Genomic DNA, 57671 nt, shown 5'->3' with positions numbered 1-57671 from the left:
CAATAATTCGTCACGCTCAATCCCTTTTTTCTTTTCAATAAACTCAATCATATTTTTGCGTTCTTCTCTCTTCATCAATTCTATTTCTCCTCTCAATCTGTTTTAATACAGTTTATTTAAGTTACTGCTATTATATAACAGAATCTTTGGAAAGTTCCACCTATTTTATTATTTTTTTTAAAAGAACTTTTCGACAAAACAAGCCCACCTAAGGGGGGGGCTTGTTTTATTTTATAGTCGTAAAAACTCAGGCTCCGTCGTACCCGCACCATCAATGTAATAAATTGTGTCGGGATTGATTTTGATCAATACGTAATTAGGGTCTTCAGGACCGAGTAACCAACGTTTTAAGCTATTATTCCAAAACTTGTTTTTTAATGTTGAGTCTTCCTCGATTGAAGCTAACCCTTCAACTTCAATATAATCTTCATCTAATTTTTTTCCTTCTCGTCCGAGTAGTACATGGACATTAGGATTTTGTTCAATATCTGTTATCTTTTTTGATTGTCGATCTGTTGCAACATATAGTACAAAATCTTCATGGAAAAACATCATAAAGGCGCTATGAGGTTTCTCATTTCGTACTGTAGATAATACACCAGTACGTTGACCTTGAATAATAGTTGCGATTTTTTCTTTTAAGTGCATAATTTTAACCCCTTTTCACAATTTATAATTCTGTCTGTTTAAACAAGATAATTTAAATATCTTTCATACTGTTTTCTTCAATCCGATTTTTTAAACGTAATTGTGATGAAATCGGACAAGTTAGGAGAAGAATAATAATAATATTGAGGAGAAATACATACGATGGAAGGATGAAAAGCATGTTTAATAAAATATTTCTTATAGTAGCGCTTATAGGTGTACCACTATCTGTACTTGGAAAAACACTTCATTGGCCAGAAACAATTATGTTCGCTGTGTATTGTATTACGATTATCGCATTAGCTGGTTTTATGGGGAGAGCAACAGAGAGTCTAGCAATTGTTTCTGGTCCTAGAATAGGCGGATTATTAAATGCTACTTTCGGTAATGCTGTTGAACTTATCATTTCAATTTTTGCACTTCAAGCAGGGTTAATTGAAGTGGTGTTAGCTTCTTTAACCGGTTCTGTACTTGGAAATTTATTATTGGTAGGAGGGTTATCTTTCTTTGTTGGAGGTCTTAAATACAAAAGACAAAGTTTTAATGTATATGATGCAAGGCATAATTCAGCTTTATTAATATTTGCTGTTGTTGTGGCCTTTGTTATTCCAGAGATCTTTTCAATGAAGATGGACGCTGGCAAGACGTATCAATTAAGTATAGGTGTTTCTATTATTATGATTATCATGTACCTTGCTGCATTACTATTTAAGTTAGTTACGCACCGTGGTGTATATCAACATAAAAGTGACGAAGTAGCGCATGAAGAAGAGCCAGAGTGGTCAAAAGGGAAGGCGCTCCTTATTTTAGCAATAGCAACACTGGCAGTAGCTTATGTGTCAGAGGCACTCGTACATACTTTTGAAACTGTTGCAAAGTCATTTGGTTGGTCAGAGTTATTTATAGGGGTTATTATCGTTGCAATTGTTGGGAATGCAGCGGAACATGCGTCTGCAATTATTATGGCTTATAAAAATAAAGTAAATATTGCAGTCGAAATTGCAATAGGCTCTACATTACAAATCGCCATGTTTGTTGCTCCTGTATTAGTATTGCTATCTATGTTCTTCGCGCAAAGGATGCCTTTAGTATTTACCATACCAGAACTTGTGTCTATGATTACAGCCGTTTTCTTAACGATTGCGATTTCCAATGATGGAGATACAAACTGGTTTGAAGGTGGCACTTTACTAGCGGCGTATGTCATTATGGGAATTGGTTTTTATTTATTATGAAAAATAGGCATAACAATTGCGCTCAGAGAAAACAATAAACGAAGTAGTATATATACCTACATAGGAAGGAGCCAGACAGGTGAAACGAGTATACAGCATATGTCTTTCAACTATGGTCTCGTTTATTTTATTATTTCCTAACATGAGTTTTGCAAAGACAACAGTAGGAACAAAAATGCCTTCATCTGTTTTAAATATTTCAAAAGACAATACATTTCCAAATGATGCGCAAGATTTACCACGTTTACAACCAAGTAAATTTGCTCAAGAGCTATTGAAAACGGCTAATATTAAAATTGAAAATCCAGACTTAATTCGGATGTTTAATGAAACGACAATTTCAAATGCTCCGCTTGCAGTAGGGTATCGGGCAAAAATTTATTTAGGTCAATGGGCTTTACATTATGAATCAGTAGACACATCGATTAATTGGGAATATAAACAAGTGAATCGAAATGTGTATGATAATCGCGGAGGAGACCGTTTGTATCCACTTCGCTATAAGCAAGAAACACAAAAGACGGTTGAAGGCGATTTAACAGCAGATATGAAAGATGCTGCAGATGTGAAAAAAATGATGCTTCTCAAAGCGCTTGAAAAAGTACAATTGCCCCTTTCGTTTAAAACAACTATTGGTTATGGTACTGGACATGAGCGTGTGTATAATATTAGTCCGAGTCAACTCGGATATTTATACGCTTATACACCAGCAGTAAATGAAAAGGGAAAAGTAACATTTGGAGAAGTGTATCTTGTATTAAAGGGAAATCAAAAAAGACTTGTTGTGAAAAATATTACTTCTCAAGGAATTGGAGCGGCAATTCCAATTCATGATCATTTGTTTTTTAAATTTATTTCTTCTTCTCACTCGCAATAACAAAAAAAACGTCAGCTTATAAGCTGACGTTTTTTTTATAATGTAATGTTTGCTGTTTTTGATAAGAAATCTTCTGTCGGATAGTAGCTGTTTTTTACAAGAACATTTGGTCCAAGACATTTTACTGCAGGACAGTGACAGCTTAATGATTTTGCTGTTTTTGAAGCGCTCCATTTTTCATACGCTTCTTGTAATGTGTTTGTTTGTATGTTTCCTAGAAGTGGAACATCACCAAAATCAGTAACGATAATATTACCATCAAAAATATTTACATTTAAGCGTGAACGACCATCTGGATCGTTACGAACAGTTACATTTTTGCTCTCTTGCAATTTTTTAAATGTAGCTATGTCTTTTTCGTCATCGCTACAAGCATAGAAAGGTAAAGTTCCAAATAGCATCCATACATTTTCATCGCGAATTTCTAGTAAATGTTCAATCGCATCACGAATTTCAGCTTTTGTTAAAATCTCTAGATTACTCGCGAAGTCACTTGGATACATTGGATGAACTTCATGACGTTTACAGCCCATCTCTTCGACGATTTGGCGGTGAATATGTTCAATATGTGGTAGAGTTCTTTTGTTTAGCATTGTTTCGGCCGATACAAGTACACCTGCATCTGATAGAGCCTTACTATTTGTAATCATTCTTTCGAATAATTTTGCACGTTGTTCGTAAGTAGGCTTACGCTCCATCATTGCAAATCCGCCTTCAACGAAGTCATCAATTGTTCCCCAGTTATGAGAGATATGCAATACGTCTAAATAAGGAATAATCTGTTCGTAACGTGCTAAATCTATAGTTAAGTTAGAGTTGATTTGAGTGCGAACGCCTCGTTCATGGGCATATTTTAAGAGTGGTGTTACATAGTTGTCGACGGATTTTTTTGAAAGCATAGGTTCGCCGCCAGTAATACTTAAAGAACGTAAATGAGGAATCTCATCTAATCGTTTTAATAAAAGATCCATCGGAAGCGGATTTGGGTCTTTCGGCTGTAACGTGTAACCAACAGCGCAATGCTCACAGCGCATGTTGCATAACGTCGTCGTTGTAAATTCAACATTTGTTAATAGTAGTTTGCCGTACTCTTCAAGGTCCATATACGCTTCCCATGGATCGTAAGAAGGAGTAATCGGCTTCATTTTTTGTGATATCGTCATATGAAATACTCCTTTGACTATTGAAATAACAATTTGTCCATTCTCTATAATAGAAGAATATGTGCTTTTTATAAAGTGAAACTTTTTAGCATGGAAAGAGAGAGGGCTTACATTATAGTGGATGACTGTGACAAAATTGATGAAATTTCATGCCCATAGCAATCGTTTTTGCGGTATAATAAAAGCAACTCGAATTAAAAGGAGAGTGCCTTCATGGGAAAAGCAATTCAAGATAAAGATACACAATTAGTATATTTAAAAGAACGTTTAAATATGTTCATTGAAGTAATTGATACAATTGAACCTGAAGAAGTAGAATTAGAAGATGTAGATCGTCTTCTTGCAATGTTAGATGAATTAGAATTAAAATGTGAGCAATTTAAAAAAGACGAATAATATATTAAAAAGGCTACCAATTCCAATTTGGTAGCCTTTTTCTGTTCGGGTAATAGAAGGACGATAGAAAAAGAGGTATAATCAAGTTGTGAAAAATTTCATTTATGCTCTAATAGCGTGAAACAAATAAATAGCTAAAGAGCATAACAATTGAATTTTCAGCTCATAACGTTTTGGTAGCGTTCACAATTGAGGGGGAAGTAACAATGGAAAAGCTTCAAGAAAGCATGTATCAACTAATTGTTGAAACGTCAACGAACTTACCGAAAGATGTTCGTCGTGCGATTCAACAAGCGAAAGAGCGAGAAAATGCAGGGACTCGTTCTGCGATGGCACTTGGCACAATTACAAATAATATTAAAATGGCTGATGATAACATCTCGCCGATTTGCCAAGATACAGGGATGCCAACGTTTAAAATTTATACACCAGTTGGTGTGAATCAATTAAAGTTGAAGGAAGCTATCTATAATGCGCTTGAGCGGGCGACAAAAGATGGTAAACTTCGTCCCAATTCTGTTGATTCTCTTTTTGGAGATAATAGTGGAAATAATTTAGGACCAGGTACACCGGTGATTAAGTTTGAACAATGGGAAAAAGATTATATTGATGCACGTTTAATCCTAAAAGGTGGTGGCTGTGAGAATAAAAATATTCAATATAGCTTACCATGTGAACTAGAAGGACTTGGACGAGCTGGCCGTGATTTAGAAGGGATTCGTAAATGCCTTCTTCATGCAGTATATCAAGCACAAGGGCAAGGATGTAGCGCTGGTGTAATTGGTGTTGGTATCGGGGGAGACCGCACATCAGGTTATGAATTAGCAAAAAATCAATTATTCCGTACATTAGATGATGTCAATCCAGTACCAGAGTTACAACATCTTGAAGAGTACGTATTAGAAAATGCGAATAAGCTTGGCATTGGTACGATGGGATTTGGCGGAGAAACAACTTTACTTGGTTGTAAAATTGGCGTCTATAATCGTTTGCCAGCTAGTTTCTATGTATCTGTTGCGTATAATTGCTGGGCATATCGTCGCCTTGGTGTGAAAATCCATCCTGAAACAGGAGACATTATGGATTGGCTATATCAAGAAGGTGAAGATACACTTCAGCATGAAGTACAAGAAAAAACAGAGCAACGTGAGATTGTATTACAAGCACCAATTACAGAAGAGCAAATTCGTGAACTTCGCGTTGGTGATGTTGTAACAATTAATGGCATGATGTATACAGGTCGTGACGCAATCCATAAGCATTTAATGGATAATGATTGTCCAGTAGATTTAAATGGACAAATTATTTACCACTGTGGTCCAGTTGTTGTGAAAGATGAAAATGACAATTGGCAAATTAAAGCGGCAGGTCCAACGACAAGTATTCGTGAAGAACCGTACCAAGGCGATATTATGAAGAAATTCGGTATTCGCGCTGTCATTGGAAAAGGCGGTATGGGTGCGAAAACATTAGCGGCTTTAGAAGAACACGGCGGTGTATATTTAAACGCAATCGGTGGTGCAGCGCAATATTATGCTGAATGTATTAAAGAAGTGAAAGATGTTGATTTCTTACAATTTGGTATTCCAGAAGCAATGTGGCATTTACGTATCGATGGGTTTAAAGCAGTTGTAACGATGGACTCTCATGGTAATAGCTTACATGCAGATGTTGATAAAACATCACTTGAAAAATTAGCTAGCTTTAAAGAGCCAGTATTTAAGTAAATAAAAAATGCATCTCGAATGATTCGAGATGCATTTTTTTGGTATATATAGAAAAACATGTTCAGCATGAAAGAATGCGTAGCAACAGAAACTACAAGTACGATTATATATGGAAAGGAGACTATTTATGAAATATAAATGGTTATATATCGGTCTCATTTTTTCAATTATGATGGCACTTGTTCCAGTTTCAGCACTGGCTTATACAAATACTCCACATAACTGGGGAATCCCGCGTCCTAAAAATGAAACAGTACCAGATGCAGGAAAGTTATATACAGATTTACTACAAAAAAATGGCGGGTTTTATTTAGGAGATACGAAGAAAAAAGATATTTATTTAACATTTGATAATGGATATGAGAATGGATACACAGGGAAAATATTAGATGTATTAAAAGAGAAAAAAGTACCAGCAACTTTCTTTGTAACGGGGCATTACATTAAAACGCAAAAAGATTTATTGTTAAGAATGAAGGATGAAGGACACATTATTGGAAACCATTCTTGGAGTCATCCTGATTTTACAGCGGTAAATGATGAGAAACTTCGTGAAGAATTAACGAGTGTAACGGAAGAAATTAAAAAAGTAACTGGGCAAAAAGAAGTGAAATATGTACGTCCTCCGCGCGGTGTATTTAGTGAAAGAACGTTAGCTCTTACGAAAGAAATGGGCTATTATAATGTATTTTGGTCACTTGCATTTTTGGATTGGAAAGTGGATCAGCAAAGAGGATGGCAATATGCGCATAATAATGTTATGACGATGATTCATCCAGGATCTATTTTATTACTTCATGCAATATCAAAAGATAATGCAGAAGCACTTGCAAAAATCATTGATGATTTGCGCGAGAAAGGGTATCATTTTAAAAGTCTAGATGACTTAGTAAAAGGCAATCAACCGTAAGCATGTATGCTTACGGTTTTCTCATGCTATAATGATGTGTAAAAAGGATGGGGAAACGTATGTGGAGCGAGCATGTTACGTTAGAGTATCCGTATCATTTTGAAGAAGTATTAAAACGTTTATCTTTTGATCCTCTTAACGTCATTCAATTAGATGAGAAAGTTATTTATATCCCGCTTTGTATAGACGAGGAACAGGTTGTTGTTCGCTTACAAGGGATTGGTACTGTTCAAAATCCACAGTTTTGGATTTCTAGTCAGACAGGAGATCCAGAGAAAGTCATGAAACGAATGAGGGCCATTTTTCATTGGAATGAACCGTTTCAAGATATACAAAATCATTTTTTAAACACATCATTACGTCCACTATTTGAAACATATGCTTATACTCCAATTATTTTAGAATTTGATTATTTTGCTTGTCTGCTTCGCTGTATCATTCACCAACAAATAAATTTGAAATTTGCTACTGTGTTAACAGAACAATTTGTGAAACGGTATGGAACAGAGAAGAACGGTGTATTCTTTTTCCCCACTCCGGAAATAGTAGCAAATATTTCAATAGAAGAATTGAGAGAGCAGAAGTTTAGTCAGCGAAAGGCTGAATATATAGTAGGATTAGGTCGAAGTATTGTCAGTGGTACATTAAATTTAGCGAGTATAGAAAATGGGACGGAAGAAGACATTTCAGCACAATTGTTGCCAATTAGGGGAATTGGTGCATGGACAGTGCAAAACTTTTTAATGTTTGGGCTTGGACGGAAAAATATGTTCCCGAAAGCGGACATTGGGATTCAGCGTGCAGTGCAAGGTATATTTCAATTAGATGATAAACCTGATGATGCATTTTTAGAAAAAGTGAAACAAGAGTGTGAACCATACTGCAGTTATGCAGCGTTATATTTATGGAAAAGTATAGAGTAGAGGTGTAATAATGATACAAAAGCAACATGAGAGTAAGTTGGAAGTTGGTCAAACGTTTCCTGTGACAATTAAACGTCTTGGGATTAACGGAGAAGGCGTTGGTTATTTTAAGAGACAAGTTGTTTTCATTCCAGGGGCATTACCAGGAGAAGAAGTTGTTGCAGAAACAACGAAAATTCAGCGTGGCTTCGCTGAAGCGAAAGTGAAAAAAGTTCGTAAAGCTTCACCGCATCGTGTGAAAGCACCGTGTCCAGTATATGAGGAGTGTGGTGGTTGTCAGCTGCAACATTTAGATTATAAAGAACAATTGAATCAAAAGCGTGATATCGTTGTACAAGCATTTGAGAAGTACATGAAAAATAGTATGGAAGAGAAAATTCGCCCAACGCTTGGCATGGAAAATCCATGGCATTATCGTAATAAGAGTCAATTACAAGTGGGGCGTAAAGACGAAAAGGTTATTACAGGGCTATATAAACAAAACTCACATCAGTTAATTGATATCGCTCACTGTATGATTCAACATAAAGCAACGAATGAAGCGACAAAAGTTGTAAGACGTATTTTAGAAAAATTAAATGTTTCTATTTACAATGAGAAAAAACAAAAAGGTTTAGTACGCACAATTGTAACACGTACTGCAGTTCAAACAGGGGAAGTACAAGTTACACTTATTACAGCAAAAGAAGAATTACCAAATAAAGAACAATTTATTGCAGAAGTACAAAAACAGATGCCAGCGGTTAAATCAATTATGCAAAATGTAAACTGGCGTAAAACATCTGTTATTTTTGGCGACAAAACATTTAAATTAGCTGGAAAAGAAGTCATTCAAGAAACACTTGGCGATTTATCATTTGAATTATCAGCACGTGCATTCTTCCAGTTGAATCCAGAGCAAACAGTTGTTTTGTATAATGAAGCGAAAAAAGCAGCTGCGTTAACAGGAAACGAGAAGATTGTGGATGCGTACTGTGGTGTTGGTACAATCGGTCTTTGGCTTGCAAATGATGCAGCGGAAGTACGTGGTATGGATGTAATTCAAGAAGCAATTGCAGATGCAAGAAAAAATGCAAAGCGTCACGGATTTACAAATACGAAATATGAAGCAGGTAAAGCTGAACAATGGTTACCGAAATGGGTAAAAGAAGGATGGCGTCCAGATGTAATTGTTGTCGACCCACCACGTACAGGTTGCGATGATAAATTACTGGAAACAATTTTAAAAGTGAAGCCGAAACAAGTTGTGTACGTGTCTTGTAATCCTTCTTCATTAGCACGTGATGTACAAGCATTGATGAAGAGCTATGAAGTGGAGTATGTGCAACCAGTTGATATGTTCCCACATACAGCTCACGTAGAAAATGTAGTGAAGCTTGTTAGAAAGTAAAGTTTATTAATATTCCCTCATGGTATGAGGGAATATTTTCTATGAAGGAGAATATTATGCATAATTATAAATTAACGATTCAGTACGACGGCGCACGTTTTAAAGGATGGCAACGTCTCGGTAATAACGATAATACAATTCAAGGAAAAATCGAAAGTGTCATATCTGAAATGGTCGGAAAAGAAATTGAAATTATCGGTTGTAGTAGAACAGACGCTGGTGTACATGCTTTGAATCAAGTTGCTAACTTTCAAAGTGATGAGAAGTTAGTGGAACATAAAGTGAAAAAATATTTAAATCAATATTTACCTAACGATATTAGCATTACGAATGTGGAAGAAGTACATGATCGTTTCCATGCTCGTTACAATTCTAAAGCAAAAACATATCTGTATAAAATTTGGAATGAAGAGCATACAAATCCATTTATGCGTAAATACAGCATGCATGTGAATAAAAAATTAAATGTGAAAAGCATGAAAGCAGCTGCAAAACATTTAGTTGGTTCACATGACTTTACTGCTTTTTCAAATGCGAAATCAAAGAAAAAATCCATGGTTCGAGAAGTATATACACTTGATGTGATGGAAGAGGCAGGGTTTGTACAAATTAGAGTAAGTGGTAACGGCTTCCTTCATAATATGGTAAGAAAAATTGTCGGGGCATTAATTGAAGTTGGATTAGGACAATTAGATGCTGAAGCAATTCCAAACATTTTAGAGGAAAAGCAGCGCAATCAAATTAATTGTCTTGCTGAGGCAAGTGGGTTGTATTTAGAGAATGTTGAGTTTTAATGGCAAATAAAAAAATCGGGCTAAGTAGCTCGATTTTTTTAGTATTAAGAAGATTTTTCGTTTTTTATACGTATCTTCAAATTCCAAAAAGCAGCAAGCATAATAGCTGCAAAGGAGCCAAAAATTGTTCCTAATAGCTTTGCATAAGGAGAGCTGCTTACATCGGCATTAATGAATAACATCATACAGAGCATGGCAGGGAAAAAGTATAAGTATTGTAATAACTTTAATTTTTTATCATTACTCATATATATAGCCCCTTTCTAGCATGTTATATGTTTATTATAACATATTTTACCAAGTTATTTTTACACTTGGAGACATGTTTATTTCATATGTGTAAATGCAGTTTTTTAATTCGATATTGTAAGTTTTGCCTACTTAATCCTAAAAATTTTGCAGCTTGTGAGATGTTGCCATGATTCTCTTTAAGAATTTGGTTAATGTAGTTCTTTTCCATTTTTTCTATTGTGTGTTTTAAAGTTTTAGGTGCATCAGTATTGTGAGTAGTTAGTGCATGTTGCATATTGAATTCTGTTTTTATTCGTTCGCGAAAGCGAGTAGGAAGATGAAACGCTGTAATGATGGTTTCATCTTCTATCAAGTTCATGGAACCTTCAATTATATGTTCCAACTCCCGTACGTTTCCAGGCCAATCGTATGCATAGAAAAATTCTCTTACATTTACATCTACATCGGTTACGTTGAGCCCGAATTGAGTATTATATTTTTCAATAAAGTGCTGAACAAGAGCTGGAATATCTTCTTTTCTTTCACGTAAAGGCGGAAGACATAAAGTAACGACGCTTAATCGGTAATATAAGTCTTCTCTTAATCGATTATGTGCGATGGCTTCAAAGGGATCTTCATTGATAGTTGCTATAATGCGAACATCAATTTCTTTTTCGTGTGTACCTCCGATTCTTCGTATTGTTTTTTCTTGTATAGCCCGCAGCAACTTAGCTTGAAGTATTGGGCTTAATGAATTGATTTCATCTAATAACAAAGTTCCTCCGTTTGCTTCTTCGAATAAGCCTGATTTATCTATTGCTCCTGTAAAGGCACCTCGATTTGTGCCAAATAGTAGGCTTTCCATTAAGGTATCAGGTATAGCGGCACAGTTTTGTGAAATAAAGGGTTTTGTTGAACGCTGACTTTCATTATGGATGCTTTGTGCAAATAGTTCTTTACCAGTGCCTGTTTCTCCTACTAGAAGTATGGAGGAAGATGTACGAATTACTCTTTTTCCTTCTGTAATGATTGATTGAATGGCTTCAGAATCACCAATTATGTGATCAAAGGTAAATTTAGTGCTTTGTTTTCGAGAAGGACCTATTTTTATCGTTTGCTTTAAGTTACTAATTTCTTTTGATATTTCAATAGCGCCTTTAATTTTTCCATTTTCTATTATAGGGAAAGTATCGTTAATCGTTGTAATTTCTTGTCCTTTATTGTTAAAATACGTTTGTTTTATATTTTTCTTTGTTTTTCCAAATTTTAATGCCTCTATAAGAGTACTATTTTTATTTTCCTCAAATGCGAATACTTCTAAAGGACTTTTATATAGCACATCTGAGCGCTCCATTGATTCAATTTCCATCATTTTGCGGTTATAGATAATCGTCTTACTTTCCTCATTAATAATATGAATTCCGATGTCGAGTTCATTGAGTAAAGTTTCATATAGCATATTCATTTCAATGATCTGTTTTAAATTAATTTCTTCTGTACGCATAGATTATCTTCTCCTCATTCCACCCTATGAAGACTGACTTTTTATAATTTTATTAAAATTCTTATAAAATCGCAAAAATTTTTTGCTATTTTCCTTTTAAAATCTCTGAAATGATAGAAAAATTTTGCGGTTATGAAGTTTTTTTTTTGAGAAACCTTCATTTTAAATAGGAATTGGAGATTGGTACGCATTTTGCATAAATAATAATTGATATATCTAAAGGAGGGATATGCAACGTTTCAGTACCAACTAATAAGAAGGAGGAGTGTATAAAGTGAAGACGGTTATAGAATGCGTGTATAGTCCTTGTTACGGGAAAGTAGAGAAGTTATTTGTTACGGAAAGTTCTTACGTATATGAGTGGGAGAAATTAGCATTAATTGAAACAATAGATAAACAGAAAGTAGAAATTAAGATAGGGATCAGTGGTTATATTGAATCATTAGAAGTAGTAGAAGGACAAGCTATTGCTAATCAAAAGTTATTAATAACAGTAAGGGATGACCTTTTAGTAACAGGCAGTGATTAATGTAAGTGACGTGTATTTTTGCTCTTTTAAATCATTATTTTTACGGTGAATAATTTTAAAAACGCTTACATTAAATGGGTTTACAAAGTGAAAAGGGGGGATTTATATGATGAATCAAAATCAAGGATTAAAAAGAGAATTGAAAAGCAGGCACATATTTATGATTGCACTTGGAGGCGTTATTGGTACCGGTCTTTTTTTAGGATCTGGGTATACAATTCATGAAGCTGGGCCTGGAGGAGCGATTGTAGCATATCTTGTTGGAGGATTTGTTATGTATTTAACGATGCTCTGTCTTGGAGAGTTAGCTGTTGCAATGCCTGACGCAGGATCTTATCAAACGTATGCTACGAAGCATATTTCCCCTGCAGCGGGTTATGTAGTTGGATGGATGTCATGGTTAAACTGGTCAGCTACGATAGGGATTGAACTAATTGCAGTTAGTATTTTAATGAAGCGATGGTTTCCAGATGTACCTTCATGGATTTGGTGCGTAGTGTTTGCGTTACTCCTCTTTGCTATTAATGCGTTATCTTCAAGAAGTTTTGCGGAAGTTGAATTTTGGTTTGCAAGTATTAAAGTAATTACGATCATTGCATTTATTATTTTGGGCGGGGCAGCAATGTTTGGTTTTCTAGATATGAAAGGAAATGAACCAGCACCGATGTTCTCTAGTTTTACTGATTATGGTGGATTGTTCCCAAATGGATTATCAGCTATTTTAATTACGATGATTGCAGTTAATTTTTCTTTCCAAGGAACGGAACTAGTCGGTATTGCAGCAGGTGAGAGTGAAAATCCAGAGAAAACAATCCCGAAGGCAATTAACAATACAGTTTGGCGTATACTTGTTTTCTTTGTACTATCTATTTTTATTCTTGCTGGACTATTCCCTTGGCAACAAGCAGGAGTAATAGAAAGTCCATTTGTAGTTGTATTTGATAAAATTGGTATTCCTTATGCAGCAGATATTATAAATTTTGTTATCATTACAGCGGTTCTATCCGTTGCGAATTCAGGATTATATGCAACTTCTCGTATGCTATGGTCTATGTCTAATCAAGGAATGATTAGTCCGATTTTTGGTAAGTTATCTAAAAACGGTGTTCCTATTTATGCATTGATTGTAAGTACAATTGTAGGTTGCCTTTCATTACTATCAGGTATTTATGCGGAAGATACAGTTTATTTATGGCTACTTTCTATTGCTGGGTTCGGGGCGATATTAGTTTGGGCATCTATTGCTCTATCTAACTTATTAGCTAGGAGGTCATACATAAAGCAGGGCGGGGATGTGAAAGAATTGAAATTTAAAACACCTCTGTATCCATTCGTACCACTGCTTGCACTAGTATTAAATGTAACAGTAATTATTGGTATGGCCTTTATTCCAGAGCAAAGAATGGCATTGTATTGCGGAATTCCATTTATGATTGTTTGTTTACTGTTTTACCGTGCGACAAGAAATAAGGCACGTAAAGTAGAACATATTGAAAAGACAAATACGACGGAAGTAGAGAGCTTCTAATATGAATTAATTTGGAGACTGTAAGATTTGTAAACAGTCTCTTTTTTTGTGAAAATAAAGTTGGAAACATACTACGTATGTAAAGGGGAATTAGCGATGAATAAAAAAGTTTCACAGCTATTAGAGCAGATTGATTTACGAAAAGATGAGTTACTAGAGCTTACAAAGAATTTAATTCGTTTTGAAACACCAGCACCGCCGGCGAGAAATACAAATGAGGCACAACAATTTGTTGCAGAGTTTCTAAGAGAACAAAATTTTAGTGTTGATAAATGGGATGTATATCCTAATGATCCGAACGTTGTTGGTGTGAAAAAAGGGGCAAAAAGTGACTCATATAAAAGTCTTATTATTAATGGACATATGGATGTAGCTGAAGTATCGGCAGATGAGGCGTGGGAAACAAATCCGTTTGAGCCATTTATAAAAGATAGTTGGTTAGTTGGACGTGGTGCAGCTGATATGAAAGGGGGACTAGCTGGAGCGCTATTTGCTATTCAGCTATTACAAGAAGCTGGTATTGAATTACCTGGAGATTTAATCTTTCAATCCGTAATTGGAGAAGAAGTTGGAGAAGCTGGTACACTTCAATGCTGCAAAAGAGGTTATGATGCTGATTTTGCAGTCGTAGTGGATACGAGTAATTTACATATGCAAGGACAGGGCGGCGTAATTACTGGCTGGATTACTGTGAAAAGCCCTCAAACGTTTCATGATGCAACGCGTAGGCAAATGATTCATGCTGGAGGACGTTTATTTGGAGCGAGTGCAATTGAAAAAATGATGAAAATTGTGCAAAGTTTACAAGAATTAGAGCGTCATTGGGCAGTTATGAAAACATATGAAGGCTATCCGTCTGGAACAACAACAATTAATCCAGCTGTTATTGAGGGTGGAAGACATGCAGCTTTTATTGCGGATGAGTGCCGGTTATGGATAACAGTGCACTTTTATCCGAATGAAACACATGAACAAATAATAAAAGAAATTGAAGAGTATATCGGTAAAGTAGCAGCTGCCGATCCATGGCTAAGTGAAAATCCACCACAATTTAAGTGGGGCGGAGAATCAATGATTGTGGATCGTGGCGAAATTTTCCCTTCTTTAGAAATAGATAGTGAACATACAGCTGTAAAAACGCTTAGCTCAGTACATGAATCAATTCTTTCTAAAAACGCAATTTTAGATATGTCTGCAACGGTAACGGATGGTGGTTGGTTTAGTGAATTTCATATTCCGGCTGTTATTTACGGACCAGGCACATTAGAGGAAGCTCATTCAATAAATGAGAAAGTAGAAGTAGAGCAGTTAATTGAATTTACAAAAGTAATAACAGCATTTATATATGAATGGTGTCATATGAAAAAATAGATTAGTATGTTGAAATCGTACAGGTATGTATACTTGTACGATTTTTTAGTGAACTATTTCAGAGTTAAATAGAAACAACTGAAATAGTTCTTTATTTTTCTATGTCTTTCGTTTTAGTTCCATTAATTTCTCTTTTGCTAATTCAACAGCAATCGCATCATCTAAATAGCCAATTGGAAAGAGATAGTCGGGAATAATATCTGTCGATAAAATGAAATACAGTAATGCGCCACCAAGAACTGCACGCTCTTCTTTTGGAATCGTTTCATTGCAAAATTGTTGATACATATCTGTTAATTGTTCAATGAAAGGGCCAGCACTATCAATTTGTTCTAACTTGCTCGCGAAACTTTCATGAATGCGCTTTTCACCTTCTGTTGTTTGAGCATATCGTTCATAGTTTTCAAGTTCTTGTTTTACGCGGGTTGTTGTGTAGTCGAAATCGAATAAGTTAGAGGATTGCAGAGTTTGCTGAATTGTATCAAGAGATGTGTACATATCCGTCTTTTCTTTATTAATGTGAGGAGAATCAGGATACATTTCATCAAATAACAATTGGGGTGGAACTTGCAGACATTCTGCGAATTTTTGTAGGTGTTTTTGTTTTGGCGGTTGTTTACCATTCATAATTCTTGAGATTGTTGCGGGATCAATATTTGTAAGCATTCCGAGTTGGCGCATAGATAAGGCACGTTCTTTTAAAAGTTTTTTTATTAATCTACTAAGCCGCTCATTTGGATTTTCTTTAGGCATAGCGAAGGCACTCCTTTTTATTGTTGAAAAAATGTTGAGCATTTATTACATGTATATGAAACAGACAGGCACAGTTGCTCAACATTTTCATAAGATGCATGGAAAAGTGAGGAAAAGGGGTGGCTATTTATGAGTACGGCAGGTCTATTTTCAATTTTTTTAATCGGGATTGCTTCTAATTTAGATAATGCAGGTGTTGGGATTGCATATGGCATTCGTAAAATTAGAATTTCGTGGTTCAACAATTTTATCATCGCATTTTTTGGGTTTTTATTTACTTTATTAGCTGGATTTTTTGGGAACTGGATCGCGTTATTTATTTCAGAGTTTACAGCAAACCTGATTGGAGCAATCGTTTTAGGGATAATCGGGGTGTTTATTTTGTGCCAGCCTTTCTTGGGGCAAAGAAATACCGTAGGCTCTAAAGATGGTAATGTACTTATGGGAATTTTACGTGATCCAGAAAAAGCAGATTTTGATGGTTCTAAAACAATTAGTTTTTCAGAAGCAATTGTATTAGGGATTGCGTTGTCTATTAATAATATTGCAGGTGGATTTGATGCTGGGATAACAAATTTGAACCTTTGGCTTACAGCAACTATTTCAGGGGTGTTTAGTTTTATTTGTATTAGTGGCTTTGCGTATGTAGGGAAACGATTTTTAGCAGAATACTTAGGAAAGTGGGCGACAGTTATCGCAGGAGTGTTATTAATTCTTATTGGGATTGATCAGTTGTTGTAAGGAGAGTAGAAAACAAGGTTCGAGTATTTCCTTGGAAATACAGCAAGGGATTGCATATATCGACGTACTTTTCTCCATACTAATACGGATTTCTTTTAAGAAAGGGGGATTTGTATGGGACGCGGGAAAGCATTTGATCATAAGAAAAAAGGGCATGATCATCAACCACCTAAAGGTGCGTTCATTCATAAAGATGTAAATGAACATACTTTGGAAGAGGAAGAGCTACCAGTAAATATTGAGGCGTATAAAAATAGTTTAAAAAAACATTAAAAGCACCTACATAGGTGCTTTTTTACCGTATATCTTCAATTAATTGTTCCGATTCTTCATGCATACTGTACTCACTTAATACTTGAATGCAAAGCCATTTTAATTCCTCAATCGTATGCTCAAGTTCTTCAGGAAGCACGTGATAAATGTCTTCAAGTCCCATCCCGAAATGAATAAGTTCAAGTACTTGATCATCGATGTTCCGATCCATTAATAATTCAAGTACTTCTAAATTGAATATGTATCGGTGAGCTTCGTCGAGTGAAACAACTTTTAACTTCAAGCTTTCTACAATACTCAATATAAAAAGAAGGATTGTTTTTTCAAGAACAGGTTGTTTTCCCATTTGAAATATTAGTTTCATCTTTCACACCTCCACATATAGCGCTAGGTTGTACTATATTATTCAGGAGGGGGGAACAAATATGCATGATATAGAGAAACTTTCAGCACTGTTTTTATAAGAAGATTGATAACTCACAAAATTGAGGTTTTGGCGAAATAAAAAATCCTGCTAGTATAGCAGGATAACTCGCGATTAAAAAATGCTCCAACCTTCTTGAGCAGAAAGAAGTTCAAGAATTTTAAAACCAGCAATACTATTTCCGTTTGCATCTAAAGCTGGTCCGAAAATACCGATTCCCATGTCTCCTTTTACGCAGCCAAAAATACCACCGGCTACACCGCTTTTTGCAGGAATACCAACACGAATTGCAAATTCACCAGATTCGTTATACATACCACATGTGACCATAAATGTTTTGCAAATTTTTGTAATATGTTTAGGGATGATTTGTTTCTTTTTATATGGATCATATCCATCCATTGCAAAAATTAAGCCGATACGTGCTAAATCGATGCAGTTTACTTCAACTGCGCATTGACGAGTATATAAATCCATAAGTTCTTCAATATCACAATCGATAATTCCGTTTTGTTTCATATAATAACAAAGTGAACGGTTTAGATAAGCTGTCTCTAGTTCTGAATCGGCAACTTTAGAGGAATAATTAATAGTAGGATTATCTGTTATTTCACGTACAAAGTGAAGAATACGTTCCATTTTTTCCTCGTTATCTTTTCCTGCTAACATGCTTGTAATAGCTAATGCTCCTGCATTTATCATTGGATTAAGGGGTTTGGACGGACTTGTCGTTTCTAACTTAATAATAGAATTAAATGGGTCACCCGTTGGTTCCATTCCAACTTTAGAAAATACATATTCTTCACCACGGTCTAAAAGGGCAAGGGCAAGTGTAATTACTTTGGAAATACTTTGAAGAGTAAATAGTGTTTGTGAGTTGCCTGCATGGATATATTCTGTTTCTTTATGGAAAATGGCAATCCCTAAATCGTCTGGATTTGCATTTCCTAGTTCGGGGATATAAGTAGCAAGTTTGCCTTTTTTCGTATATGGTTTTACTTGTTCTAACAACTGTTGTAAGTTGTTTGTTTCAATGCACTGCATAGTACCAACGCTCCTATTTTGAATTAACTAAGTTTACTTTTCCCGATATGCTCGGAAATAAATAATAACATGAAAAAGTGGAATGATAAAACGAAAGTTCAATGTGATATAATAGGTCTTTCGTTTCGAGTATTCTGTATTTTAAAAAGGAGAATTTTCCTTTTATATAACAGTTTGGAAATAGGAGATTTATCCATAAAAAGTTCAGAAATAAAAACTACACATCTATACAACTATATGTTATTATGGTTATGTAATAGAAAGCGTTTTCTAAAGCGTACTTATAATGATAACGATTTCATAAATTTAATTAGGGGGAATTAAAATGTTGCAGTTTTTACAACGTATTGGTAAAGCGTTAATGCTTCCGATCGCAGTACTACCAGCAGCAGGATTATTGCTTCGTTTAGGGCAACCAGATGTATTTGATATTCCTGTTATGGCACAGGCCGGCGCAGCAGTTTTTGATAACTTAGCACTTATTTTTGCAATTGGTATTGCAATCGGTCTTTCAGTGGATGGTAGTGGTGCAGCAGGTCTTGCAGGTGCAATTGGTTATCTTGTTATGAAAAATAGTATTGATGCACTTAGCAAAGGGTATTCAACTGCTGAATTACAAGGTAAATTAGGTAAAGTCCAAGATTTAATAGGTAATAGCGCAAATGTAGATCCATCTAAGCTTGCAGATACAATGACACAAGTATCTAAGGCTGCTGAATTATCGACTAAAGTAGATATGAAAGTTTTAGGTGGTATTATTGTTGGTGTTATAGCAGGACTTCTTTATAATAAATTCCATAAGATTAAACTTCCAGAATGGTTAGGTTTCTTTGCTGGAAAACGTTTCGTTCCAATTGTTACATCAGTTGTGATGCTGATATTAGGAATTCTATTTGCACAAATTTGGCCAACAATTCAAAATGGTATTGATGCATTAGCTCATGGAATTGTTAATTTAGGTGCAATTGGTTCAGGATTATTTGGTTTATTAAACCGTTTATTAATCCCAATTGGTTTACACCACGTAATGAACACATACTTCTGGTTTGTATTTGGGGACTTTACAAATGCAGCAGGTAATGTTGTTAATGGTGATATTGCTCGTTTCCTTGCAGGTGACAAAACAGCAGGTATGTTTATGACTGGTTTCTTCCCAGTTATGATGTTCGGTTTACCAGCAGCATGTTTCGCAATGATTGCAGCTGCTAAACCAGAAAAGCGTAAAGCAGTTACTGGTATGTTAGCTGGTCTAGCATTAACTTCATTCTTAACTGGTATTACAGAGCCTATTGAATTCTCATTCATGTTCTTATCACCAGTATTATATGGTATTCATGCTGTACTAACAGGTCTTTCTTTATTCATTACAACATCACTTGGCATTCATGATGGTTTCTCATTTAGTGCCGGTGCAATCGATTATGCTTTAAACTTCGGTATTGCAACAAAACCAGTCTTACTAGCAGGTATCGGTTTAATTTACGCAGCAATTTATTTCATAGTATTCTATTTCTTAATTAAGAAGTTCGATTTAAAAACTCCTGGTCGTGAAGATGACGATGAGTTAGTTGAAGATGGTGATGCACCAGTTGCAGGTTCAATTGGTGAAACTTACGTAGCAGCTTTAGGCGGAAAAGAAAACTTAACAGTTATTGATAACTGTGCAACACGTCTACGCTTACAAGTAAAAGATGCTGGTCAAGTAAATGAAGCAGCATTAAAACGTGCTGGTGCAAAAGGTGTTATGAAATTAAGTAATACAAGTGTACAAGTTATCGTAGGTACAAATGTTGAATCTGTTGCCGATGATATGAAAAAACACGTATAAATAATGAGATAAGAGGATGTCCAAAAAGATTGATAACATCAATTTTTTAGAGGATATCCTCTTTTTTTTTGTTAATAATTTAACGGGAATCTTACTTTTGTAAATTTTCTTTTTCTTTTTTGTACATATAGGTTGGTAATATGTGCAGTGCGTGATAAAGTAGGGATGATATAGAATGGATTATCCATAATCTACTAAAACGAATCTTTAGTAGAGGAATTAAATTATTGGTGAGTAAGGGGAAAAAAGCAATTATGGATCAGGAAAAAAATAATGCGAATGGGAAAGCACATCGGCCGATTGTATACATAAAAAGAACAATCATTCTCGTCTTACTATTATCACTTGTATATTTCATGTATACAAAAATTGTTGCGCATAATAAGAAAGAAGAAACTTTAAAAGCGGCAGCAGAAATGAAGAAACAAGAAGAGTTAAAAAAGAAAGAAGAAAAAAAGAAACAAGAAGTACAGAAGCAAAAACAAAAAGAGCAGGAAGAACAAATGAAGCAAGCGCAAGCAGCGGAGAAACCTGCTGAAGGGCCACCTCAAGAAATTAATGAAAACGCTCAATTGGACCAGTATTTACAAAACGCAGGATTTAGCGGGACAGCTGTTATTGTGAAGAACGGAAAAGTTCTTCTGAATAAAGGGTATGGTATGGCAAATAAAGAGCAGCAAGTACCGAATAATTCAGAGACGACTTTTTATATTGGTTCTATTTCAAAGGCGTTTGTAGCAACTGCTATTATGCAATTGAAAGATCAAAATAAATTACAAGTAGAAGATACTGTTGCGAAGTATATTCCAGATTTTCCACAAGGTAATAATATTCAGCTAAAACATCTATTAACACATACATCAGGGATTCCCGAATATGAGCAGGGAAAAGAAGATATTTCTCATGAAGAACTGATAAAGCGGATAGGAAATCAAAAGCGTATTGGTGGTCCAGGAGAGAAGTGGAAGTATTCTGATTCGAACTACTCTATACTTGCTTATATTGCAGAGAAGGTAAGTGGGCAGTCACTCGAAGAATATATTAAACAACATATTTTTGCCACTGCCGGTATGAAACATTCTGGCTTTGGCACAGCGTTAGAACAAACAAGATTCCCATCAACGGGTTATAAAATAGTAAATAATAATATGACAACACCTAATATTCCAAGCATGTCACAACTATATGGTTGTGGTGATATATACACAAGTGCGCATGATTTATATTTATTTAACGAAGCACTATTCTCTGGAAAATTAATTTCAAAAGAGAGTTACGATCAAATGTTTACGGGTGGAAAAAAGGATTACGGGTTTGGATGGTACGTAGACCCAGGAAGCTATTCGAATCATGGTGTAATGCCAGGTTGGAATTGCTTAAACGGATTTAGTAAAAATGGTAGTGTATATGTTGTTTTATTATCTAACATTCAAAATAATATTAAATCATTTGGTAAAGTGAATAATGACATTTATTCGATATTGCGGAATATTGAAGTGTAAGAAACTATCCTGTTGGATAGTTTTTTTTATGCTCTGAAACAAATATTTCTTTTAGAAAATGTATGTCTTACCTATCACAAAAACATCCATTTTGTATACATTAAGATGTATGGATGTAAAATTTTATAATCTAAAAATAATAGGAGGAGAAGTGTATGTGTCTGTTCAGAAAATATTGGCATAAATTATCAAGATTGTTTAATAGACAATTAGATTATTTTTTAGATAATAAGTTATTGCCTGCTGTGGAAAGACTTTTATTTTCACAAAACTTCGCGAGATTTATTCAAAGAAACTCTAAGCAAGCTACGGAAGAAGTTATTGAATCAAGTAGATTTCAATCTATTATTTGTAACATTTTAAAAGAATGCAATACATCACCTTTTAAAGAAATTGCAAAGCAGTATCTAGGTAAAAACGTAGAAATTACGGTGACAGTTGGACAATTAACAGGTGTTATTGTAGCAGTTGGTGATGACTTCTTAACATTGCAAGAAGGAATAGGAACTGAAGTTTTATTACCATTTACAAGTATTATATCAATTAAAGAAGCGTAAGAAAGGAGAGTTATATATGTTATTTACTGATGAATTACGTAACCATGTTGGAGAACTAGTGCAAGTTGTGACAGCTGTAGAAATCATTGTAGGCGTTCTTTTATCTGTGACGGATGGGGCAGTAATTGTTCGTACTTCTCCTTCTTATGGACCACCAGAAGATGTAGTTGTGCGTATTCCTATTATTGCTTATGTTCGCTTGGAAGGGTAAGAGTGATACAAGTATGAGAGTGTCAGTTGTTATTCCAGTGCATAATGAAGCAAGTACTTTATCAAAAGTTTTAGTAGAGGTAAGAAAGCTCGAACCATATGAAGTTATCATAGTAGATAATGGATCGACAGATGGGACGAAGGAAATAGCATTACAGCATAATTGCCGTGTGATTTATTATAGATATTCTCTTGGTAATGATGTGGGACGGGCAATTGGTGCTAGAGAAGCAAAAGGCGAGATTGTTTTGTTTTTAGATGGTGATATCGTCATGAAAAGTGAAGAATTATACAATTTTATTAAAGGAATACGACAAGGACATGAGATTGTTTTAAATAATTTAACATGGTCCGTTTACTTGAAGATGAGACCGCATTATACGACGGTTGGAAAATATATGTTAAATCGTTATTTGAACAAGAAAGAGTTTGTTGTAGGATCTTTAATTGCAATACCACATGCGATAAGTCGTAAAGTGATTGAAAAACTGGGGTGGTGGAATTTAGCAGATCCAGCATTATTTCAAGCGATGGCGATGTCTAGAGGAGTAGATATTTCTGATATGGCTTCAGTTGATGTCATCTACACAAATAAAGTTCGTCCTGTGCATACTGGTACATCACCTGGCTCTCCTTATCCGAAAGCGACTAGTCGTATTATGGGTGATCATTTGCGAGCTTTACAATACGTAATCGAAACATATGGTAAACGCGGTGGTTTTTCAGAGGACAATAGAGATAGAGAGTTTGTAGGAAAGTATAAACCAGTTTTATTACAAAAGAATAAAGCGAAATATAGTGCCATTATCCCAGTATCAGAAGAGAAAATGACCATAAGGTCTGTTATAAAAGAAGTGAAAGAAGCAGGTGTAGATGAAATTATAGTTGTCGCGAATGGAGCAGATGTTGAGACTGTTAAACAGGCAAAGCTAGAGAATGTTATTGTTGTTGAATTTACGAAGGCGCTTGGACATAATGTAGCACGAGCAATAGGTGCCATGCATGCTACGGCAGATATTTGTTTATTCGTTGATAGTGATCTTGTTATTCCAGCAAAAAAACTCACTCTATTTTTACATGCTGTTGAAGATGGAAATGACGTGGTGTTAAATGATTTACAATGCTTATTAGATATGTTTCATCCAGCAGATCCAATTAGTATGGGAAAATACTTTGTGAATTTGATAGCGAAACGACCAGATTTATGGAATAACTCACTAACTGCTGTACCACATGCCATTCATAAGAAGGTAATAGAGAAAATAGGATATGATTCCCTTATCATTCCGCCATTAGCACAAGTGAAAGCTATTTTAGAAGGATTCTCTATTACAACAGTAGAGTTAGTAGATGTTATAAAAACAAATCGAGTACGTCCAGAGCAACACGAATTTGTAAATGGGCGTATTTCAGCGTTTGATCGTATTTTCGGTGATCAACTTGAAGCGGTTGCGTATTTATTACAATGTACGGACGAACGTGGTGGTTTTACAGATGGAGATAGAGATAGAGATGTAATTCAACAATTGAGAAGGGAAGAAGAGAATACAAATGAATAGTAGTAAAGTAGCTATTATTGGGCTAGGGTATGTTGGCCTTCCTTTAGCGGTACATTTTGCAGAAAGAGGGCATACAGTACTTGGATTAGATAAAGATATTAGAAAAATAGACTCAATTATAAAAGGAGAAAGTTATATTCCGGATGTTTCTTCTAAAGAGTTACAAAGTTTATTGACGAAAAAAAAATTAACAGTAAATACACCGGATCAAGGCATTGCTGATTTTCAAAATAGTGATTATGTTATTGTCACTGTCCCGACTCCAATTAATGAACAAAGAGAACCAGACTTAAGTGCCCTCATTTCAGCTTCGCATTATATACAACAAAACCTTCAAAAAGGACAAACCTTCATTTTTGAAAGCTCCACATATCCAGGCACACTTGAAGAAGTCATCCTACCTATTATTTCTCAAAATGGTAAAAAGGTAGGGGAAGATTTCTATATCGGATATTCCCCTGAGAGAATTGATCCAGCAAATAGTCAATATTCAGTTCAAGCTATTCCAAAAGTTATTAGTGGACAAACAGAAAAGTGTAAACAAAAGGTACAGGATTTATATAGTACCATTTTTGACGAAGTTGTACCTGTTAGCTCTCCGAAAGTAGCAGAGATGTGCAAGCTATTTGAAAATATTCAGCGCTTAGTTAACATTTCTTTAGTAAATGAACTAAACACACTATGTGAAAGTTTAGGCATTGATTTTTATGAGGCCATTGAAGCGGCATCTACAAAACCATTTGGGTTTACTCCGTATTGGCCAGGGCCAGGGATAGGGGGACACTGTATTCCCGTAGACCCTTTATATTTTCAATGGAGAATAAAAAAGAATGGAGCAATTAGTCAATTAATTGAGGCTGCACATATAATTAATGAAGAAATGCCAGAGAAAATGGTCCGGAAAGTAAAAAGTGTGGTGCAATTACCTGCAACGGTGTTAATTGTAGGGATTGCGTATAAAAAAGATGTAAATGATTTGAGAGAATCACCAGCGTTACCGATTATTCAATTATTAAGAAATCAAGGATACGAGATAGAATATCATGATCCTTATATTTCTTCCGCGGAAATTGGAGATAAGGTGTACCAATCTGTTTCTTTAGATGAAGAAAAAGTTAAAAAAGCGGATTGTATTTTAATTTTAACGGATCATTCTAATATTGATTGGAAGCTTTTTAAAGGAATAGACCGAGTAATAGATACACGCGGGATTGTAAAGAAGGTGAGTAAATGAGTAAGAAATGTTTAATTACAGGTGGAGCCGGATTTATCGGGTCACATTTAGCTGAAGAGTTGATGAGAAGAGGTTATGAGGTCACTGTTGTGGATAACTTTTATAAAGGTAAAAATAAGTACCATAAAGAGTTAATGAAAGAAATCCGTGTTATTCCAATAAGTGTTTTAGATAAAAATTCTATTTATGAATTAGTAGATCAGCATGATGTCGTGTTTCATTTAGCAGCAATTTTAGGTGTGAAAACAACAATGGAAAAAAGTATAGAGCTCATAGAAACGAATTTTGATGGGACGAGAAATATTTTACAAGCAGCGCTAAAAGGAAAGAAGAAAGTAGTTTTTGCTTCTACTTCAGAAGTATATGGTAAGGCCAAGCCGCCTTTCTCTGAAGAGGGAGATCGATTGTACGGGGCAACTTCTAAAATTCGTTGGAGTTATGCGGTTTGTAAAACGTTAGAAGAAACATTATGTTTAGGATACGCATTAGAAGGCTTACCGGTAACGATTGTTCGATATTTTAATATTTATGGTCCAAGAGCGAAAGATGGTCCGTATGCAGGAGTAATTCCGCGATTTATCCGTGCGGCACTGCAAGGAGAAGACATTCTCGTATATGGAGATGGAAAGCAGACACGTTGTTTTACGTATGTGAGTGATGCGGTAGAAGCAACAATTCGGGCAATGGATGAGAAGGTAAATGGTGAGATTATTAATATAGGTTCTGAGAATGAACAGAGTATAAAAGAAGTAGCAGAAGTAATTAAAAAATTAACGAATTCTTCTTCGAAGATTGTACAAGTGCCTTTTGAAGAAGTATATCCTCATGGTTTTGAAGAAATTCCAAATAGAAGACCAGATGTAACAAAATTAAAAGAGCTTGTTCAATTTCAGGCGAAAGTAACGTGGGAAAACGGATTGAAGGAAACAATTAAGTGGTTTCGTGAACAAAACAATGGCTAAGTCATTATCTGTTATTATTCCTGCATGTAATGAGGTCGATACGATTTCAGACGTTATTCAATCGGTAAGACCATTAAATCCAGTAGAAATCATTGTAGTAGCAAACGGTTGTAATGATGGAACAGAAGATGTTGCAGATCGTTTAGGGTGTAAAGTAATCAAGCATACAGAGCTACTAGGGAACGATGTTGGACGTGCAGTCGGCGCAAAACATGCGATAGGTGATGTATTACTATTTATAGATGGTGATTTTGCTATTCCAACTTCAAAATTAAAATTATTCCTTAATCCGATTTTATACGATCAGGCAGATGTAGTTTTAAATAATTTGGATGCATTATTTTTAAAAAGGCAAAAAACCACTTCTATTACAGTATGGCGCCAAATATTAAATGCAATGTTAGAGCGTGAAGAATTAAAAATGAATTCTTTATTAGATGTACCTCATGCGCTGACGAAAGAAGTCGTTCAAAGCATCGGATATGAATGTTTTGTTAATCCTATTGTGGCTCATTTACACCTAGTTCAAAGTAAATGGAGAATTAGTCGTCATTGTGCCATTGACGTTATTACGCCGAATAAATTTCGTCCATTCCAGCATGCTGCATATGGGCCAAATCTTTCCCAATCTGAAAAAAGAATGATAGGTGATCATATAGAAGCAGTAGCAGAACGGATATTAAGCAGTGATGAGCGCGGAGGATATTATGATGGAAATAGGAAAAGGGATAGTGTCTATCATACTTTAAGTTTTGAAGAGTTTTATCAAGGGTGGGGTGTTACATCTGATTTGTATAAAGGAAAGCAACTATCGGTTGTTATTCCCGTACAAGATGAAGAGAAAACAATTGGAAACGTTATAGAAGAGCTTCGCAAAATTGAACCTTTCGAAATTATCGTTGTCGTAAATGGTTCGTCAGATAAAACGAAAAAAATTGCAAAAGACAAAGGGGCAACGACAATTGTATATAAAGAAGCACTCGGAAATGATGTGGGGCGCTCACTTGGAACGTATTTTGCAAAAGGAGAAATTGTGTTATTTATAGATGGCGATTTTGTTATTCCAGCGAGTGAGCTGTATCCTTTTGCGAAAGCTATTGCAGATGGAACAGATGTTGCATTAAATGATCTAAATCATTATTTAGATTTAAGAGTACCGCTTCATCTTGTAACTGCATTTAAATATGCATTAAATTTAGCTTGTGATAGAAAAGATCTAGGCGTAGGCTCTCTTATCGCTGTACCGAATGCGTTTAGCCGTAAGTGTTTGAAAGAAATTGGGTATAGATCTTTACTGGCGCCGTGTGTAGCCCAAGTGAAAGCTATTCTTTCAGGATTTGAAGTTGCATGTGTAAGTCGTGTTGAGGTCGATAAGATGAACCGTATTCGTCCCAGTGAACATTTTGCTAAAATAGGTCATCCACCAGCTGTACTTCGAATTATAGGTGATCATATAGAAGGACTAGATCAAATAATTGCATTAACAGACAATCGTGGCGGATTCTATGATGGCAATAGAAAAAGAGATGTTTTATAGAAGTAACAAAAAAAGTGTACAACATGTGTACACTTTTTTGTTCTGTTATAAAAACTATAACAGATTAGGAGATAAGAGTATTACAGCTCTACAATGGGTATTGTTCTTATATTACAAAATAGGACTCGTATATAAGGATACCAAAAAAATACAATTAAGGAAAGGGTTAATTTTAAAGACTTTTAAATGAAGTTAACACTATATATATAGTAGTTTGCTCAATATTTCACAAACATGTCACAACTATTTCGTTCACTTTCGTAAAAAAGTAGTATTCTAAGTGTGTAAGCTGTTATATAAAAAATCTTAGTCCTGTACTAATCAAAAATGGAGGAGATTAGGATGACTCAAGTATTAGAAAATGTTAAAAACGCATGGGAAAACTTTAAAGGTGAAAAATGGAAAGCAGAGATTGATGTTCGCGATTTCATTTTAAATAATGTAAACGTTTTCGAAGGGGACGAATCTTTCTTAGCAGAAGCAACTGAAGCAACGAAAAAACTTTGGGATCAAGTAATGGATTTAACAACGAAAGAACGTGAAAACGGTGGCGTTCTTGATATGGATACAAAAATTGTTTCTTCTATTACATCACATGACCCAGGATACTTAAATAAAGATATTGAAAAAGTAGTCGGTTTCCAAACTGATAAACCATTTAAACGTTCTTTACAACCATATGGTGGTATTCGTATGGCAGAACAAGCTTGTGAATCTTATGGATACGAAATGGATAAAGAACTTAGTCGTATTTTTAGAGAGTGGAGAAAAACTCATAACCAAGGTGTATTTGATGCATACACACCAGAAATGAGAAATGCACGTAAATCAGGTGTTATTACTGGTCTTCCAGATGCATACGGACGTGGACGTATTATCGGTGACTATCGCCGAGTAGCGTTATATGGTATTGATCATTTAATTGAAGCGAAAAAAGCTGATTTGAATTTAACTGGTGGTGTAATGAGCGAAGATACGATGCGTTTACGCGAAGAGTTATCTGAGCAAATGCGTGCACTTCAAGAGTTAAAAGAAATGGCTGCTTCTCATGGCTTCGATATTTCTAAGCCAGCAACAAATGCACAAGAAGCATTCCAATGGTTATACTTCGCATACCTTGCAGCGATTAAAGAGCAAAACGGGGCTGCAATGAGTCTTGGACGTACTTCTACATTCTTAGATATTTACATTGAAAGAGATTTAGCAAATGGTACTTTAACAGAAGAAGAAGTACAAGAAATTGTAGATCACTTCATTATGAAATTACGTCTTGTGAAATTCGCAAGAACACCTGATTATAATGAATTATTCTCTGGTGACCCAACTTGGGTAACTGAATCTATCGGTGGTATGGCATTAGATGGTCGTCCATTAGTAACAAAGAACTCATTCCGTTTCTTGCATACATTAGATAATTTAGGACCAGCTCCAGAACCAAACTTAACTGTTCTTTGGTCTAAACAATTACCAGAGAACTTTAAAAACTACTGTGCGAAAATGTCTATTAAAACATCAGCAATTCAATATGAAAATGATGACATTATGCGTCCTGAATACGGCGATGATTACGGTATTGCATGTTGCGTATCTGCAATGAGAATCGGTAAACAAATGCAGTTCTTCGGAGCTCGTGCAAACTTAGCGAAAGCATTATTATATGCGATTAACGGTGGTAAAGATGAAAAGTCAAAAGCACAAGTTGGTCCTGAGTACGCACCAATTACTTCTGAAGTATTAAATTATGAAGAAGTTATGCATAAGTTTGATATGACAATGGAATGGTTAGCGGGTCTATATTTAAACACATTAAATGTTATCCATTACATGCATGATAAATATAGCTATGAACGTATTGAAATGGCACTTCATGATACAAACGTTCTTCGTACAATGGCAACAGGTATCGCTGGTCTATCTGTAGTAGCAGATTCATTAAGTGCAATTAAATACGCAAAAGTAAAACCAATTCGTGATGAAAATGGTATTGCAGTTGACTTCGAGATTGAAGGAGATTTCCCTAAATACGGTAACAATGATGATCGTGTAGATGAGATTGCTGTAAATCTTGTAAAAACATTTATGAATAAACTTCGTAAACATAAAACATACAGAAATTCTGTTCATACAATGTCAATCTTAACAATCACATCTAATGTTGTATACGGTAAGAAAACTGGTAATACTCCAGATGGCCGCCGTACTGGAGAACCATTTGCACCAGGTGCGAACCCAATGCATGGACGTGATACAAAAGGTGCATTAGCTTCATTATTATCTGTGGCTAAATTACCATATGAAGATGCACAAGATGGTATTTCTAATACGTTCTCTATTATTCCGAAAGCACTTGGTAAAGAAGATGATGTACAAGTACGTAACTTAGTATCAATGCTTGATGGTTATGCAGTAAAAGAAGGGCACCACTTAAATATTAACGTATTTAACCGTGAAACATTAATGGATGCAATGGAACATCCTGAGAAGTATCCACAATTAACAATTCGTGTATCTGGTTATGCTGTAAACTTTATTAAATTAACTCGTGAACAACAAATTGATGTAATTAACCGTACAATGCATGAAAGCATGTAAATGAAAAAAGTGTCCCTTCGCTCTTAATATATAGCGAAGGGAGGCTGTTTCAATAAAGGAGGAAGTAACATGGTAAAAGGAAGAATACATTCTGTAGAGTCTTGTGGTACTGTTGATGGCCCAGGGATTCGTTATGTCATATTTACACAAGGGTGTTTATTACGTTGTCAATATTGTCATAATGCTGATACGTGGGAAATTGGTAAAGGTAAAGAAATAACAGTTGAAGAAGTGATGCAGGATGTGACATGTTACCTTCCATTTATTGAAGCTTCCGGAGGCGGTATAACAGTTAGCGGTGGAGAGCCATTATTACAGCTAGACTTTTTAATTGAGTTGTTTAAAAAGTGTAAAGCGGCTGGTATCCATACAACAATCGACTCTTCTGGTGGTTGTTATTCTGAGGAACCAGAATTCCAAAATAAGCTAGATATTTTAATGGATTATACAGATTTAGTTTTATTGGATCTGAAACATATCGATTCCAAAAAGCATCGTAAATTAACAGGGAAACCAAATGAACATATTTTACAATTTACTCGTTATTTATCGGATAAGAATAAACCAATTTGGGTACGACACGTATTAGTTCCTGGTGTTACGGATAATGAAGAGGATCTACAAAAACTATCTAGCTTTATTCAAAGTCTGTCTAATGTTCAAAAAGTTGAAGTGTTACCATATCATAAGCTTGGTGTATATAAATGGGAGGCGCTTGGACACAAGTATCCACTCGCAAATGTAGAACCACCTACTGAGAAAAATGTAGAACATGCTAAATATATTTTACAAGCGGTCTAATCCAAATATTGGATTAGGCTTTTTGCTTTCTTTACAATAAAATCTAGAGTATATATTGATAAAAGAGTATACTGAAAGTAGAATATCCATAATTTTGTACGGAATAAATGGAGAAATTTACATAATTGTAAAGGGAAATCAAAATAGTAAAAAGAATTAAGAAGTAAAAGAGTGAGTATCATGGAATAGAGAACATTTGTAAGTTATTGCGAAAGCTCTTATAGGAAAGTATAATGTAAAGATATGAGCACAGATAGGATTAAGGGGTCAATCTTATATGCTTTGCATATCCACGACAGGTACATAGCTGAAAGGGAATTATTAGAATCTGTTTATGTAATTTTTAAGGAAAATGTTTTTCCTATTGTCGTATATGCAATATGGAGAAACAAAAAGCTAGGAGTGGATTTGTTTGATAAAAAACCCCAAGGTTTTAATATTAACTGCACATTACGGTAATGGTCATGTGCAAGTAGCAAAAACATTAGAACAAACATTTCGCCAAAAAGGAATTGAAGATGTTATTGTATGCGACTTGTTTGGAGAATCACATCCATTTATAACTGACATTACAAAATATCTATATTTAAAAAGTTATACAATAGGAAAAGAATTATATCGTTTGTTTTATTACGGGGTAGAAAAAATTTATGATAAGAAAATAGCATCTTGGTATGCGAACTTTGGAAGAAAACGTTTGAAAACACTATTACAGGTGGAGAAACCAGATATTGTAATTAATACATTTCCAATTATCGCTGTACCAGAATTGAAGAAACAAACAGGTATTTCAATTCCTGTCTATAACGTATTAACGGATTTTTGCGTGCACAAAATATGGATTCATCGAGAAGTAGATCGTTATTTTGTTGCAACGGATCATGTGAAAGAATTGATGGTTGATATCGGTGTACCTGCGGAACAAATTGTTGAAACAGGAATTCCAATTCGGAGTAGTTTTGAGTTAAAGGTAAATCCGGAAATCATATATACTAAATATCAGTTATGTAAGAATAAAAAGATTTTACTAATTGTAGCAGGTGCTCATGGGGTATTAGGAAATGTAAAAGAACTATGCCAATCATTTATGTCAGTGCCTAATTTACAAATAGTTGTCGTTTGTGGGAAAAATGAAGCTTTAAAACAGGATTTATTAAGTTTACAGAAGCAAAATTCCGATGCATTAAAAGTGTTTGGGTATGTTGAAAATATTGATGAATTATTCCGTGTTACTTCTTGTATGATTACGAAGCCAGGCGGAATAACATTAAGTGAAGCAGCAGCGTTGCAAGTACCTGTCATTTTATATAAGCCTGTTCCAGGACAAGAAAATGAAAATGCGATGTACTTTGAAAGAAAGGGAGCAGCAGTTGTCATTCGCGATGATAGTGAGGTTTTTGCAAAAACAGAGGCATTATTACAAGATGATGTGAAGCTTCTTCAAATGAAAGAAGCAATGAAAAGCATCTATCTTCCAGAGCCAGCTGGTCATATTGTAGATGCAATTTTGGCAGAAAATCATGCAGAACCGCGTCATATACCTATTAAATCACCTGCTCTTGCACAATCTTTTACTTAATATGAAACCCTCTTTGTATATGTAAAGAGGGTTCTTTATTATTTTCAAAGAAAATTCAGCCAGTTATCCACAAAAGGATTACGCTTTCATTAAACAGTAAAGTCGGAATATTAACAACTATATCCACATTGTCCACAATTTTTAGAAAAATATCCACAATTAAAACAGCTGATATATGCTTTAATATAGAAAAATATTAAATGTTTTTGAAAATTACTAACAATTCTGTTGGTTTTGTGGATAAAGTTGTCCACAGCAAAAAAAGTCCCTTATGTATAAGGGGCTTTTTTGCTTACTTCTATCAGTCGAGAAAATTATGTAATGAAAATGAATAATTAGGGGGGAAAGTTCTAATTATTCATTGTCACTTTAAATGCTTTTCGAGCGATATCCTGCTGCACGATCTGCTTTTTGAAATTCGCGTTGATAGAGAACTTCTTGTGTACTAGATAATGTGTTTTTTGCTTTATCACGTTTCTTTTTATCCATTACAAATCACCTCGTGTCTTAAAGTTACTATTTATCGTTTCCAAAGACATGAGGGGATATACGCATATGGAAAATGTTAACGATTGATTATCATTTCAGAAAATTTAGATTACGCTTCTTTTAATTGATGAGCATCTTGGAAGGTTGTATCTCGCATTGTAGCAAGTGTGTATTGATCTTTTGGAATTTCATATAAGTTATACACTTCTTCGTTTGCGTTAATTTCATCATATACGGCTTTTCTTGTTTCGTTTGCTAGATTCACATATTGCAGTTTTTCTGCAGCTTTAATAGAACGAATATTTATTTTACGAATACGCATGAAAATTGTTTCAATATCTAATTCATAGAAAAGTTCACTAAAAAATGAATCTTTTGCTAATTTGTTATAGCCTTTTCCATGATATGGTTTGCCAAGCCATGTCCCGAGAAATCCAGCTTTTTCTTGCACATCAAATAAAGTAATTGTTCCGATAGGGTTACCCCATTCATCTAAAATTGTGCGTGAAATTAATTCACCACGTTCTTCAGCTTCAATCGTTTGTTTTGTTAAGAATAAATATTCTTCATAAGAATAAGCCTTTTGACGCACAAAAGGGAAGACAGCTGGATCCACCATTAACTCGTATAGAACGTGGCTGTCGTGTAAGTCGCGTTTTTTCAACATACTAACTCCTCCTCACACGAGGGTAGCATGACGAAAAAACACCCCACCCTCGAAATTTTTATATCAATCTTTAAAAAATTTCGGGGTGGGAATCGAACCCACTAGAACCAGTTTCTAACGCTGGTGGCGCACCATTTGCCTTCCCCATTCATCAATTTGAAAATGATAATCACGACACAAATTGATTATGGTTTCATTCAGTTTATAATCGTATAATACTTTATCTAGTCAAAAAAATAAACTAGTTTTTTTTATTTTTTTTGTAAATTATTTTTCCATCAATCATAGTTAGTACAGGCTTGGCTAAATAATGGAAAGGATGATGAGTCCATAACACGAGATCGGCGTCTTTTCCAACCTCAATGCTTCCAATTCTATCCTCTAAACGCAAATTTCGCGCTGGGAATATGGTGATTCCTTCTAGTGCTGTTTTCTCGTCTAACCCTTCTCTTACTGCAACAGCGGCACAAATATTTAAATATTGAATGGGTGTATAAGGATGATCTGTTGTTATAGAAACTTCCACACCATTTTTAGATAATATATGGTAAGTATCCCATGTCTTGTTTTTTAGTTCGATTTTAGAACGACGTGTCAGAGTGGGACCAACTGAAACCTTCAAATTGTGTTTCGAAAGCTCTTCAACAAGAAAGTGTCCTTCTGTACAATGTTCAATACGTAGATCGAGGTTGAATTCCGTTGCAAAGCGTAGCGCAGAACTAATATCATCTGCTCGGTGAGCGTGGATACGTACGGGTATTTCACGACGTAATGCTTTTAAAATAGGAAGCATTCTAAAATCAGCTTCGTGCCCGTAGTGTTGTGCTTCATAGAATGATTCCCGAAGTAACCCCATAATCCCCATACGTGTAATGGATTCTTTTGTTCCATTACTATGGACTTTTTTAGGATTTTCTCCAAAGGCAATCTTTAAACCAGCAGGTTCTTGAATAATCATATGATCAATACAAGTTCCAGCTGTTTTTATTACACAAGTAGTACCCCCGATAATATTTTGACTGCCAGGCATAACGTGAACGGTTGTAATTCCGTTTTGTACAGCGTCTTGAAAGGCAATATCGAAAGGATGGATTCCATCTAAAGAACGAATATGTGGTGTTGAAACTTCAGATGTTTCATTGGCATCATTTCCAGCCCAACCAGTACCTTCATCATAGAGACCAAGGTGAGTATGGACATCAATAAAGCCAGGTAAGAGATGGAGTGCTCGTGCATCTATAACGGTCATATCTTGAGTAGGTTGAATAAAAGGTTTGACCTCGGTAATTCGCTCTCCTGTAACGAGTACATCTCCTTGAAACTTTTGAGATGTAATAGGGTATACAATGGCTTGTTTGAGCAATATTTTCATAGGTACCTCATTTCTGTTACTTTATAATGCTAATGGAAGTTAAGGGAAAGTAACTGAAAGGTTATTTGTATGGTAATGCTTAGGATCCTAGAAAATGAAAGTTTTGAAAGAGCCCATGTAAAATTGTGTTTTAGAAGTACTACATTGTATGCGAAAGTATATTTTGTAATGCATGGTCTATTGCCGGAAATGTGTATTGGTATCCATGTTCAATTGCCTTAATGGGTAATACACGTTGCCCTTCTAGTACAAGTATGCTCATTTCACCCAGTAAAGTTTGAATGATAAATGAAGGTACAGGCAACCAATGAGGTTTTTTCATTATAGTTGCAATGTTTTCTCCAAATTCCTTCATTCTTATGGGTGTTGGTGCTGTCATATTAAGAGGACCATCAATTTCTTTTTTGTGTATGATGAAATCCATCATACGAACGACATCGTCTATATGAATCCATGATAACCATTGCTTCCCAGAACCAATGGTGCCGCCGATATAGAATTGATAGGGAAGTAGCATTTTGGGAAGAGCTCCTCCATTTGCACCTAATACAACTCCAAATCTTGCGTAGATTGTTCGTATTCCGAGAGAACGTGCTTTAGATGCTTCTTGTTCCCATGAATATACTGTATTTGCTAAAAAGTCATTTCCAGGAGTCTCATGCTGTTCTGTAAAAGACTCTATTTCAGACGTTCCATAGTATCCAATAGCACTTGCGTTAATAAATGTGTGTGGTTTTGTATGGAGTGTCTGCAATTGTTTAATGATTCCTTTTGTTGTTTGAATTCTACTGTTTAAAATGACTTTCTTTTGTTGCTTTGTCCATCTACTATTAATAGACTCTCCGGCTAGATTAATAACTATATCAATAGAAGAGAGGGGGAAGGTTTGTAAATCTGGTGTCCATTGAACATACTGAAGGTTAGGATCGGAAGTTTCAGTAGTTTTTTTTCGTGTGAGAATGTAAACAGTATATCCTTTTTGAATAAAAAAAGTAGAAAGGGATTTACCGATAAAGCCTGTACCACCAGAAATTGCGATTTTCACAAGTATTTCCTCCTCATTATATATATTCTTGAAAAGAAAAAATGTTCCTCGACTATGTTAAAATAATAGAGAGGTGAGAGTATGGCTGTCATTACAAAAATAGAAGTACAAAAACGATCGAAAGAACGATTTAATATTTATATTGATAAAGGTCAAGGCGAAGAGTACGGATTTAGTGTGGATCAAGTAATCTTAATAAAACATGGATTACAAAAAGGCTTAGAAATTGATGAAATCGAGTTAGGAAATATTTTGTACAATGAAGAAGTACAAAAAGCATATTTACAAGCAATCTCCTATTTATCCTATCAAATGAGAACAAAACAAGAAATAGAAGATTTTTTACGAAAAAAAGAAGTGGGACAGGCCATCATCTCTGAAGTCGTTTCGAAATTATTACATGACCGATATATTAATGATAAAGAGTATGCTGTTTTATATACGCGAACGCAAAGTAATGTGAATCGAAAAGGTCCAACTGTTATTAAAAGAGAGTTATTAAATAAAGGTGTTCAGGATTTAATTATTACACATAGTTTACAAGAATATCCGAAGGAAAAGCAAATTGAGAATGCCTTGTTTCTCATAGAGAAGAAGAAAAAATCTTATCAAAAACATTCTTTTTTACAAATGAAACTAAAGTTAGATGAGATGCTTGTTCGAAAAGGATATTCTAGAGAAGTAATTCAAATTTGTTTGGAAGAATTGAAAGACGAAAAAGATGACGAAAAGCAACAAGAAGCGTTACACTATCATGGGAATAAATATTATGAGAAATATAAGAAGCATGATGGATGGATATTTGAAAACAAGATGAAACAAGCGTTATATCGAAAAGGATTCTCTATTGATGAAATCGAGATATTTTTGCAAATGAAACGCGAAGAGGAATGAGGAGAATAAGATGAATATGCCAAAACGCTACAGTGAAATGACACCGCATGAGCTAAGGGAAGAAATTGGCGCTTTGAAGGAGCAAGCAGTAAAAGCTGAGCAGCTTGGGATTGTCAATGAATTTGATGTATTAATGAGAAAAATGGCAATGGCTCGTGCTTATATGACGGATGTAAACAAATTCCGTATTGGTGAAACATATGAATTAGTAGAAGAACCTGGTGTATTATTTAAAATTACGTATTTCAATGGGGTATTTGCTTGGGGATATAAGCAAAATGATAATGAAGAGATTGGCATACCAATTTCCTTATTGCAAGAAAAATAAAAACCAGAGAGCATATATCTCTCTGGTTTTCATCTTTGGTAGGCGTTAAAGGAGATAGGAGATTCTAAAATTGGCGTTTTTTACATTCATTTGCCAATATAATGAGAGACTGGGTTTGTTGCGTCTGTCCGTTAACTTGTGCTTTCGCATGTTTTGGACGAGTCCACGTATGGTTAAATAATTCAGAACGACTATCTAAGCGATCACGGTAGCTCATCTTTATCACCTCGTGTAGGAAGTTAATTTAATTTGTACTATTCTTCCTGCTGATTTGCAGCACGCATACGTTCTTGTGGGTGCGTGTTAATTGTGCCGTTAGGTCGTTTCGAAGCGAAGCGTGATTTCGCTTTCGGTTGACCGTCGATTTTGCTGTTGTTTTTTGACTCAGACCAAAATTCGGCTTGTTTACCCATTGCGAACGCCCTCCTCATTATCGGTTGATACCTCTTTAAGAAGTATCAATTATAGAATGTGCAAAATTGAAGAAACTATCCTTTAGAAATGAAGGGATAAATAGGTAAAAGGAGATTATAATATGAATGATATTTATGAAACATTAACGAAAGAATTATTAGACAAGAATGACAAGCTTTCTTACGCACAAGCTCGTGCGTGGGTTGAGTTACTATGGGAAGATTTTCAAACAACTTATGCAAAATCAGGTCGTTATCAAGGCGATGAAATGACGGAACAAGTGGTACGATCATGGATTAATAATCATGGTGTACGCCTTCATGAAATGCGGACAAATAATCCGAAGTATAGTCATTTAATTAATCAAGAAGATCATTTGAAACATTAAAAAAAGCGACTTAAGTCGCTTTTTTTAATGTGGAAGTAATTCCAGTTTTTTTCGAAGCTTTTCTTCACTAAAGATCCATCCTGTATAGGAACTAATAATATTTAAATTGTGGTCGAGCTGAACGATTGCAACAAATGGATAATAATCTTTACTTCGATATCGTAAATCAATGAATCGTACTTCATAATAATGGTCATGATCAAAAATATCCCAGCGATATACAGGAGAGAAAGATAGGAAGGCTGAAATGTTTTCATCTTGTTTAGCTGCTCGCATAATATTATTGTCTGGGAACGGTACCCGATCGAACTTATCATATATCATGATGTTACCACGGTGCCATCTCGCAACGTAGTAATAATCAGCCGTAACGACTGCTAAATGGTAATGATAAAATCGGTAAGAAGGAGAAATGATAATCTTTTCGACATTTTTGAAACGTTTGTGTACAACGCTTCTTATATTTCTGTGCATCATAATCCGTCCGATATAGTAAACAATCATTAATATATATGCCGCTAAAGCTGTATATCCCTTATGAGAACCGACGAGCATGCAAGCAATTGCAAGTATATGGATAAAGAAAATTACGGTATCGAATGTATTAATTATGCCAAGTGCGACCCATTTTTTTGTGAAAGGTCGTAATGCTTGTGTACCATAGGCGTTGAAAATATCTACAAAGACGTGAAGAAAGACGGCAATAAATGACCAAAGTAGTAGATGAAGATATGGAGCTTCTGAAAAGAAGGCGAAAGAGATGCCACTTATAAGGAATGACCAAAGAATTACCGCAGGAATAGAATGAGTAATCCCACGATGATTTCTTATATATTTAGCGTTATTACGCAATTTTAAAACTGTGTCAATGTCAGGAATGTTGGAACCAGCAATTGTAGCAAGCATAACAGCTTGGGGGCCAATATCACTTTGTGCTATGGCTGGATCTAATGTTGCTAAGCTACCTAAAGTGATACCCATAACAAGGTGAGTGGCTGTGTCCATAGAAATCCACCTCCGTTTTTTATTAATGTAACTCTTTTTATTCGATACCTCAAGTCCTTTGCCTTCTATTTCCTATGTCATCTTACTTAAATTTTTTCCTAAAATCTTTATAATAGTACTTATATGCAAAAAAATGAGGGGGATCAAGTTTGACACTTGAAATACTAAACAATTTTAATATAGAGCAGTTTCAAAATGATTTAATTGGTTGGTTTGAAGAAGAACAGCGCGACTTACCGTGGAGAAAGAATAAAGATCCATACCGCGTTTGGGTTTCTGAAATTATGTTGCAGCAAACAAGAGTAGAAGCTGTAAAACCATATTACGCAAATTTTATGGGGAAGTTTCCTACACTTGAAGCGTTAGCGAACGCTGATGATGAAGAAGTATTAAAAGCATGGGAAGGTTTAGGATATTATTCTAGAGCACGTAATTTACATGCGGCAGTAAAAGAGGTAAAAGAAGTATACGGCGGGGTTGTACCAAGTGATGTAAAGAAAATTGAAAAGTTAAAAGGAGTAGGACCATATACAAAAGGTGCTATTTTAAGTATCGCATATGGTATACCAGAGCCGGCAGTTGATGGAAATGTTATGCGTGTATTATCTCGTATTTTATCAGTATGGGATGATATTGCAAAACCAAAGACTCGAAAAGTTTTTGAAGAGATTGTGCGTGAAATTATTTCAGTAGAAAACCCATCTTATTTTAATCAAGGATTGATGGAATTAGGTGCATTGATTTGTATTCCTAAAAATCCATCGTGCTTACTTTGTCCTGTGCGTGAGCATTGCAGAGGATATGCTGAAGGTGTTCAAAAAGAATTACCAGTAAAAAGTAAAGCGAAAGCTCCTAAAATGGTACCTATTGTTGCAGGCGTACTTCAAACTGAAGACGGTCGTTACGTTATTAATAAACGTCCAAGTACAGGTTTGTTAGCTAACATGTGGGAGTTTCCTAATGCTGAACTTGGAGAAGGTATTCGAAATCAGAAGGAACAGCTTATAGATTATATGAAAGAAAAATTTGAGCTCGAGGTTTCTATTGATGAATACGCAATGAATGTACAACATACGTTTACACATCGTACTTGGGATATATTTGTATTTTACGGAAAAGTAACCGGTAATATTGTTGATACAGATACATTAAAATTTGTATCGAAAGAGGTATTTGAGCAATTACCTTTCTCAAAATCACACCGTACTATTTATGAAAATTGTGTGGAGAAAATTACAATGCAATAAATAAAAAAGTGTTCCCAATCTAGGGAACACTTTTTTAATCGTAAGAAATTTTTGTTCCATGAGTCCAACTAGCTTCACCTTCTTGTAAGCCGCCTCTTGATTCGATTTCTACTACAATTTCTTTGTAAATACTTTGCCCTTCTACATTTAAATAAGGCAGAACCTGTTGTAGTGAGTGATGAAAATAAGCTAATTCATCTTCTTTCCATTCATTTTTTGAAATCATCGTTAGTTCAGTCATATCGCGTCCTATATACATATTTCCACCTCCATTTCTTATAGTTTGAATAAGTAACAAAAGATATATGCGGAAATTATTCAAAAGAAAATTACGGATAGCTTCTAAGTGAATTGGTTACATTATTGATTGTGGAGGTGAGAAAGATGAGTAAAAAACAACAAGGTTATAACAAAGCAACTTCTGGTGCTAGCATTCAAAGTACAAATGCTAGTTATGGTACAGAGTTTGCGACTGAAACAGATGTACAAGCTGTAAAACAAGCAAACGCACAATCAGAAGCAAAGAAAGCGCAAGCTTCTGGTGCACAAAGTGCAAACGCTAGTTATGGTACAGAATTTGCAACTGAAACAGACGTGCATTCTGTGAAAAAACAAAATGCTAAGTCAGCTGCAAAACAATCACAATCTTCTAGCTCAAATCAGTAATGAAAGAAAAACACTTCTCTAATTCGGGAGAAGTGTTTTCTTTTTGCGTGGATCGTTGTAATGAAAAGAAAGCGAACGACATAACTTCTAATAAGTCAACAAATGTAGTCAAAGGAGAAGGAAGTTAACAATTAGAATTATGTAATTAGGAATAATAACTGATGAATAAGTCCAAAAGGGGGTAAGTAATGAACGATTTTGATAAGTTGGTAGGGGAGCAATTAGAAACGATGGATGAATTGTTAAAGTTACAAGCACATCTAGAGAAGTATCAACAAATTGAAATGAATGAAAAAGATACGTGCGATAAAAAAGAACTGCATTTTATCCGCCAGGAAATATATAGAACAGAAGTAGCGTTGAAGATGTTACATGAGAAATTTGAAGAACAAACGAATAGTGTAATTCAATCTTTTGCAACTGAAAAAATGATTTCAAATTTAGGATAAGATATATTGTTATCTTTAGGTGAAAAGTCCTTCTTTGTATGGAAATAGAGAAGGGCTTTTTCTATTACATGTCCTCGCTTATAAATAATACAGTACAATCCTTTTATCTCCTAAGAAGCGGTGGGGCATAGTATTCAACGATAAACCTCCTGCATATTCAGTTTGAAAAATAGAGTCTTATCCCTTTAGTTTTAAAATTTCGACAAAAAAGTTATAATAGAAAAAAAGGGAATGCCGTTCAAAGGGCATTTGCAGTTGAAAGAAGGGAGCATATATGGGATTTCCCAAAGAAGGAGAAAAAGTACAAATACATAGTTATAAACATAATGGCTCCATTCATAGAATGTGGGAAGAAACAACAATTTTAAAAGGGACACAGAGTCTTGTAATCGGAGCGAATGATCGTACAGTAGTTACAGAATCGGATGGCCGAACATGGATTACTCGTGAACCAGCAATTTGTTATTTTCATGCCAACTATTGGTTTAATGTGATTGGGATGCTTAGGGAAGATGGCGTATATTATTATTGTAATTTAAGCTCACCTTTTGCGTATGATCCTGAAGCATTAAAGTATATTGATTATGATTTAGATATTAAAGTATATCCAGATATGACATATACGCTTCTAGATGAAGATGAGTATGAAAAACATAGTGAAATTATGCAGTATCCACCTGTTATTGATACAATTTTGAAACGAAATGTAGCACATTTAACACAGTGGATTCATCAAAGAAAAGGTCCATTTGCACCAGATTTCGTAGATATGTGGTATGAACGATATTTAATGTACAGAAATTAAAACAAACCTGCAGGGGGCTTCCCGGCAGGTTTGTCCTATTAGAGGGGGGATTATGTGCAAGGCATAAAAAGATATTTACAATTTGTTAAACCATATCGATGGCTTATTGCTATTACAATTATTATTGGACTAGTTAAGTTCGGTATCCCACTTATTATGCCGTGGTTATTAAAGTATATTATCGATGATGTAATTCAAGGCGCTGGCTCACTTCAAGATAAAACATCTCAATTAATAACAGCGATTGGAATTGCTTTCTTTATTTTTGCGGTATTAAGACCACCGATTGAATATTATCGTCAATATTTCGCCCAACGTATCGCAAATACAATACTGTATGATTTGCGGAAGCATATTTTCGGTCACTTACAAAAGTTAAGTTTACGTTATTACTCCAATACAAAAACAGGGGAGATTATTTCGCGTGTCATCCATGATGTAGAACAAACGAAAGATTTTGTAATTACTGGTTTGATGAACGTCTGGTTAGATACTGCAACAATTGCTATTGCTATCATTGTTATGTTTTCTATGAATATAAAATTAACATTTGTTGCGTTATTGATTTTACCTATTTATGTAATTGCAGTGAAATATTTTTTCGGACGTCTTCGGAAATTGACGAAAGAGCGTTCACAAGCGTTAGCGACGATGCAAGGGTATTTGCATGAACGTATTCAAGGAATGCAAGTGACACGTAGCTTTGCGTTAGAAGAGTATGAGGGGAAGCAGTTTGAAAAAAGAAATAATGAATTTTTAACGAAAGCATTAACCCATACAAGTTGGACGGCAAGAACATTTTCGGCAGTAAACACGTTAACCGATTTAGGTCCGTTACTTGTGATTGGTTTTGCAGCATATGAAGTAATTCAAGGGCAGTTAACGCTAGGAACGATGGTAGCTTTTGTTGGATATATGGATAGTTTATATAGTCCGCTTCGCCGCCTTGTTAATTCATCTACAACATTAACACAATCTTTTGCATCGATGGACCGTGTGTTTGAACTGTTAGATGAAAAATACGATATTGTTAATGTACCAAATGCGGTACAAACGAAAAAATTAAATGGAGAAATTGTATTTGACAATGTTTCTTTTCGTTATAATGCAGATGAAAAAGAGATATTACACAACTTGTCATTAACTATGCAACCTGGAGAGAAAGTAGCGCTTGTAGGAGCGAGTGGGGGAGGAAAGTCATCTCTTGCTAGTTTGATCCCGCGTTTCTATGATGTTTCTGAAGGCACGGTTTATGTAGATGGCATAGATGTAAGAAAGTATAATATGAGAAATTTGCGTAGTCATATTGGAATTGTACTGCAAGATAATTTATTGTTTAGCGATACAATTGGAGCTAATATTTTATATGGAAATCCGAAGGCTACAGAGAAAGAGGTGATTGCAGCTGCTAAAGCTGCGCAAATTCATGATTTTATTATAGACTTACCAGATGGTTATAATACTGTCGTTGGAGAACGTGGTGTGAAGCTATCGGGCGGGCAAAGACAACGCGTGGCAATTGCACGAGTGTTTCTAAAGAATCCTTCGGTACTTATATTAGATGAAGCAACTTCAGCATTAGATTTAGAAAATGAAAGGTATATTCAAGAGGCGCTTCAGACGTTAGCTGCTGACCGGACAACGATTATAATTGCACATCGATTAGCGACGATTACGCATGTTGATACGATTATTTACATTGAAGACGGTGAGATTAAAGAGACTGGTTCTCATGAAGAGTTAATGCGAAAAAGAGGATTTTATTACAATTTATATCAACTTCAACATATAACAGAAACAGCTCCTTTAGCATAAAAGGAGCTGTTTTTTATTCGTCTTCTTTTTTATCATCGATTTGGAGTTCTTTTTCTGGTTTATGGTATGTGTAGAAGCTATCTACAAGCAAATCTAAATGCTCTACTTCTTCACTATAGTTAATAATGGAAGAAATAAGAGGGAAGAGATGTAACCACGTTTTATATGCTTCTTCATCGTCTTTATTTTGATATTCCATAAAGATATCAATTAATTCTTGTTTACCTGTTTCAACTTCATCAAGCATTTCAACTGATTGTTGTTTTTTTGCTTTACCAATAAATTTTAATAAAACTTGTTCATGATAATGCGTTAATGAGTCAAGTTCGTTTTGGATAGATTCCTGAAATTCTTCCGGCATATAGCGCAGTTCATTTTCAGTACGGTGTAATGATTTTAACGTACTTAAAGCACGGCTTGTTGTCGCTAACATTTGTCTGAATAAAACGAGCTTACGAATTTTTGCGAACTTTACTTTTTTCGTGTAGCTTCTTTCTTCTTTATACAGCAAATAGTAATGGTTTAGTTTGATCATTTTTTCTTTCATACGATCAATATCAGTTTTTAGCGTTGTAAAATCAGAAGCCTGCCTGCTATTCATTCGAATCCATTTTACAATTTCTTCTGTATTATCAACGATACGATGATAAAGTTTTGTTTCATATTTTGGCGGCATAAATACTAAATTTACAAGTGAAGCCGCAATAATACCAATCATAATCGTCGCAAATCGAAGTAAGGCAAAACTAAAGAAATCTTCCCCTTGATACTCCATAATGGCGATAACTGTTACTAAAGCAATTGATATTGTGTTTTCTAATCGTAATTGTAATGTAAGAGCAATTACTAATATACATGTTAATCCAATAATAAAAGGATTATGTCCAAAAGCAGTAGCAAATGCGATAGCAAATATCGCACCAATTACATTTGCTTGAATTTGTTCAAGTGCTGTTAAATAAGAACGGTATACAGACGGTTGGACAGCAAAGATAGCTGAAATTCCCGCAAATACCGGACTCGGTAATTGAAGTAAAATACAAGCAAATAAAGCTAACGTGATGGCAATACCCGTTTTTAAAATGCGAGCACCAAGTTTCATACCCTTAATAAGATCCTTTCTCTTGTCATAATGAATGTACAACATGATACTATACATTCATTACAATATGTTAGCAAGTGATATTTTAGTGACGTTAAAAGAAATTAGTGTTCATTTTATCCCGCTAATTGTGAGTAGTAAGATTCACGCCTCAAAATTCAGAAGCTGGATGCCGGTAAACGTCCGATTGGTGTAGGCTAATTAAAGTTTCACTTTATAATTTTTCCTAATTCCTTTTAAACATCAGTTTTTAGTAAAAAAACCTGCTGAATTTCAGCAGGTCTCAAATTGTTACTATAGATTACTATGAGAAGCGTACTTCGTCAATTTTTTCTTAATAATGAAAATTACTCATTTTACTCTGTTGAGATAGATGGATCTGCCTGTTCTTTTTTCGGGATAATCTCAAAAAACTTGTTCTGTATATCATCTAATAATGGTGTTAACAAAGCAACTTCCTCATATTGCTCGTGCTCGTTTAGTACACGAATATAGTCTAGCAATAATTCAGTTACATCTTTCAAACCATTTTTACTAATTGGTTGTAATGTAACATTTGCGCCTTTTGCGATTCTTCTTTTTAAGGCCTGTTCTGTTAAGCCTAAGTTTGAATCACGACGCAAATAAACAACACCGCCAGTCATGCCAGCGCAAATCCATGGACCAGGGTCACCTAAAACAAGCGCTCGCCCATTTGTCATATATTCAAAAGCAAAACCTTTAATATTGGAGTATGCACCTATATTTCCTTGCTCTTTTTCACGGAGTGGTTTTGTTATTCTACCTCCAATTATCATGTCTGCCCCAGAAAGGCGAATGCCAGCGCGAGCATCAGCGTTCCCTTGCACGTATAGTGCCCCTTTTTGTGCACCATATCCAAATCCTTTTCCGACAGAACCGTTATAATATACTCCGTCTTTTCCTTTTGATTTCGTTATATAAATCCCACCACCAAAGGAAGTTTTACCAATGCCATCTTGTGCGCCGCCATTTACGTGTATAAATAAATTTTCACTATTGTAAGCACCTAACCCATTTCCGGGAATAGAACCATTCGTATACTTTAATGTAAGTGGTTCAAGTTGAGTAGCTTCATATAGTTTACTGCGAACGCGATAACATGATTCTAGACCACCCATAACGCGTTGCTCTACACCAACGCCTACCAATTCTTTTGAGTCAGCGGAATGAACTGTCTTAAATTGTTTTTCCGGTACGCCTTCTGTTGTTGTAACAGATGGATGTTCTATTATTTGTAGTAAATTACGTAAGTTTAATAAATTTTCGCCTCGAACTTGCTCTAATAAATCAGAACGCCCAACAATTGCTTGTAAATTTGTATAACCAAGCTGTCCTGTTAATCGTTTTAGTTCTACACCGAAAGAGGTGAATAAATTTAGCAGGCCAGCAACTGCGCTTTCTAATTCGCGTGGGACGAAGCGGCGTAACCCATGTTCTTTTGCTTGTGCTTCAGACTCGATTTGTGTCGCAATTCCAACATGGCAAGTATCTAGATGGCACCCACGGCAAGTAGTACAGCCGATTGCAATCATTGATAGTGTGCCAAATCCAATACGGTTTGCTCCGAGGAGCATGATTTTCAAGGCATCATTTACACTTCGAATACCACCATCTGCCCAAATCTCTACTTTATGTCTCATGCTTGCTTCTAATAAAGCGTTGTGAGCGGCTTTAACACCAATTTCTACAGGGAGACCTACATGCTGCAATGCGTGAATACGTGCAGCGCCTGTTCCGCCATCGAATCCGCTAATGTTAATAAAATCAGCGCCAGCTTTGGCGATACCGACAGCAATTGTTCCGATATTAGGAACAACAGGGACTTTCACGGCTACTTTGGCAAGTTGATTAGCTGTTTTAATTTCTGTAATCATTTGAGCTAAATCTTCAATTGAATAAATATCATGGTTATTAGAAGGTGAAATTAAATCTGAGCCGATTGTCGCATTACGTGCTTCAGCGATTTTGGCTGTCACTTTTGAACCAGGTAAATGCCCACCTTCCCCAGGCTTTGCGCCTTGACCGATTTTGATTTCAATTAAGTTTGATGAGTTTAGTAGTTCGGCATTTACTCCAAATCGCCCAGATGCCACTTGTTGTCCACGTGTATGTGGATATTTTCCAATCATATCTTTAATTTCGCCGCCTTCACCGTTCAAGCTAATCATATTTAGCTGATCGGCTGCTTCTGCATATGCGCGAAAGGCAATTTCGTTTTGAGAACCAAATGACATAGAACTAATAATAAATGGTAAATTATGATTTTTGATGCCGATAGATACTTCTTCAGTTGGAACGACATGTTTTGTTTGTTTCGTTTGAACAAGGTGTCTGATTGCAATTGGATTATTCTCTTCTAGTTCACTTAACTTGTCACGGTAATCATCATAAGAATTTCCTTTTGCAACATCGCCGATTGCTTTCCAAATTCGCGGGAATATATGAAATGATTTTCGCATTCTAATTTTAGGATTGTTATAATCCTCTGCTCGTATTTTTGCATCTTCAACAAGTGATTCAAGTGAAAAGGCTAAATCATTTGAACCGAAGAAATTTGTAATCTGTAATATATTTGCGATTTCTTCATGTAACCCAATAGATGAATAGAGACGTCCGTAACCACGTAACTCATGAATTCCAATTGTTGAAATGACTTTTTCTAATCCTTTATTAAGTGCATTATATAGATTCGTAATTGGTGTTTTTGTTCCATCATTTACAGTCGCGAATAATAAATATGGATTAATACCATCTGCTCCTAATCCATATAGCGTGACAATGTCATGTAAGGAGCGAAGAGCACCAGAACGTATAACGAGAGAACAATTGCGGCGTAATTTATTTTCACTTAATGCTTGATGTACTTTAGCAGTAACTAAATGTGGATCAATCCACAATCGTTCATTTAGATGGGCTTTTGCGTCATCTAATACTAGTAGGGAAGCGCCATTGTTAACAGCAGCTATCGCTTCAGAACTAATGCGGCTTAATGCGCATTGCAGAGTTTCTGACGAGCTGAATGTAGCAGAGATTGTGGCGATAGAGTTATGAGTCTTAAATAGCTCTATGAGTTGTTCGTACGTAATTGTGTGTAATTCCTCTGCAATAGGTTGTGCCACACTGCCTTCTAAAATAATTGGTGAAAGCATTTCAACTACAAATGGCCGTTTTGCGCCGCTTAATAAACTTGGACGCTCTCCAAGTACAGTACGTGTAGAGAAGTGTTCAATTTCACGGTCACGGTCAATTGCAGGGTTTGTAACAACAGCTACACTTTCTTTAATAAAGTCAGCGATATTTCGTCTATCAGTATCGAGTGCGGCAAGTGGTGAGTCATGCCCAAGTGAGCGTATTGGCTCAACGCCTTTTGTTGCCATCTGTTCAAGAAGTTGAATATGTTCTCGGTCCCATCCGAAAGCGACGTATTGTTTCGTTTCAACTTGAACAGAATCACATAGCCCTTGGATTTTTTTCGTTTCAGGGATAGATAAATTTAAATGGTAATTGGTAGTATCAATTCGCTTTTTAAAACGGTTATATACTTGGATTTGATATTTGTCATATTCATAAAGAACAAGTTCATCTTGTTCATTCCATTTTAATCCGACTTTTTCTCCAGGAGCGAGTGGTTTTGGTTCTGCTACATATTTAGTTGGTGATACAACTCCAGGTTCAGAAGAGAAAATATAAGAGCTCTCTGTCTCTACTTTCCATACTGGGCGTAATCCAAGGGAATCAACGCTGAAAACAGCTTCATCTTTAAAACGGGAAATGATGCCAGCTGGTCCTTGTGCAAAATGTCCCCATGCTTCACGTATATACGTATATAAATCTTGTAAAGGTGTTTCATAAAGTTTAATTTCATTAATAATTGGTGGGAATAGAATTTCCATTGCTTCAAATAAGCTGTAGCCGTATTGAACAAGTAGGGTTTCTAAGGTGCGGTTTAAATCTTGAGAGTCACTGCCTCCTGCAGTAAGTGGTACATCAATCATTTCAGCTTGATCGCGTAATTTCGCAATTGTGTTAATTTCACCATTATGTCCGAGAATGCTAAATGGTTGTACACGAAAAAAATTAGATAATGTATTAGTAGAGTAGCGGTTATGTCCTAATGTCATAGTTGAAGCGATAAGCGGATGTTGTAAATCATTATAGTAGGCAACAAGCGTATCACCAGCACCTAGAACTTTATATACAACATGATCATGACTTAATGAAGCAACATGAATTGCTTCGTTTTCCTCTATTTTTATTGTGACAGAAAATAATGTTTGCTCAATATTTGTAATTTCGTTTTCTGCGATAAGGGCAACTTGCCAAAATAAAGGTTCTTCTTGTTTACCAAGTGGACCGAGCGCATCTGAGTTTGTTGCATCATCACTTTCGAAAATGATTGCAAAGTTTTTGTTGTTTAATTGCGTACGAATATAATCTTTTAAGGCAGTAATGTTTTCTTTTTTATTTAGAAAAAAATGTCCAACGATAAAGTGGGGATGATCCACAATCGTTGGATTATATCCGCTACTTTTTAGTTTTTCATTCCAAAGCGTTTTTGGTATATCAATGTGAATGCCGATGCCATCGCCCTCGCCATTAATGAAACCAGCTCTATGATTCATTTTGACGAGTGATTGTATGCAAAGGTCAATGTTTTCTTTTGTAGCAATTTTTCGTTTCTCCATAACGGAAACGATTCCACACGCATCATGTTCTGCATTTCTATAATCTCGAAATAAAGACGGTGTCCATGTATTTTTTTTATTGAGCATCCGTCAATCCCCCCTCTTGTAAAAGTTAGAATAATCTTACTATTTAAGGTGCAAATCACCTTGTACACAGAGATAGTAATGCTGTAAAAGAATATAAAACAGATAATTATGAATAATTATACTATTAATGCGTGATTTATGAAATAGAAAAAAGGAAAAAAGAAAGGTGAGCTTTCTTTTTTCCTTTTAATGAAGGGATTATTTATTGTCTGCTAGGGCAGCAAATGCTCTGCCGACAGCTTCGATTGTATATTCAATATCTTCTTTTGTATGTTCTGTAGTTAAGAACCATGCCTCGTATTTAGAAGGTGCTAAGTTAACTCCTTCTTGAAGCATAAGCTTGAAGAATTTACCGAACATTTCACCGTCTGTATCTTGTGCGGCATCGTAATCTTCAATTGTATTAGTTGTGAAGTATACAGTTAAAGCCCCTTTTAGACGATTTAATGTAATGTCGATATTATGTTTCGCTGCTTGCTCTAAAATTCCTTTTTCAAGCATTGCACCAAGTTCATCTAATTTCTCGTAAAGCCCTTCTTGTTGAAGTACTTCTAGACAAGCGATACCTGATGCCATAGAAGCAGGGTTTCCTGCCATTGTACCAGCTTGGTATGCAGGTCCAAGCGGAGCAACTTGTTCCATAATTTCTTTCTTACCACCGTAAGCACCGATTGGTAAGCCGCCGCCAATAACTTTACCAAGCGCTGTTAAGTCGGGTGTAACACCAAGTAAGTCTTGAGCACCGCCGTACATAAAGCGGAAAGCAGTAATAACTTCATCATAAATTACTAGTGCGCCAGCTTCGTGAACAAGTTCATTCACTTTTTCAAGGAATCCAGGTTTAGGCTCTACAATACCGAAGTTTCCAACGATCGGTTCTACAAGGATAGCTGCTACTTCATGACCCCATTTATCTAAAGCTTCTTTTAAAGTTTCTACATTGTTAAATGGAACGGTAATAACTTCTTGTGCGATACTTTGTGGTACGCCAGCTGAGTCAGGAGTTCCTAAAGTAGAAGGGCCAGATCCAGCTGCCACAAGTACTAAATCAGAATGACCGTGGTAACAACCAGCAAATTTCATGATTTTTGTGCGACCTGTATAAGCACGAGCAACACGAATCGTTGTCATCACTGCTTCTGTACCAGAGTTTACGAAACGGACTTTATCTAATGCAGGCATTGCTTCTTTTAACATTTTTGCGAATTTTACCTCTAGCGCTGTTGGTGTTCCATAAAGTACCCCATTTTCAGCAGCTGTTGTAATTGCTTTTGTTATATGCGGATGAGCATGTCCAGTAATAATAGGGCCGTATGCTGCTAAATAATCGATATATTTATTTCCGTCTACATCCCAGAAATAAGCGCCTTTCCCACGTTCCATAGCAACAGGAGCGCCGCCGCCAACTGCTTTAAAAGAACGAGAAGGACTGTTAACACCGCCAACGATATGCTCTAAAGCTTCTTTATGTAATGCTTCTGACTTTGTGAAATTCACTACAATTCATCTCCTTACAAAAATCTATGTATTATTCTAACATGTTTTTCGAAAAGACGTATTGTTTGTGATAGCGAAGGCAGTTGGGTAAACTATTCGTTGTGACATTTAGGAGGGGGGTCCGATTATGAAATCGGTAATTGAGGTACAAGGGTTACGTAAAGAGTTTACAGCCTATTCAAGTCGTCCGGGCTTAAAGGGTGCATTTCGCGATTTATTAAACCGTAATTATAAAATAGTACCAGCAGTAAATGATGTATCTTTTGCTGTAAAGCAAGGTGAAATGGTTGGTTATATCGGTGAGAACGGTGCTGGTAAATCAACAACAATTAAAATGCTTACGGGGATTTTAACTCCGACATCAGGGCAAATCACAGTAAATGGAATGAACCCACATAAACAAAGAGAAGAATTTGTAAGAACAATTGGTGTTGTTTTTGGACAGCGTTCGCAACTTTGGTGGGATATTGCAGTACAAGAATCGTTTCGTTTATTAAAGAAAGTGTATGGTGTATCAGACGCTCAGTATAAGGAGCATATGGAACACGTAATTGAAACGTTAGATATAGGGCCCTTATTAGATAAACCAGTTCGAAAATTATCTCTTGGTCAAAGGATGCGTTGTGAATTAGCGGCAGCCTTAATTCATAATCCACCGTTATTATTTTTAGATGAGCCAACAATTGGGTTAGATGTACTTGTGAAATTGAAAATACGTGAATTTTTAAAAGAAATGAATGAACGTTATAAAACAACAATTTTATTAACAACACACGATATTACTGATATTGAAGCTTTATGTGAGCGCGTTATCATGCTGGATGAAGGAAATATTATGTATGACGGTTCTTTAAATAATCTTCGTACGCAGTGGGGAGCGGAGAAGGAAATTCACTTTCAGTTTGTTGCACCAGTTTCCTATCAGGCTTTATCAATGGTTATGCCAGATAATCATGTCGTTTGGTCGAAAGCAAAAGAGGAAAATGCATGGGTTGCAAAAATTCCGAATGAAGAAGTTATTATTTCAATGCTTATTTCTAAAGTAGTACAAGCCTTTCAAATTAAAGATTTAAAAATTAACGAAGTGTCTACAGAGGAAATTATTCGTAACATTTATGAAGAAGGTATTACGCATGGGTAAGTATATTGAAATGATTCGAATTCGCTTTTTAATGATGCTTGCGTATCGTACAAATTACTATAGCGGGATTTTAATTTATACGATTAATATCGGTGCTTACTATTTTTTATGGCAAGCAATTTATAGCGGAAAAGAGAATATTGAAAGTTTATCTATTTCGCAAATGACCACGTATATCGCAATCGCGTGGATGGCACGTGCCTTCTATTTTAATAATATAGATAGGGAAATTGCGATGGAGATTCAAGAAGGACGTGTGGCTGTAGAATTAATTCGTCCTTATAACTATTTGGGAATGAAAGTTATGCAAGGTCTTGGCGAGGGAATATTCCGTTTTGCCTTCTTTTCCATTCCAGGCATGGTTATCGTTACGTTATTATTTTCGTTGCAAATTACAACAAATTTTCAAACGTGGTTATATTTCTTCTTATCTTTAATATTTAGTTTTATTATTAATACACAAATTAATTTAATGACGGGAATGCTTACGTTTTTCCTATTTAATAATAGTGGGATTATGTATGCAAAACGCGTTGTTATTGATTTATTTTCAGGTCTATTATTACCAATTAGTTTTTATCCGCTATGGGCCCAAAAAGCAATGATGTTTTTACCGTTTCAGGCTATTAGTTATATTCCAAGTATGATTTTTTCTGAAGGTATACAGGGGAGTAAGTTGTATGAGGCTTTAGTATTTCAAGTGATTTGGGCGATTGTACTTATTATTCCAATTGTACTCATGTGGAGAACGGCGAGAAAACGTCTAATTGTACAAGGGGGATGATGAGATGCTATATATAAACTTATTTTTACAATATGCAAGTCAATATATAAAAACAAAATTGGAGTATCGAGGCGATTTTATCGTTGGTTTACTTTCTGATTTATCGCTTCAAGCAGTTAATTTAATATTTATTCTCGTTGTATTTGGGCATACACAAGCATTGAAGGGATGGAGTCGAGAAGAAGTAATCTTTATTTATGGTTTCTTTTTAGTACCATTTGCCATCTTTTCAGCTTTCTTTAATATATGGGATTTTAATGATCGATACATTATTAAAGGGGAGATGGATCGTGTATTAACGCGGCCGATCCATAGCCTATTTCAAATTATATTAGAAAGAATGGAACTTGAATCTTTAATTGGAGCTATTACAGGGATTGTTGTAATGGGATATGCAGCTGTGGAGTTACAATTATCTTTTTACTGGTATGATTTCTTCTTATTTATATTGATGGTAGGAGGAGGAGCACTTGTATATGGAGGTATATTTGTTATGCTGGCGAGCCTTGGTTTTTGGTCGGATGCGAAAAGTTCAATTATGCCTCTTATGTATAACATAGGTAATTACGGGCGCTATCCTGTTAATATTTATAATCGTGTAATTCGTTTCATTTTAACGTTTGTTTTACCGTTTGCGTTTGTTGGAGTATATCCAGCGGCATACTTTTTAAGAAAAACAGAATGGAATAGTTATGCATTTGCGACGCCAATTGTTGGTGTTATCTGTTTTACGATTGCAATCACCCTCTGGAACCAAGGGGTAAAAAGGTATCGTGGCGCGGGTAATTAATTATAGAAGCTTGTTCGTTTCTAAGGGATAAATCAGTTCTCCACCTCATACATATAAAATGAGGTGGAGGACATGTTATGGGGATTTATTCTATTAATTGCAGCAATCGCTATTTTGAAAAGTGTCCAATTATTATGGAGTTCCTATTCGGATTCAACGCGTTTTTTTTCGCTCTATAATTTGGCCACATTATTTTTAATCTATACAACAGTACTAATCGCATTTGGATTAAGTTACGTTGTATTAGAGGAAATGGGTTTCGCAGTTTTGAAAGAGGACGGAGAAAGTTTGAACGCTCATTCTTTTCAACTCGTCGAAGTTTGTTTATATTTTAGCGCAGTTACTTTATTGTCTGTTGGATATGGTGACATATCTCCGATTGGAATGGGGCGATGGATTGCAATCGCAGAAGCGCTAATTGGATATACACTCCCTTTTGCTTTTGTGATGAGGTCTGTAATAGACAATGAAAAATAAGGAAGCATTTGTTATAGTAAAGGAAAAGAGTAGGAGTGATAACTATGATTACAGTAGGAGAAATGGCACCAGAATTCACATTAGAGGGAAGTAACGGAGAAGAAGTTCGCCTAGCTGATTTCCGCGGTAAAAATGTAGTTCTCTATTTTTATCCGAAAGATATGACGCCAGGGTGTACAACTGAAGCATGTGATTTTCGTGATGCGTATGGAGTATTTCAAGAGAAGGATACGGTTATTCTTGGAGTAAGTCCTGATTCAGCGAATAGACATTTGAAATTCATTGAGAAACATGAATTGCCATTTACACTTTTAGTAGATGAAGATCATAAAGTAGCAGAGTTATACGATGTTTGGAAGTTAAAAAAGAACTTTGGGAAAGAGTATATGGGAATCGAGCGTTCTACATTCCTTATTAATAAAGACGGTGAACTTGTAAAAGAGTGGCGTAAAGTGAAAGTGAAAGGACATATTGAGGATGTTCTTTCTTATATAAAATAAATCTACATTGGAGATAAAATATGCAGAAACAAGGCAAGTGTCTATACATATTTTACTGCCTTACATAAAGTGGAAGTGTAGGGCATACCTCCTCAGATGATAGTATTCCAAGTGCGATTATGTCGCACTTTTTTCTATGGAATATATGAAGAAAAAAGGGAAAGATACATAAAAACAAGTCCTGAATATAAAAATAAACTACATACTTATAGTAGAAATATTGACGATTTATAAGAAAAGGAGTACACTCTTTATAAGAATTATAAAATAATAATCCGTATAGAATCGGGGTGCATGACGGTGGTCAAAGAAGAATTAAAAGAAGCGCTAGAAATGCTGAAAAATACGGGTGTACGCATTACTCCACAGCGTCATGCTATTTTAGAGTACCTTGTGGAATCAATGACGCACCCAACAGCGGATGATATTTATAAAGCATTAGAAGGTAAGTTTCCAAATATGAGTGTTGCAACTGTCTATAATAACTTACGTGTGTTTAAAGAGGTTGGACTTGTAAAGGAATTAACTTATGGAGACGCTTCAAGTAGATTTGATTATGTTACAAGTCAACATTATCATGTGATTTGCGAAAAATGTGGTAAGATTGTTGATTTTCCTTATGGAGGCTTGGAAAAGCTGGAAGAGGAAGCTGCGAAAACGACAGGCTTCGTTATCAATAGTCATCGCTTAGAAATTTATGGCGTTTGTCCAGAGTGTCATAAGGCGTAATATATAATAAAGAAAGAGGCTGACGGCTATACGTCAGCCTCTTTCTTTATTATATAAGGATTAGCGTGAGGTTAATCGGGATTTACAGTGCTAAGTTAGTAAGAAGGGTTAGATAAAAGTTTGTCGAATTTACTTTGTATTGGTGGAAATGAATTCTTGGAGGGGACATTTTGAAGAAATATGAGATTAAAAATAACATTCCAACATTGGAAGAATATAAATATTTATGTGATTCTGTGGGATGGACTAACTATATGAACTTTGAGGTGGCGGAAATATCACTTCAAAATTCGATTTACTGTATAACAGTCAAGGATAATAATCAAATCATCGGCATGGGGAGAATTGTTGGTGATGGGGCTATCTATTTCTATATTCAAGATATAGTGGTTCATCCAGAGTATCAAAAGAATGGTATTGGAAAGAAAATAATGAATACTTTAGTAGAATACTTAAATGGGAATGCTCCAGATAAAGCATTCATTGGTTTGTTTGCGTCGCAAGGTAAAACATCATTCTACGAAAAATATGATTTTAAAGATTATTCGCCTAATATGACAGGGATGTTTACTGTTATTTCGAAAAAATAGGTGTAATAAATTTAATAAAACAATTAAAAAGTTGATTTTTTAAGAAATCAACTTTTTAATGAGTTGAAACGTTTGTAGTGTTGCAAATTCGTATTTCCCTTGATACTTATGATTTATAACTCTTCTTATTATACTTTTCATCAAATTCTTTTCCTTCTAGATCTCGATCTAGTGTTAAAGGTTGATTGCAGTGCATACATGCATCGACACGGCCGAGCATTTTGGTTGGCTTATCACAGCTTGGGCAAATAATTTGGATAGTCTTAGTAGATAACATACCAATCCAAAAGTAAACGACAGTGCTAGCGATAACAGCTAAAAAGCCAACCATCATAAACGTTGTCATAATAATAATGTTTTCGCGGAAAAAGACACCTAAGTATGCAATGAAGAGGCCGATAAATACTAAACTTAATGCAAAGGTCCGGATTTTATTGATTTTGTTTGAATACTTAATGCTCATTCTCACCACGCTCCTATACTAATAATATAACATAAAATTTAGAATTTTCACTCTCGTGTAAATTGATAAAGAGATAAGATATGAAATGAATAGGAGGGGAGCCAAGAATGAATGGACGCTATAATGATTTTTACAGCGGATTTTAAGTTTTTAACGGGATGTGAAATTTTTTTATAAAAAGTATTGACCCTGTATATACTGCATGATATATTAATAACCGTCGCTGATGCGGAAACGCAGAAAACGACAAAAAAGAAATTAAAAAACTTAGTTGACATTGAAAAATGAAGATGTTAACATAAGGAAGTCGCAAATGAGCGACCAAGTAGTTCTTTGAAAACTGAACGAAACAAACAACGTGAAACGTCAATTTTTATTTTAGATGCTAGACAAACTAAC

At 35.3% G+C, this 57671-nt stretch carries 60 protein-coding genes and 1 pseudogene (1 of these 61 running past the window's edge); 41 read left to right on the top strand and 20 right to left on the bottom strand.

Translation table 11 applies throughout. The annotated features are described in order from the left end of the window. Together HMAS_RS23855 and HMAS_RS23850 are read right to left on the bottom strand one after the other, a co-directional pair. Positions 1-75, bottom strand: partial view of a BH0509 family protein gene (locus HMAS_RS23855; protein ID WP_000817786.1) — the 5' portion only. 72 nt of this gene lie to the left of the window's left edge; only the first 75 of its 147 coding nucleotides appear in the window; it begins with the start codon at positions 73-75; its stop codon lies beyond the left edge, outside the window. Between the two features lie 156 nt (positions 76-231). Next, on the bottom strand, positions 232-648 hold the full coding sequence (locus HMAS_RS23850) for a pyridoxamine 5'-phosphate oxidase family protein (RefSeq protein ID WP_000550220.1): 417 nt from the start codon (positions 646-648) through the stop codon (positions 232-234). 179 nt (positions 649-827) lie between these two features. Here HMAS_RS23850 and cax point away from each other — a divergent pair, with 179 nt between their 5' ends. Next, a complete protein-coding gene (gene cax, locus HMAS_RS23845; RefSeq protein ID WP_000482133.1) occupies positions 828-1883 on the top strand; it encodes a calcium/proton exchanger in 1056 nt (351 codons plus the stop codon). Positions 1884-1962: 79 nt separating this feature from the next. Continuing rightward, entirely contained in the window at positions 1963-2760 is a 798-nt protein-coding gene (locus HMAS_RS23840; protein ID WP_002083605.1) for a YfkD famly protein, read from the top strand. Positions 2761-2795: 35 nt separating this feature from the next. Here the strand turns inward: HMAS_RS23840 and yfkAB are convergent, their stop codons facing one another. Further along, a complete protein-coding gene (gene yfkAB, locus HMAS_RS23835) occupies positions 2796-3923 on the bottom strand; it encodes a radical SAM/CxCxxxxC motif protein YfkAB (protein WP_016125372.1) in 1128 nt (375 codons plus the stop codon). Between the two features lie 213 nt (positions 3924-4136). Between yfkAB and HMAS_RS23830 the strand changes: the two genes are divergently transcribed. From HMAS_RS23830 to truA, 6 genes are all read left to right on the top strand, one after another. Then, a complete protein-coding gene (locus tag HMAS_RS23830; RefSeq protein ID WP_000513558.1) occupies positions 4137-4319 on the top strand; it encodes an SE1561 family protein in 183 nt (60 codons plus the stop codon). A 206-nt stretch (positions 4320-4525) separates the two neighbouring features. Continuing rightward, positions 4526-6046, top strand: a complete 1521-nt coding sequence (gene fumA / locus HMAS_RS23825; RefSeq protein WP_000413523.1) for a class I fumarate hydratase — start codon at positions 4526-4528, stop codon at positions 6044-6046. Positions 6047-6173: 127 nt separating this feature from the next. Continuing rightward, on the top strand, positions 6174-6956 hold the full coding sequence (pdaA, locus tag HMAS_RS23820; protein WP_000875956.1) for a delta-lactam-biosynthetic de-N-acetylase: 783 nt from the start codon (positions 6174-6176) through the stop codon (positions 6954-6956). Positions 6957-7015: 59 nt separating this feature from the next. Continuing rightward, the gene (locus HMAS_RS23815) at positions 7016-7879 is read left to right on the top strand and encodes a DNA-3-methyladenine glycosylase family protein (RefSeq protein WP_000269422.1); all 864 of its coding nucleotides are present in this window, start codon (positions 7016-7018) and stop codon (positions 7877-7879) included. A gap of 10 nt (positions 7880-7889) precedes the next feature. After that, on the top strand, positions 7890-9269 hold the full coding sequence (gene rlmD / locus HMAS_RS23810) for a 23S rRNA (uracil(1939)-C(5))-methyltransferase RlmD (protein ID WP_044307287.1): 1380 nt from the start codon (positions 7890-7892) through the stop codon (positions 9267-9269). Between the two features lie 56 nt (positions 9270-9325). Then, positions 9326-10063 (top strand): tRNA pseudouridine(38-40) synthase TruA, encoded by a 738-nt coding sequence (truA, locus tag HMAS_RS23805; protein WP_000553118.1) that lies wholly within the window; start codon positions 9326-9328, stop codon positions 10061-10063. A 44-nt stretch (positions 10064-10107) separates the two neighbouring features. Here truA and HMAS_RS23800 read toward each other — a convergent pair whose 3' ends face one another. Together HMAS_RS23800 and HMAS_RS23795 are read right to left on the bottom strand one after the other, a co-directional pair. Beyond that, complete coding sequence (locus HMAS_RS23800; RefSeq protein ID WP_000063860.1) at positions 10108-10311, bottom strand: hypothetical protein; 204 nt, start codon at positions 10309-10311, stop codon at positions 10108-10110. Positions 10312-10394: 83 nt separating this feature from the next. Then, the gene (locus HMAS_RS23795) at positions 10395-11798 is read right to left on the bottom strand and encodes a sigma-54 interaction domain-containing protein (RefSeq protein ID WP_001258445.1); all 1404 of its coding nucleotides are present in this window, start codon (positions 11796-11798) and stop codon (positions 10395-10397) included. A 274-nt stretch (positions 11799-12072) separates the two neighbouring features. Here HMAS_RS23795 and HMAS_RS23790 point away from each other — a divergent pair, with 274 nt between their 5' ends. The 3 genes from HMAS_RS23790 to HMAS_RS23780 all read left to right on the top strand — a co-directional run bounded on the left by HMAS_RS23790 (position 12073) and on the right by HMAS_RS23780 (position 15226). Continuing rightward, on the top strand, positions 12073-12327 hold the full coding sequence (locus HMAS_RS23790) for a biotin/lipoyl-containing protein (protein ID WP_044306457.1): 255 nt from the start codon (positions 12073-12075) through the stop codon (positions 12325-12327). Positions 12328-12433: 106 nt separating this feature from the next. Beyond that, on the top strand, positions 12434-13855 hold the full coding sequence (locus HMAS_RS23785) for an amino acid permease (RefSeq protein WP_000981860.1): 1422 nt from the start codon (positions 12434-12436) through the stop codon (positions 13853-13855). 48 nt (positions 13856-13903) lie between these two features. After that, a complete protein-coding gene (locus HMAS_RS23780; RefSeq protein WP_116345064.1) occupies positions 13904-15226 on the top strand; it encodes an acetylornithine deacetylase in 1323 nt (440 codons plus the stop codon). Between the two features lie 99 nt (positions 15227-15325). Here HMAS_RS23780 and HMAS_RS23775 read toward each other — a convergent pair whose 3' ends face one another. Next, the gene (locus HMAS_RS23775) at positions 15326-15979 is read right to left on the bottom strand and encodes a helix-turn-helix domain-containing protein (protein WP_001123718.1); all 654 of its coding nucleotides are present in this window, start codon (positions 15977-15979) and stop codon (positions 15326-15328) included. Between the two features lie 129 nt (positions 15980-16108). Here HMAS_RS23775 and ytaF point away from each other — a divergent pair, with 129 nt between their 5' ends. Further along, positions 16109-16720 (top strand): sporulation membrane protein YtaF, encoded by a 612-nt coding sequence (ytaF, locus tag HMAS_RS23770; RefSeq protein WP_000100724.1) that lies wholly within the window; start codon positions 16109-16111, stop codon positions 16718-16720. A 114-nt stretch (positions 16721-16834) separates the two neighbouring features. Beyond that, positions 16835-16993, top strand: a complete 159-nt coding sequence (locus tag HMAS_RS27835) for a hypothetical protein (protein WP_000532409.1) — start codon at positions 16835-16837, stop codon at positions 16991-16993. 22 nt (positions 16994-17015) lie between these two features. Here HMAS_RS27835 and HMAS_RS23765 read toward each other — a convergent pair whose 3' ends face one another. Next, the gene (locus HMAS_RS23765; RefSeq protein ID WP_000766604.1) at positions 17016-17357 is read right to left on the bottom strand and encodes a DUF3969 family protein; all 342 of its coding nucleotides are present in this window, start codon (positions 17355-17357) and stop codon (positions 17016-17018) included. A gap of 174 nt (positions 17358-17531) precedes the next feature. Then, positions 17532-18461, bottom strand: coding sequence for a glutaminase A (gene glsA, locus HMAS_RS23760; RefSeq protein ID WP_001149850.1), 930 nt, complete (start codon positions 18459-18461; stop codon positions 17532-17534). Between the two features lie 69 nt (positions 18462-18530). Between glsA and HMAS_RS28370 the strand changes: the two are divergent. The 13 genes and pseudogenes from HMAS_RS28370 (at position 18531) to HMAS_RS23695 (ending at position 32822) form a co-directional block, all read left to right on the top strand. Next, a pseudogene (locus tag HMAS_RS28370) lies at positions 18531-18645 on the top strand (transcriptional regulator). Between the two features lie 141 nt (positions 18646-18786). Then, positions 18787-20289: an N-acetylglucosamine-specific PTS transporter subunit IIBC gene (gene nagE, locus HMAS_RS23750; protein ID WP_000938900.1), complete on the top strand. Its 1503-nt coding sequence runs from the start codon at positions 18787-18789 to the stop codon at positions 20287-20289. Positions 20290-20543: 254 nt separating this feature from the next. Next, positions 20544-21791, top strand: a complete 1248-nt coding sequence (locus HMAS_RS23745; RefSeq protein WP_033691709.1) for a serine hydrolase domain-containing protein — start codon at positions 20544-20546, stop codon at positions 21789-21791. Between the two features lie 155 nt (positions 21792-21946). Then, positions 21947-22348, top strand: coding sequence for a hypothetical protein (locus HMAS_RS23740; protein WP_000335531.1), 402 nt, complete (start codon positions 21947-21949; stop codon positions 22346-22348). Positions 22349-22364: 16 nt separating this feature from the next. After that, positions 22365-22559, top strand: coding sequence for a hypothetical protein (locus HMAS_RS23735; RefSeq protein WP_000899470.1), 195 nt, complete (start codon positions 22365-22367; stop codon positions 22557-22559). A 13-nt stretch (positions 22560-22572) separates the two neighbouring features. Next, on the top strand, positions 22573-24117 hold the full coding sequence (locus HMAS_RS23730; protein WP_001266468.1) for a glycosyltransferase family 2 protein: 1545 nt from the start codon (positions 22573-22575) through the stop codon (positions 24115-24117). Then, positions 24110-25351: a nucleotide sugar dehydrogenase gene (locus tag HMAS_RS23725; RefSeq protein ID WP_001088924.1), complete on the top strand. Its 1242-nt coding sequence runs from the start codon at positions 24110-24112 to the stop codon at positions 25349-25351. The genes HMAS_RS23730 and HMAS_RS23725 overlap by 8 nt, the downstream gene beginning before the upstream one ends. Then, entirely contained in the window at positions 25348-26313 is a 966-nt protein-coding gene (locus tag HMAS_RS23720; protein ID WP_000037018.1) for an NAD-dependent epimerase/dehydratase family protein, read from the top strand. Before HMAS_RS23725 ends, HMAS_RS23720 begins: the two co-directional genes overlap by 4 nt. After that, a complete protein-coding gene (locus tag HMAS_RS23715) occupies positions 26306-27850 on the top strand; it encodes a glycosyltransferase family 2 protein (protein ID WP_006916162.1) in 1545 nt (514 codons plus the stop codon). The genes HMAS_RS23720 and HMAS_RS23715 overlap by 8 nt, the downstream gene beginning before the upstream one ends. Then, the gene (locus HMAS_RS23710; RefSeq protein ID WP_002094217.1) at positions 27819-28040 is read left to right on the top strand and encodes a hypothetical protein; all 222 of its coding nucleotides are present in this window, start codon (positions 27819-27821) and stop codon (positions 28038-28040) included. The genes HMAS_RS23715 and HMAS_RS23710 overlap by 32 nt, the downstream gene beginning before the upstream one ends. 152 nt (positions 28041-28192) lie before the next feature. Further along, the gene (gene pflB, locus HMAS_RS23705) at positions 28193-30442 is read left to right on the top strand and encodes a formate C-acetyltransferase (RefSeq protein ID WP_033695425.1); all 2250 of its coding nucleotides are present in this window, start codon (positions 28193-28195) and stop codon (positions 30440-30442) included. A gap of 69 nt (positions 30443-30511) precedes the next feature. Then, positions 30512-31243: a pyruvate formate-lyase-activating protein gene (pflA, locus tag HMAS_RS23700; RefSeq protein WP_070179125.1), complete on the top strand. Its 732-nt coding sequence runs from the start codon at positions 30512-30514 to the stop codon at positions 31241-31243. 412 nt (positions 31244-31655) lie between these two features. After that, positions 31656-32822, top strand: coding sequence for a diglucosyl diacylglycerol synthase (locus tag HMAS_RS23695; RefSeq protein ID WP_000594690.1), 1167 nt, complete (start codon positions 31656-31658; stop codon positions 32820-32822). A gap of 369 nt (positions 32823-33191) precedes the next feature. Here the strand turns inward: HMAS_RS23695 and HMAS_RS23690 are convergent, their stop codons facing one another. The 4 genes from HMAS_RS23690 to HMAS_RS23675 form a co-directional block, all read right to left on the bottom strand. Beyond that, positions 33192-33311 carry a YfhE family protein gene (locus HMAS_RS23690; RefSeq protein ID WP_000358482.1) on the bottom strand — a complete coding sequence of 40 codons (120 nt, stop codon included), beginning with the start codon at positions 33309-33311 and terminating at the stop codon, positions 33192-33194. 109 nt (positions 33312-33420) lie between these two features. Beyond that, positions 33421-33978: a GNAT family N-acetyltransferase gene (locus tag HMAS_RS23685; protein WP_000914737.1), complete on the bottom strand. Its 558-nt coding sequence runs from the start codon at positions 33976-33978 to the stop codon at positions 33421-33423. Between the two features lie 241 nt (positions 33979-34219). Then, positions 34220-35350, bottom strand: coding sequence for an amidohydrolase (locus HMAS_RS23680; protein WP_000698317.1), 1131 nt, complete (start codon positions 35348-35350; stop codon positions 34220-34222). A 139-nt stretch (positions 35351-35489) separates the two neighbouring features. Next, entirely contained in the window at positions 35490-36395 is a 906-nt protein-coding gene (locus HMAS_RS23675; RefSeq protein WP_000684379.1) for a TIGR01777 family oxidoreductase, read from the bottom strand. An 81-nt stretch (positions 36396-36476) separates the two neighbouring features. On the opposite strand from HMAS_RS23675, the gene recX reads away from it, so the two are divergent. Both recX and HMAS_RS23665 read left to right on the top strand, forming a co-directional pair. Continuing rightward, positions 36477-37289: a recombination regulator RecX gene (gene recX, locus HMAS_RS23670; RefSeq protein ID WP_048558596.1), complete on the top strand. Its 813-nt coding sequence runs from the start codon at positions 36477-36479 to the stop codon at positions 37287-37289. Positions 37290-37299: 10 nt separating this feature from the next. Further along, positions 37300-37617 carry a YfhH family protein gene (locus HMAS_RS23665; protein WP_001057025.1) on the top strand — a complete coding sequence of 106 codons (318 nt, stop codon included), beginning with the start codon at positions 37300-37302 and terminating at the stop codon, positions 37615-37617. A gap of 64 nt (positions 37618-37681) precedes the next feature. Here the strand turns inward: HMAS_RS23665 and HMAS_RS23660 are convergent, their stop codons facing one another. After that, the gene (locus HMAS_RS23660; protein ID WP_000122093.1) at positions 37682-37834 is read right to left on the bottom strand and encodes a YpzG family protein; all 153 of its coding nucleotides are present in this window, start codon (positions 37832-37834) and stop codon (positions 37682-37684) included. A gap of 37 nt (positions 37835-37871) precedes the next feature. Further along, positions 37872-38030, bottom strand: coding sequence for a small, acid-soluble spore protein K (locus HMAS_RS23655; RefSeq protein WP_000517891.1), 159 nt, complete (start codon positions 38028-38030; stop codon positions 37872-37874). 122 nt (positions 38031-38152) lie between these two features. Here HMAS_RS23655 and HMAS_RS23650 point away from each other — a divergent pair, with 122 nt between their 5' ends. Then, entirely contained in the window at positions 38153-38419 is a 267-nt protein-coding gene (locus HMAS_RS23650; protein WP_000998166.1) for a YfhJ family protein, read from the top strand. A gap of 24 nt (positions 38420-38443) precedes the next feature. On the opposite strand, the gene HMAS_RS23645 is transcribed toward HMAS_RS23650, so the two are convergent. Next, the gene (locus HMAS_RS23645) at positions 38444-39424 is read right to left on the bottom strand and encodes a metal-dependent hydrolase (RefSeq protein WP_000379112.1); all 981 of its coding nucleotides are present in this window, start codon (positions 39422-39424) and stop codon (positions 38444-38446) included. A 149-nt stretch (positions 39425-39573) separates the two neighbouring features. Between HMAS_RS23645 and mutY the strand changes: the two genes are divergently transcribed. After that, complete coding sequence (gene mutY / locus HMAS_RS23640; RefSeq protein ID WP_000171397.1) at positions 39574-40671, top strand: A/G-specific adenine glycosylase; 1098 nt, start codon at positions 39574-39576, stop codon at positions 40669-40671. 34 nt (positions 40672-40705) lie between these two features. Here mutY and HMAS_RS23635 read toward each other — a convergent pair whose 3' ends face one another. Further along, a complete protein-coding gene (locus HMAS_RS23635; protein WP_000275436.1) occupies positions 40706-40930 on the bottom strand; it encodes a hypothetical protein in 225 nt (74 codons plus the stop codon). A gap of 125 nt (positions 40931-41055) precedes the next feature. Here HMAS_RS23635 and HMAS_RS23630 point away from each other — a divergent pair, with 125 nt between their 5' ends. The 4 genes from HMAS_RS23630 to HMAS_RS23615 all read left to right on the top strand — a co-directional run bounded on the left by HMAS_RS23630 (position 41056) and on the right by HMAS_RS23615 (position 44406). Beyond that, positions 41056-41337: a gamma-type small acid-soluble spore protein gene (locus tag HMAS_RS23630; protein ID WP_025687085.1), complete on the top strand. Its 282-nt coding sequence runs from the start codon at positions 41056-41058 to the stop codon at positions 41335-41337. A gap of 188 nt (positions 41338-41525) precedes the next feature. Beyond that, on the top strand, positions 41526-41786 hold the full coding sequence (locus HMAS_RS23625) for a YgaB family protein (protein ID WP_000997575.1): 261 nt from the start codon (positions 41526-41528) through the stop codon (positions 41784-41786). A 274-nt stretch (positions 41787-42060) separates the two neighbouring features. Then, entirely contained in the window at positions 42061-42591 is a 531-nt protein-coding gene (gene ntdP, locus HMAS_RS23620) for a nucleoside tri-diphosphate phosphatase (RefSeq protein WP_000506622.1), read from the top strand. 54 nt (positions 42592-42645) lie between these two features. Then, on the top strand, positions 42646-44406 hold the full coding sequence (locus tag HMAS_RS23615; protein WP_001161598.1) for an ABC transporter ATP-binding protein: 1761 nt from the start codon (positions 42646-42648) through the stop codon (positions 44404-44406). A 13-nt stretch (positions 44407-44419) separates the two neighbouring features. Here the strand turns inward: HMAS_RS23615 and HMAS_RS23610 are convergent, their stop codons facing one another. The 3 genes from HMAS_RS23610 to hemL form a co-directional block, all read right to left on the bottom strand. Next, entirely contained in the window at positions 44420-45508 is a 1089-nt protein-coding gene (locus HMAS_RS23610) for an aromatic acid exporter family protein (protein WP_000765787.1), read from the bottom strand. A 356-nt stretch (positions 45509-45864) separates the two neighbouring features. After that, entirely contained in the window at positions 45865-50301 is a 4437-nt protein-coding gene (locus HMAS_RS23605) for a glutamate synthase-related protein (RefSeq protein ID WP_000932758.1), read from the bottom strand. Positions 50302-50499: 198 nt separating this feature from the next. After that, positions 50500-51798 carry a glutamate-1-semialdehyde-2,1-aminomutase gene (hemL, locus tag HMAS_RS23600; protein WP_001011863.1) on the bottom strand — a complete coding sequence of 433 codons (1299 nt, stop codon included), beginning with the start codon at positions 51796-51798 and terminating at the stop codon, positions 50500-50502. 127 nt (positions 51799-51925) lie between these two features. On the opposite strand from hemL, the gene HMAS_RS23595 reads away from it, so the two are divergent. From HMAS_RS23595 to HMAS_RS23565, 7 genes are all read left to right on the top strand, one after another. Beyond that, entirely contained in the window at positions 51926-52939 is a 1014-nt protein-coding gene (locus HMAS_RS23595) for an ABC transporter ATP-binding protein (protein WP_044306600.1), read from the top strand. Continuing rightward, complete coding sequence (locus tag HMAS_RS23590) at positions 52932-53723, top strand: ABC transporter permease (protein ID WP_000521519.1); 792 nt, start codon at positions 52932-52934, stop codon at positions 53721-53723. The genes HMAS_RS23595 and HMAS_RS23590 overlap by 8 nt, the downstream gene beginning before the upstream one ends. Positions 53724-53727: 4 nt before the next feature. Next, positions 53728-54513 (top strand): ABC transporter permease, encoded by a 786-nt coding sequence (locus HMAS_RS23585; RefSeq protein ID WP_044306599.1) that lies wholly within the window; start codon positions 53728-53730, stop codon positions 54511-54513. Between the two features lie 72 nt (positions 54514-54585). Next, positions 54586-54990: a potassium channel family protein gene (locus tag HMAS_RS23580; protein WP_044306598.1), complete on the top strand. Its 405-nt coding sequence runs from the start codon at positions 54586-54588 to the stop codon at positions 54988-54990. A gap of 44 nt (positions 54991-55034) precedes the next feature. Next, positions 55035-55490: a thioredoxin-dependent thiol peroxidase gene (bcp, locus tag HMAS_RS23575; protein WP_000633710.1), complete on the top strand. Its 456-nt coding sequence runs from the start codon at positions 55035-55037 to the stop codon at positions 55488-55490. A gap of 300 nt (positions 55491-55790) precedes the next feature. Further along, positions 55791-56219 carry a peroxide-responsive transcriptional repressor PerR gene (perR, locus tag HMAS_RS23570; protein ID WP_000237829.1) on the top strand — a complete coding sequence of 143 codons (429 nt, stop codon included), beginning with the start codon at positions 55791-55793 and terminating at the stop codon, positions 56217-56219. Positions 56220-56389: 170 nt separating this feature from the next. Continuing rightward, complete coding sequence (locus HMAS_RS23565) at positions 56390-56809, top strand: GNAT family N-acetyltransferase (protein WP_000759737.1); 420 nt, start codon at positions 56390-56392, stop codon at positions 56807-56809. 106 nt (positions 56810-56915) lie between these two features. Here HMAS_RS23565 and HMAS_RS23560 read toward each other — a convergent pair whose 3' ends face one another. Further along, positions 56916-57272: a YgzB family protein gene (locus tag HMAS_RS23560; RefSeq protein WP_000025058.1), complete on the bottom strand. Its 357-nt coding sequence runs from the start codon at positions 57270-57272 to the stop codon at positions 56916-56918. Positions 57273-57671 lie beyond the last annotated feature (399 nt).

The organism is Bacillus sp. HMA207 (assembly GCF_003402455.1).
Lineage (GTDB): Bacteria > Bacillota > Bacilli > Bacillales > Bacillaceae_G > Bacillus_A > Bacillus_A cereus.
This window is presented reverse-complemented; position numbering and strand designations above follow the sequence as displayed.

Excerpts from the sequence above, each read along its gene's own strand:
- HMAS_RS23850 (WP_000550220.1), bottom strand. The coding sequence starts at position 648 with ATGCACTTAAAAGAAAAAATCGCAACTATTATTCAAGGTCAACGTACT.
- cax (WP_000482133.1), top strand. The coding sequence starts at position 828 with ATGTTTAATAAAATATTTCTTATAGTAGCGCTTATAGGTGTACCACTA.
- yfkAB (WP_016125372.1), bottom strand. The coding sequence starts at position 3,923 with ATGACGATATCACAAAAAATGAAGCCGATTACTCCTTCTTACGATCCA.
- HMAS_RS23830 (WP_000513558.1), top strand. The coding sequence starts at position 4,137 with ATGGGAAAAGCAATTCAAGATAAAGATACACAATTAGTATATTTAAAA.
- fumA (WP_000413523.1), top strand. The coding sequence starts at position 4,526 with ATGGAAAAGCTTCAAGAAAGCATGTATCAACTAATTGTTGAAACGTCA.
- pdaA (WP_000875956.1), top strand. The coding sequence starts at position 6,174 with ATGAAATATAAATGGTTATATATCGGTCTCATTTTTTCAATTATGATG.
- HMAS_RS23815 (WP_000269422.1), top strand. The coding sequence starts at position 7,016 with ATGTGGAGCGAGCATGTTACGTTAGAGTATCCGTATCATTTTGAAGAA.
- rlmD (WP_044307287.1), top strand. The coding sequence starts at position 7,890 with ATGATACAAAAGCAACATGAGAGTAAGTTGGAAGTTGGTCAAACGTTT.
- truA (WP_000553118.1), top strand. The coding sequence starts at position 9,326 with ATGCATAATTATAAATTAACGATTCAGTACGACGGCGCACGTTTTAAA.
- HMAS_RS23800 (WP_000063860.1), bottom strand. The coding sequence starts at position 10,311 with ATGAGTAATGATAAAAAATTAAAGTTATTACAATACTTATACTTTTTC.
- HMAS_RS23795 (WP_001258445.1), bottom strand. The coding sequence starts at position 11,798 with ATGCGTACAGAAGAAATTAATTTAAAACAGATCATTGAAATGAATATG.
- HMAS_RS23785 (WP_000981860.1), top strand. The coding sequence starts at position 12,434 with ATGATGAATCAAAATCAAGGATTAAAAAGAGAATTGAAAAGCAGGCAC.
- HMAS_RS23775 (WP_001123718.1), bottom strand. The coding sequence starts at position 15,979 with ATGCCTAAAGAAAATCCAAATGAGCGGCTTAGTAGATTAATAAAAAAA.
- ytaF (WP_000100724.1), top strand. The coding sequence starts at position 16,109 with ATGAGTACGGCAGGTCTATTTTCAATTTTTTTAATCGGGATTGCTTCT.
- HMAS_RS27835 (WP_000532409.1), top strand. The coding sequence starts at position 16,835 with ATGGGACGCGGGAAAGCATTTGATCATAAGAAAAAAGGGCATGATCAT.
- HMAS_RS23765 (WP_000766604.1), bottom strand. The coding sequence starts at position 17,357 with ATGAAACTAATATTTCAAATGGGAAAACAACCTGTTCTTGAAAAAACA.
- glsA (WP_001149850.1), bottom strand. The coding sequence starts at position 18,461 with ATGCAGTGCATTGAAACAAACAACTTACAACAGTTGTTAGAACAAGTA.
- nagE (WP_000938900.1), top strand. The coding sequence starts at position 18,787 with ATGTTGCAGTTTTTACAACGTATTGGTAAAGCGTTAATGCTTCCGATC.
- HMAS_RS23745 (WP_033691709.1), top strand. The coding sequence starts at position 20,544 with ATGGATCAGGAAAAAAATAATGCGAATGGGAAAGCACATCGGCCGATT.
- HMAS_RS23740 (WP_000335531.1), top strand. The coding sequence starts at position 21,947 with ATGTGTCTGTTCAGAAAATATTGGCATAAATTATCAAGATTGTTTAAT.
- HMAS_RS23735 (WP_000899470.1), top strand. The coding sequence starts at position 22,365 with ATGTTATTTACTGATGAATTACGTAACCATGTTGGAGAACTAGTGCAA.
- HMAS_RS23730 (WP_001266468.1), top strand. The coding sequence starts at position 22,573 with ATGAGAGTGTCAGTTGTTATTCCAGTGCATAATGAAGCAAGTACTTTA.
- HMAS_RS23725 (WP_001088924.1), top strand. The coding sequence starts at position 24,110 with ATGAATAGTAGTAAAGTAGCTATTATTGGGCTAGGGTATGTTGGCCTT.
- HMAS_RS23720 (WP_000037018.1), top strand. The coding sequence starts at position 25,348 with ATGAGTAAGAAATGTTTAATTACAGGTGGAGCCGGATTTATCGGGTCA.
- HMAS_RS23715 (WP_006916162.1), top strand. The coding sequence starts at position 26,306 with ATGGCTAAGTCATTATCTGTTATTATTCCTGCATGTAATGAGGTCGAT.
- HMAS_RS23710 (WP_002094217.1), top strand. The coding sequence starts at position 27,819 with ATGATGGCAATAGAAAAAGAGATGTTTTATAGAAGTAACAAAAAAAGT.
- pflB (WP_033695425.1), top strand. The coding sequence starts at position 28,193 with ATGACTCAAGTATTAGAAAATGTTAAAAACGCATGGGAAAACTTTAAA.
- pflA (WP_070179125.1), top strand. The coding sequence starts at position 30,512 with ATGGTAAAAGGAAGAATACATTCTGTAGAGTCTTGTGGTACTGTTGAT.
- HMAS_RS23690 (WP_000358482.1), bottom strand. The coding sequence starts at position 33,311 with ATGGATAAAAAGAAACGTGATAAAGCAAAAAACACATTATCTAGTACA.
- HMAS_RS23685 (WP_000914737.1), bottom strand. The coding sequence starts at position 33,978 with ATGTTGAAAAAACGCGACTTACACGACAGCCACGTTCTATACGAGTTA.
- HMAS_RS23680 (WP_000698317.1), bottom strand. The coding sequence starts at position 35,350 with ATGAAAATATTGCTCAAACAAGCCATTGTATACCCTATTACATCTCAA.
- recX (WP_048558596.1), top strand. The coding sequence starts at position 36,477 with ATGGCTGTCATTACAAAAATAGAAGTACAAAAACGATCGAAAGAACGA.
- HMAS_RS23665 (WP_001057025.1), top strand. The coding sequence starts at position 37,300 with ATGAATATGCCAAAACGCTACAGTGAAATGACACCGCATGAGCTAAGG.
- HMAS_RS23660 (WP_000122093.1), bottom strand. The coding sequence starts at position 37,834 with ATGAGCTACCGTGATCGCTTAGATAGTCGTTCTGAATTATTTAACCAT.
- HMAS_RS23655 (WP_000517891.1), bottom strand. The coding sequence starts at position 38,030 with ATGGGTAAACAAGCCGAATTTTGGTCTGAGTCAAAAAACAACAGCAAA.
- HMAS_RS23650 (WP_000998166.1), top strand. The coding sequence starts at position 38,153 with ATGAATGATATTTATGAAACATTAACGAAAGAATTATTAGACAAGAAT.
- HMAS_RS23645 (WP_000379112.1), bottom strand. The coding sequence starts at position 39,424 with ATGGACACAGCCACTCACCTTGTTATGGGTATCACTTTAGGTAGCTTA.
- HMAS_RS23635 (WP_000275436.1), bottom strand. The coding sequence starts at position 40,930 with ATGTATATAGGACGCGATATGACTGAACTAACGATGATTTCAAAAAAT.
- HMAS_RS23630 (WP_025687085.1), top strand. The coding sequence starts at position 41,056 with ATGAGTAAAAAACAACAAGGTTATAACAAAGCAACTTCTGGTGCTAGC.
- HMAS_RS23625 (WP_000997575.1), top strand. The coding sequence starts at position 41,526 with ATGAACGATTTTGATAAGTTGGTAGGGGAGCAATTAGAAACGATGGAT.
- ntdP (WP_000506622.1), top strand. The coding sequence starts at position 42,061 with ATGGGATTTCCCAAAGAAGGAGAAAAAGTACAAATACATAGTTATAAA.
- HMAS_RS23610 (WP_000765787.1), bottom strand. The coding sequence starts at position 45,508 with ATGAAACTTGGTGCTCGCATTTTAAAAACGGGTATTGCCATCACGTTA.
- HMAS_RS23605 (WP_000932758.1), bottom strand. The coding sequence starts at position 50,301 with ATGCTCAATAAAAAAAATACATGGACACCGTCTTTATTTCGAGATTAT.
- HMAS_RS23595 (WP_044306600.1), top strand. The coding sequence starts at position 51,926 with ATGAAATCGGTAATTGAGGTACAAGGGTTACGTAAAGAGTTTACAGCC.
- HMAS_RS23590 (WP_000521519.1), top strand. The coding sequence starts at position 52,932 with ATGGGTAAGTATATTGAAATGATTCGAATTCGCTTTTTAATGATGCTT.
- HMAS_RS23585 (WP_044306599.1), top strand. The coding sequence starts at position 53,728 with ATGCTATATATAAACTTATTTTTACAATATGCAAGTCAATATATAAAA.
- HMAS_RS23580 (WP_044306598.1), top strand. The coding sequence starts at position 54,586 with ATGTTATGGGGATTTATTCTATTAATTGCAGCAATCGCTATTTTGAAA.
- bcp (WP_000633710.1), top strand. The coding sequence starts at position 55,035 with ATGATTACAGTAGGAGAAATGGCACCAGAATTCACATTAGAGGGAAGT.
- HMAS_RS23560 (WP_000025058.1), bottom strand. The coding sequence starts at position 57,272 with ATGAGCATTAAGTATTCAAACAAAATCAATAAAATCCGGACCTTTGCA.